Annotated in this window: 52 protein-coding genes and 1 riboswitch (1 of these 53 cut by a window edge); of the genes, 34 read left to right on the top strand and 18 right to left on the bottom strand. The window is 65.2% G+C overall.

Annotated features, from left to right (window positions below):
* On the bottom strand, window positions 1–202 hold the 5' portion of the coding sequence (locus C2I35_RS13350) for an acyl-CoA dehydrogenase (protein WP_103763563.1). Its footprint begins 1,514 nt before the window's first position; the window shows 202 of its 1,716 coding nt (coding positions 1–202); the start codon lies at window positions 200–202; its stop codon lies beyond the left edge, outside the window.
* Window positions 203–335: 133 nt separating this feature from the next.
* On the opposite strand from C2I35_RS13350, the gene C2I35_RS13345 reads away from it, so the two are divergent.
* Window positions 336–1,292 (top strand): L-threonylcarbamoyladenylate synthase, encoded by a 957-nt coding sequence (locus tag C2I35_RS13345; RefSeq protein ID WP_103763562.1) that lies wholly within the window; start codon window positions 336–338, stop codon window positions 1,290–1,292.
* A 13-nt stretch (window positions 1,293–1,305) separates the two neighbouring features.
* Here C2I35_RS13345 and C2I35_RS13340 read toward each other — a convergent pair whose 3' ends face one another.
* Window positions 1,306–1,833, bottom strand: a complete 528-nt coding sequence (locus C2I35_RS13340; RefSeq protein ID WP_371931667.1) for an invasion associated locus B family protein — start codon at window positions 1,831–1,833, stop codon at window positions 1,306–1,308.
* Between the two features lie 203 nt (window positions 1,834–2,036).
* Between C2I35_RS13340 and C2I35_RS13335 the strand changes: the two genes are divergently transcribed.
* Together C2I35_RS13335 and C2I35_RS13330 are read left to right on the top strand one after the other, a co-directional pair.
* A complete protein-coding gene (locus C2I35_RS13335; RefSeq protein WP_211286143.1) occupies window positions 2,037–3,035 on the top strand; it encodes an asparaginase in 999 nt (332 codons plus the stop codon).
* Window positions 3,036–3,293: 258 nt separating this feature from the next.
* Entirely contained in the window at window positions 3,294–3,527 is a 234-nt protein-coding gene (locus tag C2I35_RS13330) for an EF-hand domain-containing protein (protein WP_103763560.1), read from the top strand.
* 185 nt (window positions 3,528–3,712) lie between these two features.
* Here C2I35_RS13330 and C2I35_RS13325 read toward each other — a convergent pair whose 3' ends face one another.
* The 4 genes from C2I35_RS13325 to serB form a co-directional block, all read right to left on the bottom strand.
* Window positions 3,713–4,408, bottom strand: coding sequence for a thiamine ABC transporter ATP-binding protein (locus C2I35_RS13325; protein ID WP_103763685.1), 696 nt, complete (start codon window positions 4,406–4,408; stop codon window positions 3,713–3,715).
* Window positions 4,395–5,951: a thiamine/thiamine pyrophosphate ABC transporter permease ThiP gene (locus tag C2I35_RS13320; protein ID WP_103763559.1), complete on the bottom strand. Its 1,557-nt coding sequence runs from the start codon at window positions 5,949–5,951 to the stop codon at window positions 4,395–4,397. The genes C2I35_RS13325 and C2I35_RS13320 overlap by 14 nt, the downstream gene beginning before the upstream one ends.
* A complete protein-coding gene (thiB, locus tag C2I35_RS13315) occupies window positions 5,927–6,919 on the bottom strand; it encodes a thiamine ABC transporter substrate binding subunit (protein ID WP_103763558.1) in 993 nt (330 codons plus the stop codon). Before thiB ends, C2I35_RS13320 begins: the two co-directional genes overlap by 25 nt.
* A gap of 33 nt (window positions 6,920–6,952) precedes the next feature.
* A riboswitch (TPP riboswitch) is annotated at window positions 6,953–7,064 on the bottom strand.
* A 279-nt stretch (window positions 7,065–7,343) separates the two neighbouring features.
* Window positions 7,344–8,216 (bottom strand): phosphoserine phosphatase SerB, encoded by an 873-nt coding sequence (serB, locus tag C2I35_RS13310; protein ID WP_103763557.1) that lies wholly within the window; start codon window positions 8,214–8,216, stop codon window positions 7,344–7,346.
* Window positions 8,217–8,820: 604 nt separating this feature from the next.
* Between serB and C2I35_RS13305 the strand changes: the two genes are divergently transcribed.
* From C2I35_RS13305 to C2I35_RS13280, 6 genes are all read left to right on the top strand, one after another.
* Window positions 8,821–9,999, top strand: coding sequence for a phosphoserine transaminase (locus tag C2I35_RS13305; protein ID WP_103763556.1), 1,179 nt, complete (start codon window positions 8,821–8,823; stop codon window positions 9,997–9,999).
* Between the two features lie 88 nt (window positions 10,000–10,087).
* Window positions 10,088–11,683 (top strand): phosphoglycerate dehydrogenase, encoded by a 1,596-nt coding sequence (gene serA, locus C2I35_RS13300; protein WP_103763555.1) that lies wholly within the window; start codon window positions 10,088–10,090, stop codon window positions 11,681–11,683.
* Window positions 11,684–12,048: 365 nt separating this feature from the next.
* Window positions 12,049–12,660, top strand: coding sequence for a dimethylsulfonioproprionate lyase family protein (locus C2I35_RS13295; protein ID WP_103763554.1), 612 nt, complete (start codon window positions 12,049–12,051; stop codon window positions 12,658–12,660).
* Between the two features lie 42 nt (window positions 12,661–12,702).
* On the top strand, window positions 12,703–13,404 hold the full coding sequence (locus C2I35_RS13290) for a metallophosphoesterase family protein (RefSeq protein ID WP_103763553.1): 702 nt from the start codon (window positions 12,703–12,705) through the stop codon (window positions 13,402–13,404).
* A gap of 9 nt (window positions 13,405–13,413) precedes the next feature.
* Complete coding sequence (locus tag C2I35_RS13285) at window positions 13,414–13,749, top strand: DnaJ family domain-containing protein (RefSeq protein ID WP_103763552.1); 336 nt, start codon at window positions 13,414–13,416, stop codon at window positions 13,747–13,749.
* Window positions 13,750–13,831: 82 nt separating this feature from the next.
* On the top strand, window positions 13,832–15,007 hold the full coding sequence (locus C2I35_RS13280; RefSeq protein WP_103763551.1) for an acetyl-CoA C-acyltransferase family protein: 1,176 nt from the start codon (window positions 13,832–13,834) through the stop codon (window positions 15,005–15,007).
* 114 nt (window positions 15,008–15,121) lie between these two features.
* Here the strand turns inward: C2I35_RS13280 and pbpC are convergent, their stop codons facing one another.
* The 3 genes from pbpC to C2I35_RS13265 are packed head-to-tail and all read right to left on the bottom strand — an operon-like array spanning window position 15,122 to window position 23,190.
* Window positions 15,122–17,170, bottom strand: coding sequence for a penicillin-binding protein 1C (gene pbpC / locus C2I35_RS13275; protein ID WP_103763550.1), 2,049 nt, complete (start codon window positions 17,168–17,170; stop codon window positions 15,122–15,124).
* Window positions 17,157–17,735 (bottom strand): putative glycolipid-binding domain-containing protein, encoded by a 579-nt coding sequence (locus C2I35_RS13270; protein ID WP_103763549.1) that lies wholly within the window; start codon window positions 17,733–17,735, stop codon window positions 17,157–17,159. Before C2I35_RS13270 ends, pbpC begins: the two co-directional genes overlap by 14 nt.
* Before the next feature lie 13 nt (window positions 17,736–17,748).
* A complete protein-coding gene (locus tag C2I35_RS13265) occupies window positions 17,749–23,190 on the bottom strand; it encodes an alpha-2-macroglobulin family protein (RefSeq protein ID WP_103763548.1) in 5,442 nt (1,813 codons plus the stop codon).
* 154 nt (window positions 23,191–23,344) lie between these two features.
* Between C2I35_RS13265 and C2I35_RS13260 the strand changes: the two genes are divergently transcribed.
* Complete coding sequence (locus C2I35_RS13260) at window positions 23,345–25,525, top strand: response regulator (protein WP_103763547.1); 2,181 nt, start codon at window positions 23,345–23,347, stop codon at window positions 25,523–25,525.
* 396 nt (window positions 25,526–25,921) lie between these two features.
* Here C2I35_RS13260 and yaaA read toward each other — a convergent pair whose 3' ends face one another.
* The 3 genes from yaaA to C2I35_RS13245 form a co-directional block, all read right to left on the bottom strand.
* Window positions 25,922–26,680 carry a peroxide stress protein YaaA gene (gene yaaA, locus C2I35_RS13255; protein ID WP_103763546.1) on the bottom strand — a complete coding sequence of 253 codons (759 nt, stop codon included), beginning with the start codon at window positions 26,678–26,680 and terminating at the stop codon, window positions 25,922–25,924.
* 135 nt (window positions 26,681–26,815) lie between these two features.
* Entirely contained in the window at window positions 26,816–28,855 is a 2,040-nt protein-coding gene (gene recQ, locus C2I35_RS13250; protein ID WP_103763545.1) for a DNA helicase RecQ, read from the bottom strand.
* 253 nt (window positions 28,856–29,108) lie between these two features.
* Window positions 29,109–29,417, bottom strand: a complete 309-nt coding sequence (locus C2I35_RS13245) for a YggT family protein (RefSeq protein ID WP_103763544.1) — start codon at window positions 29,415–29,417, stop codon at window positions 29,109–29,111.
* A gap of 240 nt (window positions 29,418–29,657) precedes the next feature.
* Here C2I35_RS13245 and C2I35_RS13240 point away from each other — a divergent pair, with 240 nt between their 5' ends.
* The 5 genes from C2I35_RS13240 (at window position 29,658) to arfB (ending at window position 34,087) form a co-directional block, all read left to right on the top strand.
* The gene (locus C2I35_RS13240; protein ID WP_103763684.1) at window positions 29,658–30,194 is read left to right on the top strand and encodes an acyl-CoA thioesterase; all 537 of its coding nucleotides are present in this window, start codon (window positions 29,658–29,660) and stop codon (window positions 30,192–30,194) included.
* 73 nt (window positions 30,195–30,267) lie between these two features.
* Entirely contained in the window at window positions 30,268–31,647 is a 1,380-nt protein-coding gene (locus C2I35_RS13235) for an MFS transporter (protein WP_103763543.1), read from the top strand.
* Entirely contained in the window at window positions 31,632–32,558 is a 927-nt protein-coding gene (gene mepA, locus C2I35_RS13230) for a penicillin-insensitive murein endopeptidase (protein ID WP_103763542.1), read from the top strand. Before C2I35_RS13235 ends, mepA begins: the two co-directional genes overlap by 16 nt.
* A 72-nt stretch (window positions 32,559–32,630) precedes the next feature.
* A complete protein-coding gene (locus tag C2I35_RS13225; protein WP_103763541.1) occupies window positions 32,631–33,254 on the top strand; it encodes a queuosine precursor transporter in 624 nt (207 codons plus the stop codon).
* Window positions 33,255–33,667: 413 nt separating this feature from the next.
* Window positions 33,668–34,087: an alternative ribosome rescue aminoacyl-tRNA hydrolase ArfB gene (arfB, locus tag C2I35_RS13220; protein WP_103763540.1), complete on the top strand. Its 420-nt coding sequence runs from the start codon at window positions 33,668–33,670 to the stop codon at window positions 34,085–34,087.
* Between the two features lie 36 nt (window positions 34,088–34,123).
* Here the strand turns inward: arfB and C2I35_RS13215 are convergent, their stop codons facing one another.
* Entirely contained in the window at window positions 34,124–34,801 is a 678-nt protein-coding gene (locus C2I35_RS13215) for a polysaccharide deacetylase family protein (protein WP_103763539.1), read from the bottom strand.
* 131 nt (window positions 34,802–34,932) lie between these two features.
* Between C2I35_RS13215 and C2I35_RS13210 the strand changes: the two genes are divergently transcribed.
* On the top strand, window positions 34,933–35,442 hold the full coding sequence (locus C2I35_RS13210) for an SRPBCC family protein (RefSeq protein WP_103763538.1): 510 nt from the start codon (window positions 34,933–34,935) through the stop codon (window positions 35,440–35,442).
* Window positions 35,443–35,580: 138 nt separating this feature from the next.
* On the opposite strand, the gene C2I35_RS13205 is transcribed toward C2I35_RS13210, so the two are convergent.
* Window positions 35,581–36,282: an SGNH/GDSL hydrolase family protein gene (locus C2I35_RS13205; protein WP_245890490.1), complete on the bottom strand. Its 702-nt coding sequence runs from the start codon at window positions 36,280–36,282 to the stop codon at window positions 35,581–35,583.
* A 230-nt stretch (window positions 36,283–36,512) separates the two neighbouring features.
* Here C2I35_RS13205 and C2I35_RS13200 point away from each other — a divergent pair, with 230 nt between their 5' ends.
* The 15 genes from C2I35_RS13200 (at window position 36,513) to pnp (ending at window position 49,429) form a co-directional block, all read left to right on the top strand.
* Window positions 36,513–37,442 carry an ABC transporter ATP-binding protein gene (locus C2I35_RS13200; protein ID WP_103763682.1) on the top strand — a complete coding sequence of 310 codons (930 nt, stop codon included), beginning with the start codon at window positions 36,513–36,515 and terminating at the stop codon, window positions 37,440–37,442.
* Complete coding sequence (locus C2I35_RS13195; RefSeq protein ID WP_103763537.1) at window positions 37,439–38,200, top strand: ABC transporter permease; 762 nt, start codon at window positions 37,439–37,441, stop codon at window positions 38,198–38,200. The genes C2I35_RS13200 and C2I35_RS13195 overlap by 4 nt, the downstream gene beginning before the upstream one ends.
* 190 nt (window positions 38,201–38,390) lie before the next feature.
* The gene (locus C2I35_RS13190; protein WP_103763536.1) at window positions 38,391–39,188 is read left to right on the top strand and encodes a S49 family peptidase; all 798 of its coding nucleotides are present in this window, start codon (window positions 38,391–38,393) and stop codon (window positions 39,186–39,188) included.
* A gap of 1 nt (window position 39,189) precedes the next feature.
* On the top strand, window positions 39,190–39,357 hold the full coding sequence (locus C2I35_RS22175; protein ID WP_172977391.1) for a hypothetical protein: 168 nt from the start codon (window positions 39,190–39,192) through the stop codon (window positions 39,355–39,357).
* On the top strand, window positions 39,357–40,319 hold the full coding sequence (locus C2I35_RS13185) for a calcium/sodium antiporter (protein ID WP_103763535.1): 963 nt from the start codon (window positions 39,357–39,359) through the stop codon (window positions 40,317–40,319). The genes C2I35_RS22175 and C2I35_RS13185 overlap by 1 nt, the downstream gene beginning before the upstream one ends.
* Window positions 40,320–40,332: 13 nt before the next feature.
* A complete protein-coding gene (locus tag C2I35_RS13180) occupies window positions 40,333–41,133 on the top strand; it encodes an SDR family oxidoreductase (RefSeq protein ID WP_103763534.1) in 801 nt (266 codons plus the stop codon).
* Between the two features lie 287 nt (window positions 41,134–41,420).
* The gene (gene uvrC / locus C2I35_RS13175) at window positions 41,421–43,304 is read left to right on the top strand and encodes an excinuclease ABC subunit UvrC (RefSeq protein WP_103763533.1); all 1,884 of its coding nucleotides are present in this window, start codon (window positions 41,421–41,423) and stop codon (window positions 43,302–43,304) included.
* Between the two features lie 140 nt (window positions 43,305–43,444).
* Complete coding sequence (gene pgsA, locus C2I35_RS13170; RefSeq protein WP_103763532.1) at window positions 43,445–44,104, top strand: CDP-diacylglycerol--glycerol-3-phosphate 3-phosphatidyltransferase; 660 nt, start codon at window positions 43,445–43,447, stop codon at window positions 44,102–44,104.
* Window positions 44,105–44,108: 4 nt separating this feature from the next.
* Window positions 44,109–44,354 (top strand): molybdopterin converting factor subunit 1, encoded by a 246-nt coding sequence (gene moaD, locus C2I35_RS13165; RefSeq protein ID WP_103763531.1) that lies wholly within the window; start codon window positions 44,109–44,111, stop codon window positions 44,352–44,354.
* Between the two features lie 4 nt (window positions 44,355–44,358).
* Window positions 44,359–44,799, top strand: coding sequence for a molybdenum cofactor biosynthesis protein MoaE (locus C2I35_RS13160; protein WP_103763530.1), 441 nt, complete (start codon window positions 44,359–44,361; stop codon window positions 44,797–44,799).
* A gap of 77 nt (window positions 44,800–44,876) precedes the next feature.
* Window positions 44,877–45,167 carry an SCP2 sterol-binding domain-containing protein gene (locus C2I35_RS13155; protein ID WP_103763529.1) on the top strand — a complete coding sequence of 97 codons (291 nt, stop codon included), beginning with the start codon at window positions 44,877–44,879 and terminating at the stop codon, window positions 45,165–45,167.
* Window positions 45,168–45,288: 121 nt separating this feature from the next.
* Complete coding sequence (locus tag C2I35_RS13150) at window positions 45,289–46,530, top strand: cation:proton antiporter (RefSeq protein ID WP_103763528.1); 1,242 nt, start codon at window positions 45,289–45,291, stop codon at window positions 46,528–46,530.
* 184 nt (window positions 46,531–46,714) lie between these two features.
* Window positions 46,715–47,011, top strand: a complete 297-nt coding sequence (locus tag C2I35_RS13145) for a hypothetical protein (RefSeq protein WP_103763527.1) — start codon at window positions 46,715–46,717, stop codon at window positions 47,009–47,011.
* 43 nt (window positions 47,012–47,054) lie between these two features.
* Complete coding sequence (locus C2I35_RS22310) at window positions 47,055–47,204, top strand: hypothetical protein (protein WP_211286142.1); 150 nt, start codon at window positions 47,055–47,057, stop codon at window positions 47,202–47,204.
* Between the two features lie 89 nt (window positions 47,205–47,293).
* The gene (pnp, locus tag C2I35_RS13140) at window positions 47,294–49,429 is read left to right on the top strand and encodes a polyribonucleotide nucleotidyltransferase (protein ID WP_103763526.1); all 2,136 of its coding nucleotides are present in this window, start codon (window positions 47,294–47,296) and stop codon (window positions 49,427–49,429) included.
* A gap of 258 nt (window positions 49,430–49,687) precedes the next feature.
* Here the strand turns inward: pnp and C2I35_RS13135 are convergent, their stop codons facing one another.
* Window positions 49,688–50,689 (bottom strand): Hint domain-containing protein, encoded by a 1,002-nt coding sequence (locus C2I35_RS13135; protein ID WP_103763525.1) that lies wholly within the window; start codon window positions 50,687–50,689, stop codon window positions 49,688–49,690.
* Between the two features lie 82 nt (window positions 50,690–50,771).
* Window positions 50,772–51,230 (bottom strand): Lrp/AsnC family transcriptional regulator, encoded by a 459-nt coding sequence (locus C2I35_RS13130; RefSeq protein WP_103763524.1) that lies wholly within the window; start codon window positions 51,228–51,230, stop codon window positions 50,772–50,774.
* A gap of 135 nt (window positions 51,231–51,365) precedes the next feature.
* Between C2I35_RS13130 and ald the strand changes: the two genes are divergently transcribed.
* The gene (ald, locus tag C2I35_RS13125) at window positions 51,366–52,484 is read left to right on the top strand and encodes an alanine dehydrogenase (RefSeq protein ID WP_103763523.1); all 1,119 of its coding nucleotides are present in this window, start codon (window positions 51,366–51,368) and stop codon (window positions 52,482–52,484) included.
* A gap of 55 nt (window positions 52,485–52,539) precedes the next feature.
* Here ald and C2I35_RS13120 read toward each other — a convergent pair whose 3' ends face one another.
* Window positions 52,540–54,081: a trimethylamine methyltransferase family protein gene (locus tag C2I35_RS13120; protein ID WP_103763522.1), complete on the bottom strand. Its 1,542-nt coding sequence runs from the start codon at window positions 54,079–54,081 to the stop codon at window positions 52,540–52,542.
* Entirely contained in the window at window positions 54,078–54,719 is a 642-nt protein-coding gene (locus C2I35_RS13115) for a TetR/AcrR family transcriptional regulator (protein WP_170067208.1), read from the bottom strand. The genes C2I35_RS13120 and C2I35_RS13115 overlap by 4 nt, the downstream gene beginning before the upstream one ends.
* Window positions 54,720–54,790: 71 nt before the next feature.
* Here C2I35_RS13115 and C2I35_RS13110 point away from each other — a divergent pair, with 71 nt between their 5' ends.
* Window positions 54,791–55,015, top strand: a complete 225-nt coding sequence (locus tag C2I35_RS13110) for a hypothetical protein (protein WP_146050036.1) — start codon at window positions 54,791–54,793, stop codon at window positions 55,013–55,015.
* A 170-nt stretch (window positions 55,016–55,185) separates the two neighbouring features.
* Complete coding sequence (locus C2I35_RS13105; protein WP_103763519.1) at window positions 55,186–55,881, top strand: DNA helicase; 696 nt, start codon at window positions 55,186–55,188, stop codon at window positions 55,879–55,881.
* The last annotated feature ends 31 nt before the right edge of the window (window positions 55,882–55,912 follow it).

The following is a 55,912-nucleotide window of genomic DNA, read 5'->3' as shown; positions in this document are numbered from 1 at the left end:
TTTCCAGTTTCGCGGGATGCAGGTCGCCGGGGCGTTGCAGCGGGGCCAGCACCTCTTCGCACAGCTTGCCGGCCTCGGACAGGATGGCAGCCGTCACATCCGGCGTCGCCTCGGCAAAGCGGTCGGTGGCGGTGACGCGGTCAAGGCCGACCACGTGATCGAACAGGAACTGGAAATCCTCGACAGGGGCGCGGTAGGGCATCGGTATCTCCCGAATGGCGATAGGCGGCGCGGCTTGGAATCCGGCACGCGCATCTGTAACTGTGTCGTGGGTCTTGGGGCAACTCTATTGCAACGGCCCTTCACGGCAACCGAAACGCGGCGTCAGACCGACCATGACACTTGAGACAAGACACCTGTCCCCTGATGCGGACGGCTACGCGCAGGCGGCAGAGGTCTGGCGCGAGGGCGGGCTTGTCGCCTTTCCGACCGAGACGGTCTACGGGCTGGGTGCGGATGCGCGGAACGACATGGCCGTCGCGCGGATCTTCGAGGCCAAGGGGCGGCCCCGGTTCAACCCGCTGATCGTGCATGTGCCGGATATCGCGGCGGCGAAGACGCTGGTGGCGTGGTCCGATGCGGCGGAAATCGTCGCCTCGGCTTTCTGGCCCGGGGCGATTACGCTGGTGTTGCCGATCCGAGGCGATGCGGGCCTGTCGCCGCTGGTGACGGCGGAGCTGCCGACGCTGGCGGTACGGGTGCCGGCGCATCCGGTGGCGCAGGCCCTGTTGCGGACGTTCGGCGGGCCGGTGGCGGCCCCCTCGGCCAACCCGTCGGGCCGGATCAGCCCGACCGAGGCCGCGCATGTGGCGGCGGGCCTGTCGGGCCGGATCGAGGCGATCGTCGAGGGCGGGGCCTGTGACGTGGGGTTGGAATCGACGATTCTGGGGCTGGAGGGCGCGCCGACCCTGTTGCGACCCGGGGGCATACCGGCCGAGGCGATCGAGGCCGCGCTGGGCACGTCGCTGGAGCGGCACGCCGAGGGCGGCACGCTGACCGCGCCGGGGCAGATGACCTCGCATTACGCGCCGGGGGCGGCAGTCCGTCTGAACGCGACGGAGGCGGCGGCGGGCGAGGTGATGCTGGGCTTCGGGCCGATGGAAAGCGATCTGAACCTGTCACCCACTGGCGACTTGGTGGAAGCGGCGGCGAGCCTGTTCGCGGCGCTTCACGCGCTGGATGCGAAAGGTGCGACAGGCATTGCGGTGGCGCCGGTTCCCGACACGGGCCTGGGCCGCGCGATCAACGACCGCTTGCGCCGCGCGGCGGCGCCGCGCGACGTTATCGGTTAACGCAGCGCAGCGTTTACTGGCAGCGTTTCTCGGCTTCTTCGAGAGCGGCGGTGTAGCCCAAGAGCGAGAACGTGTCCTTGGTGACCGTCCCGCGCGAGGAGCGGGCGGTCAGGACAGCATCGGCGCCACGTTTCATCGCCGCGATGATCTTGGCGTCGTCCGACGCGCTGGCGGGCCAGGCCCATTCGCCTTCGGTGAACATCTCGAACTCGGACCCGCCGATATTGATGTTCACTGTCGAGCCGCCCGCAAAGGGGTAGCCGCCGGTAAAGGTGATCTGGCCATTCACGCCGGCATCGGGCCGGAAGAACGTCATCATCAGAATGTCGCCACGGCGAACGGCGACAACACGCCCATCCTTCGTATTGACCGTTTCGGTTGGCGAACTGACGGCCCAGCACTCTTTCGGGTCGGAATCCTCGAACACGCTCCACGCGGTTTTCGCGGCGACCTGATTGGTGCTTTCGTCTTGTGCGCTTGCGCCCGACGCGACCATGGCCATAAGGGCCCCGGCGATGCCGAATGCTTTCAGTGATCCCATTTGTCCAGCCTCCAAGCTGTCCTTAACCTCAATTGTCCTTAGGCTGCCCCATCCCCTGACGGAATTTTCTGCACGTGCAGCCATTTCTTTCTCGACATTGCAATACTAGCCTGAAACACGCGAGACATGAAAGGTGCAATTGGCGAATTTTCGCCGCAGGAATGACGCGCCGAGACGACCTGCCTGACGACCGGAGGCCCCAAGTGACCAATGCTGTTCCCCTGACCGAAATCTGGCGCGGAGACATCGTGGAAAGCCTGCATCTGGGCCATGCCGTGATCTGCAACGGGCAGGGCGAGGTGATCGAGGCGTGGGGGGACCCGGATGCGGTGATCTATCCGCGCAGCTCGGCCAAGATGATCCAGGCGATGCCGCTGGTGGACAGTGGCGCGGCGGATGCGTTTGGCCTTACCCAGCAGCAGCTGGCGCTGGCCTGTGCGTCACACCAGGGCGCGGCGGTGCATACGGAGGCGGTGAACGAGTGGATTCACGGGCTGGGCCTGAGCGACGACGACTTCCGCTGCGGGCCGCAGATGCCGCAGGACCGGGAGGCGTTCAACCACCTGATCAAGACCGACGGATCGCCCTGCCAGGTGCACAACAACTGTTCGGGCAAACACGCCGGTTTCATGACCCTGTCAAAGCACCTGAACGGCGGGCCGGACTATGTCGATCCCGACCACCCGGTGCAGCGGGCCTGTTTCGAGGCGTTCGAGGAACTGACCGGAGAGCGCAGCCCGGGCTTTGCCCCCGATGGCTGCAACGCGCCGAATTCGATCACCACGATGCGGGGAATCGGCCGGGCGATGGGCTGGTTCGCCAACGCCACGACAGGCGGCGGCGCGCGGCAGGATGCGGCGGTGCGGCTGCGCGAGGCGATGATTGCCAACCCGCTGCTTGTGGCGGGCGAGAAGCGCGCCTGTACCGAGCTTATGAGGGCCTGCCACGAGCCCGTGGCGCTGAAGACCGGGGCCGAGGGCTTTTTCGTGGCGATTGCGCCCACGAAGAAGCTGGGCATCGCGTTGAAGGCCGCCGATGGCAGCACGCGGGCGGCCAATTGCACGATCGCCGCCCTGCTGGTGCGGATCGGGGTACTGGAGGCCGAGCATCCGGCGACCCTGAAATTCATGAACGCGCCGATCCTCAACCGTCGCAAGGTCCGGACGGGAATCGTGAAGCCGGTGGACGGGCTGCTGGTCTGAGTCTTCAAGGTACTGCTGCGCTTTTGACGACATCCTGCCGATTGCCGCATCTGCGATGCGCTGCTTTCCGCGCCGTGGCGTGACCCTGCCTATTGCCGGCAGCACAGTGCCGAGAAAACCCGGCGCTTTGGGCCTGTTTTCGCGCGATCACCGCCTGTCGGATAACGGATCTTCCGGGAATGGAATGGTGCGCCCATGTTGAGGGTCCGCGGGCAGCAACGCCCCGGACAACCTAAACCCAGAAAAGGGAAACCAAAGATGACCAAGACACTTTCTGCAGCGACGTTCGCGCTTGCCCTGACCGTTCCGGCGATGGCCTTCGCCCTGGATGCGGATACCGACGGCGACGGCATGGTCTCGATGGAAGAATTCCAGGCCGCGATGCCCGAAGCACCGGCCGGCACGTTCGAGCAGCTGGATTCGGACGCCGATGGCATGCTGAGCGAAGACGAGATCGCCGCTGGGCAAGAGGCGGGCATCCTCCCGGCATAAGCCGCCACTCGGCCGGGGCGTGCGCGTTTTTCCCATCCTGAGCGCACGCCCCATTTGATACCCCGGAACGCTTAATAAAATCCCGGGGCGCGGCACGGGCCGCCAGGCGGGCACATTCCCCAGATGATCGTATCTGTGCCCGACCTCTCTGAGGCCCGTGCCGCTTTTTCCTTTGAATTGAAGGCTCAGGAGCCGAGATAGTCGCGCAGGACCGGCGGCGGATCGTCGAGAAGATCGGCGGTCGGTTGCAGTGCATGTGCGGTGCCGTTGGCGACGAGGATGGCTTGCGTCGTGATGCGGCGGGCGTCCTCTGGTGCGTGGGAAATCATCAGGAGGGTCGCGCCGGTTTCTCCCGCGATCTCGGCCAGGAGGTCGAGCATTTCCATCCGCAGGGCGGGCCCGAGCGCGGCGAAGGGTTCATCCAGCAATAACAGCGGCTTGTCCTGAAGCATGACGCGGGCAAGGGCGGCACGGCTGCGCTGGCCACCGGACAGCTCGCCGGGTTTGCGGGTGTCCATGCCGGCAAGGCCGACACGCTCCAGCGCCGCGGTGACGCGGGTCTTGTCGCCCTGCGACAGGCGCAGGTTCGGAGACAGGCCGAGGCCCACGTTCTGCGCGAGCGTCAGGTGGGGAAAGAGGTTGTCCTCTTGAAAGAGCATGGCGACGGGGCGGGAGCCCGGTGGGTGACCCGTGATGTCGGTGCCGTCCCACGTGATGCGGCCCTGCGTGACGGGCAGGAAGCCCGCGATCCCCTCGATCAGCGTGGACTTGCCCGCGCCAGAGGGGCCGATCACAGCGATGGTTGTGCTGTCTGGCACGGTGAGGTCGGCGGTCAGGGTGAAGCTGCCGTTGCGGATGGTGGCGGACTCAAGTTTCAGCATGACGATGCCCTCCGCGATCAAGCAGCCAGAAGACCCCGAAGGACAGGATCAACAGAAGGAAGGAAGCGGCGGCGGCGGCCTCCATCTGGTAGGAGCCCATCAGGCGGTAGATCTGTAACGGCAAGGTGGCCACGTCGGGGTCGGCAAAGAGCGTGATGACGCCGAGATCGCCCATCGAGAGGGCTGCGGCGAGACCGGCGGCAAAGCCGATCTGCGGGCGCAAGCGGGGCAGCAGGACATGGCGCAGGAAGGGCAGTCCGGCCATGCCGAGCGAGAGGCCAAGGCGGCCTTGGCGCGCCACGATATCGCGGGCGCGGGGAACAAGGATGCGCAGGGCGAAGGGCAGGACGGTGATGGCGTTGACGAGCGCCGTGACGGGTAGGGCGAAGGCCTGCGGATTAGCGTAGGGACGGATGGCGATGAAGAGCCCCGTGCCGATTACCAGAGGCGAGGCGGCGAGGCCAAGGAGACCCGCGATTTCCACCATACGGCCGCGTTCGGTCGCGATGGCGGTGGTCATCGGCAGCGCCATGCAGAGCAGCAGGACGGTACTGAGCGCCGCGACCCAGAGCGAGGTGAGCGCGGCGGTCCAGACCTGGCCTGGCATGTCGGCGAAGCCGGGCAGGCCGGACAGAGCGATGGCCATGAGCGGCACGAGCAGGAAGACTGCCGCGACACCTATGAACAGCGCGTCAATGCACCGTGCGGTGGTCGTTTTTCCGTCGAACCGGCGCAAGCCGCGGTCGAGACCGGAGCCGAACCCTTCGCCGCGCGCCAGCCAGAGGGCGATGCCACCGGCGAAAACCGTCAGGCCAAGCTGCACGGCGGACAGGAGTGCGGCCCGCCCAAGATCGAAGTCAAACCTGAACGCCTGGTAAATGGCGAGTTCTATCGTGGTGGCCCGCGGCCCGCCGCCGAGGGTGAGCGCGACGGCAAAGCTGGTGAGACAGATGGCGAAGATCACGGTGAAGGCGCCGGGGACAAGGCGCAGGAGCATGGGCAGTTCGATCACCCGGAACATCGACCAGCCGTCGATGCCCAGGAGGGCGGCGAGACGGAAACGCTCGGCGGGAATTTCCTGCCAGCCCTGCAGGACAAGGCGGGTGGCCAAGGGCAGGTTGAAGAACACGTGGGCGAGGACGACGCCGTGCAACCCGTAGATCTGCACCGGGGGCAGGCCGAGCGTGCCCAGGGCCGCGCTGACCCAGCCGCCACGGCCGAAGACCTCGATCAGGCCCAGAACGGCGACGATCACCGGCAGGATGAACGGCGCGCCCAGAAGGGCGATCAGCAGGCTGCGGCCCCGGAACCGGCGGCGGGCGAGGGCGCGGGCGACGGGGATGGCCAGCAGCACGGAAAACAAGGCCGAGAGGGTGGCCTGTACCAGCGTGAAGCGCAGGGCGGCCCAGTCGGCGGCGTTGAAGCCGCGCCCGGTTTCGGCGCGCAGGGCGACGGCCAGCAGCGCCCCGAAGATGAGCGCCGCCACGAGGGCGGCGGCGCTCCATCCCGGTCTGGCGCTTAGCGGCTGAGCGCGTTCAGCCATTCATCGAGCGCGGCATCGCGGGTGGCGGCGGCTTCTTCGGCGCTGAGAAGCAGGGATTTCTCCGGTTGGATCAGGGTGTCGAATCCTTGGGGCAGGCCGTCCTCGAGCTCCTTGGCGGGGTACATCCAGTTGGTCGTCGGGATAACGGACTGGAAGTCCTGGGTCAGCATGAACGCGAGGAACTGGTCGGCCAGTTCGGGTTGGTCGGTGGAGGCCAGTTTTCCGGCCACTTCCACCTGCATGTAATGGCCCTCGTCGAAGGCGGCGGCGGTCTTGCTGTCGTCCTCTTCGGCGATCAGGTGGTATGCGGGCGATGTGGTGTAGGAGAGCACCATGTCGGCCTCGCCTTCGAGAAAGAGCCCGTAGGCTTCGGTCCAGCCCTTGGTGACGGTGACGATGTTGTCCGAAAGCCCCTCCCAGATTTGCGGGGCCTCGTCGCCATGGGCGGTCTTGACCCACATCAGCAGACCGAGACCGGGGGTGGAAGAGCGCGGATCCTGGATGACGATGGAGGTGTCGCTGTCGGCCAGAGCCTTGAAATTGCTGGGCGCGTCCATGTCCTTGTCGTGGACGAAGGCGAAATAGCCCCAGTCGTAGGGCAGGAAAACCGGGTCGTCCCAGGTGATCGGCAGATCGAGGTCCGGGGACTGGCCGTGCTCGGCGAAAAGGCCGGTGTCCTTGGCCGCGGCGATCAGGTTTGTGTCGAGGCCGAGGACGATGTCGGCATCGGTATTCTGTCCCTCCAGCCGGACGCGGGCGAGAAGGGCCGCGCCGTCCTCGACGCCGACGAGGTTGAGGTCGCAGTTGCAGTTGGCCTCGAACGCCTCTTCGATCTGCGGGCCGGGGCCCCAGTCGGCGACGAAGCTGTCATAAGTGTAGACGGTCAGTTCGGGCGTCCCGCTTGAGTCCTGCGCCATCGCGGACGTGGCGGTGAGCAGACATCCCGCAGTGAAAACAAGGCGTTTCATGGCATCCTCCCTTTCGGCAGAAGGGGCGGCGCGATGCGGGTGCATGACCTTCCCTCCGCCGGTGTCAGCCGGTTCAGGTTCAACGGGTTTGCTATGTGCATCTCAGTCGCCGTGTCTGGGCCGGTCGACACCCCGAGGTTTCAACAGGAACGTAGGGGCAAGCCGGGGAAGGGACAAGGTGAATTGGCGAATCGGAAGGTTAATGCTGCCGGAAGGCCCGAAATGACGTCGGTATCGCGTCGGTATTCGGGTGGTATGGCAACGGTGCCGGTGAAGTGGAGGGCCGGGTAAACGCGCCGCGCGGGGATGCGGCGGATGAGGAACAGGTCAGCGACTGGTGAGAGGCGGCGAGGTCCCGGGGCGAGCCCGGGACGGGGTGCGCCAGGTTTCGTCGCCGAGACGTGCGCGTGGGCTTTCGCCCACTCTACAGGATCTGGAAATCGTTGCGGTCGTAGCCTTGCAGGTAGAGCAGCGCGGTGAGGTCGCCGTGGTTGATGCGCAGATCGCATTCGGCGGCGACGGAGGGCTTGGCGTGGAGCGCGACGCCGCTGCCGGCGCGGGCGAGCATGCCGAGGTCGTTGGCCCCGTCGCCCACCGCCAGCACGTCGATGTCCGAGATGTTGAGGCGGGTGGTGATATCGGCGAGCGCCTGCACCTTGGCCTCGCGCCCGAGGATGGGGCGGGCGACGTCGCCGGTGAGCTTGCCGTTCTCGACAAGCAGCGTGTTGGCGCGGTTCTCGTCGAAGCCGAGAAGCGTGGCGATATGCGAGGTGAAGGCGGTGAAGCCGCCCGAGACGAGGGCGGTATAGGCCCCGTGGGCCTTCATCGTGGCCAGCAGGGTGGCGCCGCCGGGCATGAGGGTGATGCGGGTGTCGAGGACCTCGGTAATGACGTCTTCGGGGAGGTCCTTGAGCAGTGCGACGCGTTCCAGAAGGGCGCCTTCGAAGTCGAGCTCGCCGTTCATGGCGCGGGCGGTGATGTCTTTCACATGAGCGCCGACGCCGGCCTCGTCGGCCAGCTCGTCGATGCATTCCTGGCAGATCATGGTGCTGTCCATGTCGGCCAGAAGCATGCGCTTGCGGCGGTTTTCCGACGGTTGGACGACAAGGTCGGTGCGCAGGGTTTGCAGGTTGTCCCAGACCTCCCACTGGTTGTCGGGGAGCGCGGCCATGCCGAACTCCGCCGCCTCGTCGGGCGCGAGCCAGCGGGCGTCGAACCCGCCCCAAGCGTTGCGCAAGTTTTCGACCAGTGCCGGGTCGAGCGTGCCCGGAGGGGCGATGAGGGTTGTGGTGAACATGGGGCGTCTCCGCTTTGCGCTTGGGATGCGGCATAGCGCAGGTTGGTGCGGGGTTCTAGGTGGGGGCCGCGCGACTCCATCGCGATCTCTACTGCGTTGGTCGAGTGTCGTCAGCGTATGTCGACGGATTCGTTGGGCAGTGGACCGCTTGCGAAGTAACGCCCTAGTAAGCGGCCATATTGTTGTGTATCGCCATATACGTTGCCAACCCGCAGAGGATCAACGATAGCCCGATCACGGTCCATACAAGGATTCTCGACGACAAACTGGTCCCGGCGCGTTTCTGCACGAAGGTTATCAATTGCCCCAGAATGATCTCCACTGTGGCGTCTTCATTCAGCCGATGTTTTGATGCCCGTTTAGCTTCATTGAAGTAAGCAGGCTGCGGTGCGATTCAACCATTAAGCGCAATTCGTGGGTCACTCGCGCAGTATGAAAGCCTCTCTTGACGAAGTTTCCGATGATAGCCGCCGGGGTCGCTTTCGGACCGCAAACCGCCGCGCCTTGGCGATTTTCCCTCTTGCGGGGCCGGTGCGGCCAGCGTAATCCAAAAGGTGGGACACCCCTCCCCAACGAGGGGCGCTTATCTGGAAGGATAGCAGCAATGGCTATTGAGACACCCGGCACGCGGCCGGACACGAAACCTGTCGCCGTTCCGGCGAATCCGCGTTTTTCCTCCGGCCCCTGTGCCAAACCCCCCGTTTTCGACCTTAGCAAGCTTGCCGATGCCCCGCTGGGCCGGTCGCACCGCGCCGCCGTGGGCAAGGCCAAGCTGAAGGCCGCGATTGACGGCACGCGCGAAGTGCTGGGGATTCCTGACGATTACAAGGTCGGCATCGTCCCGGCGTCGGACACAGGCGCGGTCGAGATGGCGATGTGGAGCCTTCTGGGCGAACGCAAGGTCGAGATGCTGGCCTGGGAAAGCTTTGGTGCGGGCTGGGTCACGGATGCGGTCAAGCAGCTGAAGCTGGAGGCCGAGGTCAAGACCGCTGAGTATGGCGAGATCGTCGATCTGGACGGCGTGGACACGGACAATGACGTGGTCTTCACCTGGAACGGCACGACCAGCGGCGTGCGGGTGCCGGACGGCGACTGGATCAAGGCGGACCGTCAGGGTCTGACAATCTGTGACGCGACCTCGGCCGCGTTTGCGCAGGACCTGCCGTGGGACAAGCTGGATGTGGTGACGTTCAGTTGGCAGAAGGTTCTGGGCGGCGAGGCGGCGCATGGGATGCTGGTGCTGAGCCCGCGGGCAGTGGAGCGGCTGGAAAGCTATACGCCGCCTTGGCCCATGCCGAAGATTTTCCGCCTGACCAAGGGTGGCAAGCTGAACGAGGGCATCTTCGAGGGGGCAACGATCAACACGCCCTCGATGCTGGCGGTCGAGGATTACCTGCTGGCGCTGGACTGGGCACGCTCGGTCGGCGGGTTGAGTGGCCTGATGGCGCGGGCGGATGCCAACACCAAGGCAGTGGCGGATTTCGTCGGCACGCACGAGTGGGTCGAATTCCTGGCCAAGGATCCGGCGACGGCGTCGAACACGAGCGTCTGCCTGAAGTTCACCGACGATAGGATCAGCGACGGGGCGGCGTTCGCCAAGGCCGTGGCCAAACGGCTGGAGACCGAGGGCGTGGCCTATGACGTGGGCGCCTATCGCGACGCGCCTCCGGGCCTGCGGATCTGGTGCGGGGGCACGGTGGAGACCGCCGATGTGGCCGCGCTGATGCCGTGGATCGAATGGGCGTTCAACGCCGAGATCGCGGCGCTGTCCGAGACCGTTTGAGGTGGGGTGAAACCCCACCCTACGCGGGATGTGTAGGGTGGGTTTCAAACCCACCATTCCCAGAATTCAAAGATGAAGGACCAGACAGATGGCTCCCAAAGTACTCGTATCCGACAAGCTGAGTGAAACCGCCGTGCAGATCTTCCGCGACCGGGGGATCGAGGTGGATTTCATGCCCGAGCTGGGCAAGGACAAGGACAAGCTGGCCGAGGTGATCGGCGATTATGACGGCCTGGCGATCCGCTCGGCCACCAAGGTCACGCCGACGATCCTGGACGCGGCGAAGAACCTCAAGGTCATCGGCCGCGCCGGGATCGGCACCGACAATGTGGACAAGGCGGCGGCCAGCAAGAAAGGCGTGATCGTGATGAACACGCCCTTCGGCAACATGGTGACGACCGCCGAGCACGCCATTGCGATGATGTTCGCCGTGGCGCGGCAGATCCCCGAGGCGAGCGCCAGCACACATGCCGGCAAGTGGGAAAAGTCCAAGTTCATGGGGGTCGAGCTGACCAACAAGACGCTGGGCATCATCGGTATCGGCAATATCGGCGGCGTCGTGGCCGAGCGGGCGCGGGGGCTGAAGATGAAGGTGGTCGCCTATGACCCCACGCTGAGCGAAGAGAAGATCGCGCAGAAGGGGGCCGAGAAGGTGGACCTCGATACGCTGCTGGCGCGGTCGGATTTCATCACGCTGCACACGCCGCTGATCGACGCGACGCGCAACATCCTGAGCCGTGAGAACCTTGGCAAGACCAAGAAGGGCGTGCGGATCGTCAACTGTGCCCGTGGCGGGCTGGTGGACGAGGCGGCCTTGGCCGATCTTCTGAAGTCGGGGCATGTGGCGGGCGCGGCGCTGGACGTATTCGCCGAGGAGCCTGCGACGGAGAACCCGCTGTTTGGTCTGCCCAACGTCGTTTGCACGCCGCACCTGGGGGCTGCGACCAGCGAGGCGCAGGAAAACGTTGCGTTGCAGGTGGCTGAGCAGATGTCGGATTACTTGCTGACCGGGGCCGTGACGAACGCGCTCAACATGCCGTCGGTGACCGCCGAGGAAGCCAAGGTGATGGGGCCGTGGATCAAGCTGGCCGATCACCTGGGCAATTTCATCGGCCAGATGACGGACGAGCCGATCAAGGCGATCAACCTGCTTTACGATGGTGTCGTGAGTCAGATGAACCTGGAGGCGCTGACCTCTGCCGCCGTGGCGGGAATCATCAAATCGGTGAACCCGGAGGTGAACATGGTCTCGGCGCCGCTCATCGCCAAGGAGAGGGGGATCAAGATCTCGACCACCAAGCAGGACAAGTCGGGCGCGTTCGAGGGCTATATCAAGCTGACCGTCGTGACGGCGGAGCGTGAGCGGTCCATCGGCGGGACGGTGTTCAGCGACGGCAAGCCACGCTTCATCCAGATCAAGGGGATCAACATCGACGCCGAGATCGGGCAGCATATGTTGTATACGACGAACCGTGACGAGCCGGGCATCATCGGCGCGCTGGGCCAGACGCTGGGCGGCAATGGTGTGAACATTGCCAACTTTACGCTGGGCCGGTCGAAGGCGGGAGAGGAGGCGATTGCGCTCTTGTACGTGGATGCGCCGGTGCCGGATGACGTGATCGCGAAGCTGCACCAGACGGGGCTGTTCCAGCAGATCCGTGCGCTGGAGTTCGATGTGGGGTGAGGGCTCTTGGATGGTAGCCGCGCGATTGCCAGACCGCGGGGTGGCGATCCTGACGTGGGTTCAAGGCACTTTATGGCTGCCGTGTCCGTGTAAGTTCCAATCGGCGTGCTGTCGTCAGCCAATCGCCAGCCCGTCGCACCAGAGGTGCGCCGTTCGTAGTCGGCACGCCTCCGGCGTGACGGGCGGTCCCCCTTTCGGTCAGTGGGCGATCGCGCGGCGGCGCGGCAAAGCCGCGCCTAGATTCCGCGCGACGGATCACTGCCTGAAATGGCCACCAACAAAAACGACCTTCAAAGGGTCGCTGCGGCGAAAGCCGTTGCGGCCCGTTTGCGTTAAGCGAGGTGCATTCGACCGAGGATGTTCCGATGCGCGATCCGTTCCAGCTTTTCCTGTCCGAGATGGCGGCCGTGTTCCGCGCCGAGGGGCGGGCCTGTGCTACCGAGACCGCCGCGGCGCTGCTGTCGGCGACCGAAATCGCGCCGCTGACCAACGATTCGCCGGGGGACTCCGGCGCGATCTGCGGATTGCTCGCGGGATCGACCTTGGCCGTGGCACGGGCGGCCTTGGCGGCGCATGACACGCTGCCCTGGGGCCACAACCCGGTGTCCAGCCAGATGAAACCCGAGGACGAGGCTCTGTTCTCGGTCGTGGACCTGATGGGACCGGACGCGCCGCTTTATTGTCCGACCCTGCGGGCGGGCCTCTATTACCAGCGGCCCAACACGCGCTACGGCCTGCATTCCCATGCCGCGGTGGAAACCTACGTGATCATCGCGGGCCGGGCGATGTGGACGGCGGGCGACGCGCAGCGCGAGATGGTGGCCGGGCATTCGGTGCATCATTCGACCTATCTGCCCCATGCCTGCCAGACCGGCGACGAGGGCGTCGTGGCCCTGTGGCGCTGGTCGGGGGATATCGGCATCGACAGCTACCGCGTGCATCACGGGGCAGAGGCGTTCGGGGCCTTCGCCGCCTGAGACGGGTTTGCAGCCGGGGCGTGGTGCATTAAGTCATGTGCCATGACCGAACCGATTTACGTGATCCCCGACATCCATGGCTATCGCTCTGAACTGGACCGCGCGCTGGCGCGGATCGACGCACAGGCCGGCCGCGATGCCAAGGTGGTGTTCCTTGGCGATTACACCGACCGCGGGCCGGACAGCGGGGGCGTGTTGGAGACGCTGATCGACGGGATCGCGGAGGGACGGAACTGGACCGCGCTGCGGGGCAATCACGACCAGCTGTTTCTTGATGCGCTGGAAGGCCGGATGGAACCTCGGCGCTTCCAGTGGTGGATGCAGGGCAACCTTGGCGGACGCGAAACGCTGGCCTCTTACGGGGTGGATACACCGGCGTATGGCGGTGACTGGCGTGAGCAGGTGCCGGGGCTGCATAGGCAATTCCTGAGCACGTTGCCCTACACCCATGAAACGGACGACCTGTTCCTGTGTCATGCCGGGATTTCGCCGGGCACGCCGCTGGAGCGCCAGGTGCCGGAGGACCTGATGTGGATCCGCGAGCCGTTCCTTTACGACACCCGCGACCACGGCAAGCTGGTGGTGCACGGCCACACGCCGGTCAATGCGCCCGAGCATCACGGCAACCGCGTGGCGCTGGATTGTGGCACGGGCTGGGGGCGACCCTTGCAACTGGCCGTGTTCGAGGGGCGGGATGCGTGGATCCTGGATGAAGATGGCCCGGTGCCCCTGGTGCCGTACTAGGGAAGCTGCATGGACCGCGCATTCAACCAGTTGATCGAGCGGCAGATACGCAAGGCGATCGCCGAGGGGCAACTGGATTCGCCGGAGGGCGCGGGCAAGCCGCTGCCGGATCGGTCCGGGATGGCACATGTGGACATGGCCACGCAGGTCGCGGCTCGGATCATGGCCGAGGCCGGCGCCTTGCCGGAAGAATTCAAGCTGAAGAAGCTGCTGGAGGCGGCGAAGGCCACATGGCGCGCCGCAGAGTCGGAAGAGGCGCGGCACGTGGCAATGGCTTTGATAGAAGACCTCGAGCAGCGTTACGCCATCGCCGTGGAGGCGCGGCGCAAGTTCATGGCGCCCTGAGAGCGTGCGCTGACGGGACGTTTCGCTTGCAGGGTGCAGGCGCAGGCGCGATGCTGAGGCGAACATTTCGAGGGAGGCTCTCATGACGGATATCGTACTTCTGGATGGTGCGCGCACGGCCATCGGCACCTTTGGCGGATCGCTGGCGGGCACGCCGCCGTCGCAGCTGGGGGCCATCGCCACCAGGGCCGCGCTGGAGCGGTCGGGCGTGGAGCCGGGGCAGGTCGGCCACGTGGTGTTCGGCCACGTCATCAACACCGAGCCGCGCGATATGTACCTGAGCCGGGTCGCCGCGATGGAGGCGGACATTCCCGAGACCACGCCGGCGATGAACGTGAACCGCCTGTGCGGGTCGGGCGCGCAGGCGGTCGTCTCGGTGGTGCAATCGCTGATGCTGGGCGATGCGGAGTTCGGCGTCGCGGGCGGGGCCGAGAACATGAGCCGTTCGCCTTTCATCGTGCCGGACCAGCGCTGGGGCGCCAAGATGGGCGACGTGCGCACGCTGGACATGATGCTGGGGGCTTTGAACTGTCCCTTTGGCACGGGGCATATGGGCGTCACCGCCGAGAACGTGGCGTCCGAGCATGATGTCAGCCGCGAAGATCAGGATGCCTTTGCGCTGGAAAGTCAGAACCGGGCGGCGAAGGCCATCGAGGAAGGTCGCTTCGCCAGCCAGATCGTGCCGGTGGAGGTTCGGGTGAAGCGCGACATGGTGGCGTTTGAGACCGACGAGCATCCCAAGCCGACGACCGCCGAGGGGCTGGCCGGGCTGCGTGCGGCGTTTCAGAAGGACGGCACGGTGACGGCCGGAAACGCCAGCGGCATCAATGACGGCGCCGCGGCGCTGGTCTTTGCCCGGGCGGAGGCGGCCGAGAAGGCCGGGCTGAAGCCCAAGGCGCGCGTGTTTGGGTATGCTCATGCGGGTGTGCGCCCCGAGGTGATGGGGATCGGACCGGTGCCGGCGGTGGAACGACTGCTGGAAAAGACCGGGCTGAGCGCCGGGGTTTTCGACGTGATCGAATCGAACGAGGCGTTTGCGGCGCAAGCGATTGCGGTGAACCGGGGGCTGGGGCTGGATACCGCCAAGGTGAACCCCAATGGCGGCGCGATTGCGCTGGGGCATCCGGTGGGCGCGACGGGAGCGATCCTTGTGGTAAAGGCGCTTTACGAGCTGGAGCGGATCGGCGGGACAAAAGCGCTGATCACGATGTGTATTGGTGGCGGGCAGGGGATTGCCGTAGCCATCGAGCGGATGTGACATCGGCCGCGGAATTTTGCAAAATTCCGCGGCGAAAAATTGCAATTTTTCGGGACGATTTCTTGCAAGAAATCGGGCAAGGATTTTCGAAAATTCTTGGTGCGGATTGGGCCGTCAGTCGATCCAGACGGTGACGCTACTGGAGCGGCCCGTCGCGTCGATCACAGACAGCTTGGAATAGCCTTGGGCGAGGCCGGTCAATTCGGCCTCGCGGCGGCGGGTGCCGGTTTTCTGCGGCGTGCCGTTGGCGAGCCAGGTGAAGGGCGGCTTGCCATCGCGGAGTTTGACCGTGAGGCGGCCATCCTGGATGGGCAGGCGGGCGCCGGCGGGGGGGAAGATCAACTTGGGCGCATCCTCGGACGGTTGAAACACCGCGTCGCGGCTGGCGAAACGGCGCAGCGGTTGCGGCAGGCGGGCGGTGGGCAGGAGAAGCGCCTCGGGCGGGGGCGGCGGCAGGGCGTCGGGTTTGGGTTTCAGGCGCTGGAACGCCTCGAAAAGGACGGGCGCGGCGAGGTCCCCGCCAAACGCCCCGGGGACGGGCGTGCCGTCGGGGCGGCCGATCCAGACGGCGGCGACGTGGCGGCCGTCGAACCCCACGGCCCAGGCGTCGCGGTGGCCGTAGGAGGTGCCGGTCTTGTAGGCGAGGCGGCGCTTGGGCGCCCCGGGGGGCGGTGCGAGACCCGCGAGGATATCGGTGACGTGCCACGAGGCGGCGCGGTTTAGAACATTCGATGGCGTATGTTGTGGCGCGTCCTGGCGCCAGTTCAGAGGGCGGGTCTGGCCGCCATTTGCCAGCATGGCATAGGCGGTGGTCAGGCCTTCCAGCGTCACGCCGAGCCCGCCGAGGCCAACGGCTAGGCCGGGCTGGTCGCCGGGCAGGTCGGTGGGCACGCCGGCGCGGCGCAGGGTGTCGAGCAGGTGGGCGGGGCCGATCTCGTCCAGCAGCAGGACCACGGGGATGTTGAGCGACTGGCGCAGGGCGTCGGCCACGGTCAGTTCGCCCCGGAACGCGCCGTCGAAATTCTGCGGCGCGTAGGTGCCGAAGGCGACGGGGCGGTCGTGAATGAGCGTCTGTGGATGGGCGAGGCCGCGGTCGAAGGCCATGGCATATATGAACGGCTTGAGCGTGGAGCCGGGGGAGCGCATGGCGCGGGTCATGTCGACGAAGCCGGAGCGCGTGTCGCCGATGCCATAGGTGGCGGAGCCGACAGAGGCGAGGATGTCGCCGGTCTGGTGGTCGGCGATCATCATGGCGATGGAAACATCGGCGGGCAGGTCGCGCAGGCTGTGTGTGGCGAGGCGTTCCAGCGCTTCTTGCAAGGGCGCGTCGAGCGTCAGGTCGTGACGCAGGCGGGCGGGATCGTCAGAGAGCGCGCGGTCGGCCATGTGCGGCGCGAGGGAGGGGAAGGCGCGGCGGGCGTGGGGGACCGGCTCGGTCAGCGCGGCCTGGACCGCGCCGGAGGTCAGCAAGCCATCGCGTTCGGCGCGGGCGAGGACGCGGGCGCGGGCCTCGGCCGCCTGGAAATGGTGGCGGTCCGGGCGGCGGGATTCGGGAGATTGGGGCAGGGCCACCAAGAGGGCGGATTCGGCGGGGGTCAGGCGGCGCGGGTCCTTGCCGAACCACGCGTAGCTGGCGGCGCGGACGCCTTCGATATTGCCGCCGAAAGGGGCGCGTTCGAGGTAGAGTTGCAGGATCTGGCGCTTGGTGAGACGACGCTCCAACGCCAGCGCGACGCGGGCTTGGCGGAGCTTGCCGCTGAGCTGTCCGGTGCCGCTGTCCTCGAGCAGGCGGGCGACCTGCATGGTGAGGGTGGAGGCGCCCGAGACGATTTCGCCGTTCCAGAGGGCCTGCACGGTGGCGCGGAGGATGGCGCGGGAGTCGACGCCGGAGTGGGTGTAGAACCGCTTGTCCTCGTAGGCGATCAGCATGTCGAGATAGCCCGCATCCACGGCGTCGGGCGTGGCGCCGAGGCGCCAGCGGCCCTCCTCGACGGTGTATACGCGCAGGAGCGTGCCGGTGCGGTCGCGGACTTCGGTGGAGAGCGGTGTCAGGAGGGGCGGCAGGTCGGTGGTGGTGATCCATTGGTCGAGCTTGTCACGGCCGAGGCCCGCGGCGAAGAGCGCGAGGGCCAGCAGGAGGAGAAGGCGGTCAAAGCGGAACATGCTGGTCTTCCGCGTGCCAGAGGTCGGGGTAGTCGGTGACGAAGCCCGCGTCGTTGACCTCGAGCGTGGTGCTGTAATCCGTTTGTTCGGCGCGGTACTCCATGACGCCATACGTATGCGTACGTTGATAGGTCTGATCCAGCGGCGCGAGGGTCGCGGCGGGGTAGTAAAGCCACGCGGCGCGGGTGGTCAGGGTGTCGTCCTGCTGTTTCGCAAGGCGGCGCAGGGGCATGAGGTTGGTGGCGGGCGTGAAGCTGAGGTCGATGTCGGTGGCGTCCTCAAGCCCGGGTTGCGGTGTCTCGTTCAGCAGCCATTCCCCGTTGCGGTGGTCGATATGCAGGCGGACCTCGCTTTCGCCATGGGTGCCGGCGATATCGGCGTCGAGGGTCTGCCAGTCCTCGGTGCAGCGCACGACGTAATCCAGCGCGGCGAAACCGTCATCGTCGTGAAAACGGGCGTGGCCGACCAGTAACCAGCCATGATCGGCACGGGCGAGGCGGCAGGTGTCCTGCCCCTCGCAATGCAGCGCGCGCCACGTGATGGTGGCGACGGTCTTGCCCGTCATGTTCCTTGGCCTGTCATTCCGCGGTGACCGTCATCCGCCCTGTGGCCGAGCGCGCGCGGTATTGCGGGCGGTACATGTCCTCGACCGAGGCCGCCGGGTGGTGGTAGCTGCCAGGGCTGATCGCGCGGACGATATAGGCGAGGCGGAAGGCATCGTCCGAACGCCAGTCGACGGCGGCGATGAAGCGGTCGGCGCGGAACTCGGAATGCTCAGTAGTGGCCGGGTCGAGCCAGTCGAGGGCGCTCACCTGGCCCGAGCGCAGGAGGTTCGGGTTGTCGATTTCCAGCCCGGCGGGCAGGGGATCGTCGATGATCAGCCGCGCCTCGCCCTTCTCGAACGGGCGGACCGTCAGCACGGTGACGAGGCGGGTGCCGGTGGGCACTGTCGACAGGTCCACCGGCGTGCCGTCCATGTCGAAATAGCTGCGCTCGATGGCGTAGCCGTAGCCGCCGGCCTCGGGCGGCGTCCGCGGCACGCCGAGGGTGGTGAGCGTGATGTCGGTGGCGTTCGCGCCGGTGTTGGTGAGGGTCTGCGGCGTGAGCGACGTGGCGGAGATGTTGCGCACGAAGGGGCCCGAGACAGGTTCGCCGTCGAGCGAGAGGCCCGAGACGGACGGGTCGCTGAGCAGGGCGCGGGCGGCCAGAAGGGACCACGCCTGTTCCTGTGTCGACATGTGCGGGCCCTCGGCGGTGATGGCGCTGGCCAGGGCGTCGGCGTTGACGGCAGTGCTGCCCGCCTCGGTCGCAAGGGTCAGCACGCCGGCGCGGTCGCGCAGGCGGGTACCATAGTCCGCCCGCCAGACCTGGCCTTCGTCGCCGGAGGTCTGGTTGATGCTTTGTTGCGCGGCGGCGAACATGCGGTCGGCGCGGGTCTGGTCGCCGTAGAAGGCAAGGGCGGCGCCGAGTTGTGCTTGTGCGAGGGGCGTGGCGAACGCCTGTGCCTTGACGTCCGAGTAATAGCGCAGGTCGCCCATGCGGGCCGCGCCTTCGCGGGCGAGGACCATGAGGGCGTAGGCGATGTCTTCGCCCCCCTGATCGAAGTCGGGGGCGTAGTTGATGCGGTTGCGCAGGTTGTCCATCGCCATGGTGTAGGCGGTGTCGGGGACGTCGAAGCCTTCGGCCTTGGCGCGCGACAGGAAGTCGGCGACATAGGCGTCGAGCCAGAAATCACCCGAGCTGGCCCGCCAGAGGCCGAAGCTGCCGCCGGAGGATTGGCGGGTGAGGATGCGGGCGATGGATTGGTCGATGCGTTCCTGTGCCTGCGCCTCGGAGGCGAGGCCCATCGCGGCGGCCACCTGGTTGAAGTAGAGCAGCGGCATGGCGCGGCTGACCACCTGCTCGGTGCAGCCATAGGGGTAACGGTCGAGCGCGGCCAGAAGACGGGGCGCGTCGAGTTTCGCCAAGGGCCCGGCGGCGAGGATGGCGCTGGCCGTGTCGGGGCGCAGGTCGGCGAAGACGTCGTCGCCCAGCGTGAAGCTGTCGCCCGCGCCGAGCGAGAAGCGGCGGGTGGTGGCGATGACCGGATCGTTGGAGCGGATGCCCAGCGGCATCTCCTTGGTCAGTTGCTTGCCGTCGGGCGTGGTGAGCGCGATGCGCAGGGTGGCGTCGCCCACGTCGCCCGCCGTAATGGGCAGGGAGAGCGTGGTTTTTTCCTGTTCGCCCAGTTCGAGGCCGGAAGGGATGGTGCCGCCCAAAGTGAGGCCGGTGCTGGATACATCGAGGCCCATGCGGCCGGTCGGCCCTTCGGTGTGTTGAATCTCAAGCAGAAGGCGGCTTTCGTCGTCGGGGGCGAGGAAGCGCGGCAGCGAGGCGGTGACGACGACGGGGTCGCGTACGATGGTCTCGTCCTCGGCCTGGCCCACGGCGGTGGGGGACCATGCGACGGCCATGAAGCGGACGGTGCCGTTGAAATCGGGCATGTCGAAGCTGGCCTGCGCGGTGCCATCGGGGCCGATTTCCAGCGGGCCGGTGAAATAGGCGACGAGGTCCTCGGTGGGCGGCGGCTGGGTGCCGGACATCGGATTGCCCGCGTCACCGCCGGAGCGAACCTGACCCTGCGCGCCGTTCATGCCGTCGATGAGGCGGCCATAGAGGTCGCGGATTTCCACGCCGAGGCGGCGCTGGCCGAAGTAGTGCCCGGACGGGTCGGGCGACTGGAAGCCTGTGATGTTGAGCACGCCCACGTCCACGGCGGCGAGGGTGACGAAGCCGCTCTGACCCTCCGCCAGCCCGTCGACGTTGACGGTGACGTCCAGCGGCCCGCGCGGGGCGGCCGTGTCGGGGGCGTCTATGGAGACGGCGAGCTGTTTGTCGCCCGGGGCGATCTTGGCGTAGCTGAGGCCGAGCGAGCGGGCCGGGTTCTGGCCGGCGCTGACGTTCATCGGGCGGATCACTTGCGCGGTGACATAAGCGCCCGCGCCCCAGTCTTCGGTGATGGAAAGCGGGATGGTGTTCTCGCCCTCGGTGACCTCGACCGCCTGGCGTTCGATGACGTGGTTGGACATGACGGTGATCAGCGCGGTGCCGGCGTAGCGGGGCACGACGCGCAGTTGCGCGGTGTCGCCGGGGGTGTATTCGGGTTGGTCCAGTGACAGCTCCAGCGTGTCGGGCGTGTCGCTGGCGTCGGCGGGGGCGTACCAGCCGGCGTAGAAATCGGTGGAGGACGACACGTAATCGCCGCCGGTGCGTTCGACGACCAGTTCATAGTGGCCCCATTCGACGGGGGCGGAGACGGTCACGGGATCGGACCCCAGCGTGGCGTCGCCGGTGGCGACCTGTTCGCGCGTCGTGATCGGCTCCCAGTTCCACGAGCCGTAATCCTGGTACCATTGGTAACGCGTGGTGATGCGGTTGACGGTCCATTTCACGTCCATCGGGACGGGCGTGAGGTCTGGTGAGATGCCGATGATCTGAAAACTTGCCTCGGTGCCCTCGGCGACGACGCCGTCGGCCATGGGCTTGATGCCGATCATGGGGCCGGCGGGGGCGAGCATGCGGTTGAGCCTGCGTTCGACCGGGCGGCCGGAGCCTTCTTGCAGGGTGACGGTGATGTCGGCCTCGAACGGGCGATCGGTGACATCGAATTCGGGCATTTCGGCGGCCATCTGAAGCTGGCCATCCGCGCCGGTCTTGCCTCCGGGCAGGTAGGTGATGCGCGCGCCGACCCGTTCGTCGTGACGGCCGAAATTGTAGCCGGGGAAGGCGTCGAGCGTGGTGCGGGCCGTGAGGCGCACGTTCCCGTCCGCCACCAGCCCGGCACCGGGCGCGCCGAAGAGGTAGCGTGCGTCGATGGTCAGCGGCGGCGTGTCGCCGGGGCGGATGGGGCCCTCGGGCAGTGACAGGTCGAAGTCGATGCGCTCGGGCAGGAAGTCCTCGACCAGCAGGGTACGGCTGACCAGCGGTTCGTCCTCGGGGTCCGAGAAGATGTCGAGTGTCCAGCTGCCGGTGGGGACGGTGGTGCCGACGGGCAGGGTGAAGACATGGCCACCCGCGTCGTCGTCGCCGGATAGCTGGCGGGAATATTCCACGCCGTCGGGGCGGCGCAGGATGGCCGTCAGGGGCAGGCCGGGGATCGCCTCGGCCACGTTGTCGCGCGCCAGCGCGGTGGCGTGGATCACCTCGCCCGGGCGGTAAGCACCGCGATCGGTGGCGAGGAAAATGTCGATCGGGGGCGCGGGCGGACGGCCCTCGACGCCGCGGTCCGAGAGGTCAAAGGCGGGGTCGGTGAGCGACAGGAAGGCCATGTCGTCGTCGCCCGCCTTGGCCAGCACCAGAGCCGGGGCGGCGCCGGAGGTACCACGGGTCAGCCCGGGGGCAAAGAGCGCGTGGCCCTGGGCGTCGGTCGTGGCCGTACCCAGAACGCGGTTGGAGCGCGACAGCAGGGACAGTTCGACGCCGGATTCCGCCTGGGCATCGGCCAGCCCGCGCACGAAAACATGCAGGCCGTCATTACCCTTGAACGTGGTCAGGCCAAGGTCGGTCAGAACGAACCATTGCGTGGCGCCGGGGTTGTCGTAGCTGTCGGCGCCTTCGATGCTGGCGGTCAGGGCGTAGATGCCCGGAGGCTGGTCGGCCAGCACCTCGCCCAGCGGCAGGCGGGTGATCATGTTGCGGTTGAGCGTGTTTTGCACCTCGCCGGTGCCGGTCCAGACCTCCTCGGCGATCTCGGCGTTGAACTGACGTTCCTGGTACTGACTGAGAGGGCGGCCGAAATAGTCCTCCTGCATGGTGCGCAAAAGGTTTCGGTCGGAGACGCGGCGCAGGAGCAGTTCGACCTCGTCGAGGTTGACGGTCTCGATCGGCAGGGCGGTGTCGGCGGCCTTGGGCAGGATGTAGGCCCGGCCCGGAAAGCTGACGCGCGGGGAGCGGTCGCGCACGTAAAGCGTGATCTCGGTGTCGCGCTGAAGTGTCTCGCCGCTGGCGGCGGGCAGGCCTTCCCGGAAGGTGACGCGGTAGCGCTCGCCATGCTGGACGCCGGCGATGCAGATCTGGTTCCCGTCGGGCTGCACCACGAGGCCGGGATCGGGCAGGCGGACGAAGGGCGTGTAATCGGTGCCCGCCTCGACCAGCGGTTCGGAGAACTCGGCGCAGAGGCGCGGCTGGGCGCTGTCGCTGTCGGCGCGGTGATCGGTGATGCGAAAGCCGTACTTGGCGATGGCGGCATCGAGCGCGGTCATGACGTCGTCGCGCGGCTGGATCGATTCGGCCAGGCGCAGGGTGGGCACGATATCGCGTTCGCGTCCCAGTGCTTCCAAGGACTCGCTCATGATCAGAAGGGCGTTGATCCGCACCGGATCGCTGGGCGCGCGGAGGTAGGCGTTGGTCGCGGCCTGGAAGGCGCGGGTGGCGTAATTGCGTTTCTCGGAGTTGTTCTGTGTCGGGATCAGCAGCGACAGGCGGGCATATTCCGCCCACTGGTCGGCGGCGTCCGAGCGGGCCACGGCGGCACCCATCCAGCGCATGGCATTCAGGTAATCCTGCTGCGCGATGCGGTCCTGCGCGGCGTTGACCATGGCGGGGACGTCCCATTGCCCGCCGGGATGGCGCGCGCCGATGCCGGTGGCTTGGTCGCGCGCCTGGTTCAGATCGCCGGGGTTGAGGAAATCCAGATCGGCGGTGCGGGCGGGCGCGTCATTCAGGACGCGGGCGTCTGTGTGGAAGACCTCGGCGGAAATCGCGCCCTCGTAGGGTTTGGTCTCTGACAGGGCGCTTTTGGGGAAACAGGAATTGGAGCGGGTGTTGAAAGTATAGGCGCGGCAGGCGTTGTTCGAAAAGCAGAGGTTGCGGCAGGCCTCGAGCGTGGTGTCGAAGAGCGGGTCGAGATCGGAGCCGAAGAAGTCGACATCCTTGGTCACGACCTCGCGCCGGTCGGGGACGGCATCCTGGGCCGCGGCGTGCCCGGCGGCGAGACTGGCGGTGAGGGTGATGAAAATGGCGGTGAGAAAGCGATGGAGCATGATGCCCTCCCTAAATTTATGGCGACATGCTGCCACGCCCCCCGCGCCAAGACAACGATTCCCGCGCCTGGGCAGGGTCAGGATTTAAGTACTTGTTCACCATAATAAGGGATATTGGCCCCCAAGAGTGACCTGCAGCGGCGGAGGTTGGGGCATGAGCCTTGCCAACAAACTGGCGGAGGAACGGCGCGCCCGGTTGGCCGCTGAACGTCTGCTGGAACAGAAACAGGCGGAGCTTCAGGCCGCTAACCGCAAGCTGGGCCGCCACGCCCGTGCGCTGAGCGAGGAGATCGTTGAGACCCGCGCCGAGGTGCAGACCGTGCGGGACGAGAACGCGCGGGTGAAATCCGACCTCAACGTCGCCAATGAAAAGGTCGCCATCGCCGAGAGGCGCTTGTGGCATTCGATCCAGACGATCCAGGACGGGTTCGCCTTTTTCGACGCCGACAGCCGGATGATCGCCGCGAACCACGCCTGGCTGGGTGTTTTCGAAGGGCTGGAGGACGTCAAGCCGGGCATCAGCTATGTCGAGATCCTGCAATGCGTGACCGAGGAGGGTGTCATCGACATCGGAGACGCGGACCCCGCCGCGTGGCGCGAAAAGATGCTGGACCGCTGGCAGACCGTCGCGCCGGAGCCCGAGATCATCCGGCTGTGGAACGGGGCCTATATCAAGCTGATCGACCAGCGCGGACAGACCGGCGACGTTGTGAGCCTGGCGCTGAACATCACCGACACGATCCGCTATGAGGAACGGCTTAAGGAGGCGCGGCGCAGGGCCGAGATGGCGAGCCGGGCGAAATCGTCCTTCCTGGCCAACATGAGCCACGAGATCCGCACGCCGATGAATGGCGTGGTGGGGATGGCGGAGTTGTTGAAGGACACCGAGCTGGACGAGGAACAGCTGCTTTACGCCAACACGATCAAGAATTCGGGCGAGGCGCTCTTGGTGATCATCAACGATGTGTTGGATTATTCCAAGATCGAGGCGGAAAAGTTGGTGCTGCATGACGAGCCGTTCGACCTGGAACGCTGCATTCACGAGTTGATCATGCTGATGCAGGCCAATGCGCGGGACAAGGGGATCGACCTTCTGGTGGATTACGACCTGTTCCTGCCGACGCGGTTCGTGGGTGATCCGGGGCGGCTGCGGCAGATCATGACGAACCTGCTGGGCAACGCGGTGAAGTTTACCGAGCAGGGGCATGTCATGGTGCGCGTCGTGGGCGTGGAGGCCGGCACCGAGGGCGCGGCGCGCCTGCACGTGACGATAGAGGACAGCGGGATCGGGATTCACGACGACAAGGTCCGGCACATCTTTGGCGAGTTCAACCAGGTGGACGACGAGAGCAACCGCAAGTTCGAAGGCACCGGGCTGGGCCTCGCGATCTCGGAAAAGCTGGTGAAGTTGATGGGCGGCGAGATCTGGGTCGACTCGGTCGAGGGGCAGGGCTCGACCTTTGGATTTGCCGTGGAACTGCCGCTGGCCGAGCCGGACGCGGAACAGGATTTCAGCGTGCCCGACGGGTTGCGCAAGGTGCTGATCGTCGAGACGAACGCGCTGAACCGCGCGATCCTGGAGCGGCTGTTCGCGGCGCTGGGAGTCGAGGTCGTTTGCTGCGACAGCGGGGTGCGCGCGCTGGAGGTGATGGGCGACGATGTCAGCCTGGTGATCACCGACCACGTGATGCCGCAGATGGACGGGATCGAACTGGCCGAGGCGCTGAAAGGCGCCGGACACGCGGCGCCGGTCCTGCTGTTGAGCGGGAACACCGGCAGCGTGGATCAGGACCCGGGCCGGATTTATGTTGACGCGCTGTTGCAGAAACCGGTCCCCCGCAACGAGCTTTTCGCCGCACTGAAGCAGGTTTCGGGCGCGCTGCCGGGCGGCGAGGACGCACCCGAGAGGCCCCAAGAGCCCAGCCGCGTGATGCGCGTGCTGGCGGCGGAGGACAACAAGACCAACCGGCTGGTCTTTTCCAAGATGGTCAAGGCGCTGGACATCGACCTGAAATTCGCCGTGAGCGGCGAAGAGGCGGTGGCGTTCTTCCGGTCTTTCGCGCCCGATATCGTGTTCATGGACATCTCGATGCCCGAGATGGACGGCAAGGAGGCCGCCCGCGCCATTCGCGAGATCGAAGCGGATGGCGGGGTACATGTGCCCATCGTGGCGATGACGGCACACGCGATGGATGGCGACGAGGACGATATCCTGTCAGCGGGGATCGATCACTACCTGTCGAAGCCGCTGTCGAAACAGGCGCTGATCGACCATGTGATCGCGGCCTGCCCCGTGAGCGTGCGCCCGCCCGAGGAAGGGCAGAGTGCGGCATAGGGCGGATGGGGAGGCACAGGCGACGGCGGGTCTTTTGCGCTATGCGGTAAGATGAAGGATGATACCTGCGGGATGCTGCGCTGCCAGAGATGGCAGGTTCGAGCCCTTAGTCGCCACAGTCGCAAAGCGCCCGCGCGGAACAAGGGCGAAGCCCGCCGCGCATCGCCGGGCCGTCCCCCGGCACGGCGATTTGGCAGGTGAAGTGCCAAGCTCTCAGATTGGATGTGCTTGGCAGGCATAAATTGCCCATCACCATCGTCGGTTCGCCGCACCACGGCCCGTCGATGCGCGTCTCCTCACCGTCAGAAAATAACGTCCACTTCGTCCGCAAAGCCGTCGCCTCCCTCACGACAACCGATGCGCAGATAGACCTGCGTATGACTTGCGCAGAGTGCCCTACTGCTCGCCGCGGATGAACGCCGGTTCATCCTCGGTCGAGCGCGAGGCATCATAGCGGTAGCCGCCGGAATCGAATTCCTTGATCGCGTCGGGATCGGTCAGGCGGTTCTGCACGATGAAGCGGGCCATGGCGCCGCGGGCCTTCTTGGCAAAGAAGCTGATGACCTTGGCCTCGCCGTTCTTGGTGTCGAGGAAGGTGGGGGTGATGACCCGCAGCTTGAGCGCGTCACGGTCGACGGCGCCAAAATATTCCTGGCTGGCGCAGTTGACGAGGGTCTTGCTTCCGGTCTCTTTCGCCTGCCGGTTCAGTGCCTTTGAAAGGCGGTCGCCCCAATAATCATAGAGCGATTTGCCGCGCTCGGTTTTGAGGCGGCTGCCCATTTCCAGACGGTAGGGTTCGATATTGTCCAGCGGGCGCAAGAGGCCGTAGAGACCCGAGAGAATGCGTAGGTGATCCTGCGCCCAGTCGAGTTCGTCAGCATCGAGCGACCCGGCCTCGAGCCCCTGGTAGGTGTCGCCGGCGAAGGCGAGCGCGGCGGGCTTCTTGTCCTGGCTGCCGAAATTGCTGAACCGCTCGGCATTGAGTTTCGCGAGATCGTCGGAGATGCCCATGAGCTTTTTCAGATCGGCCTGGCTAAGGTCGCGGGCCACGTCGGCCAGGGCGTGCGCGTCCTTGGCGAAGGCGGGGCCGGTGGGATGGATCCCCTCGGCCGGGGACATGTCCATTTTCTTGGCAGGCGAGACGACGACGAGCATATGTGACCCTTGAGAAATTAAGCTTTCTGGGGATCTAGGGCGTTTCGAGGAAAAATGGAATCGCCAATACCCTGTCACGCCTTCGGCGTTCTCGGGACATTGGCGATACTCTGGTCATGTTGTCCTCGAAACACCTCAGTCCGCCGCGTGCAGAACGTCCAGAAAGGCGGGGCCGAAACGCTCGGTCCTTTTGTCGCCCAAGAGGCGTTCGAGGTCGCCGAGGTCGCGGGGTTTCGAGGCGGCGACGCGGGCCAGAAGGCTGGCGGAACACGAGAGCGGCTTTTCAATGCCGTCCTCGCCGCGTTGGAGGTTGGACTGCACCTCGAGCAGGCGGTCATAGACCGTGCCGGTTTCGCGGCCTGCCAGCTTGCGGCGGGTGGGGTGCATCGTTTCGGCCTCGCCGTTGATGACCTCCAGGAAGGCGGCGCCGTATTGTTCCAGCTTCTTGGAGCCGACGCCCGAGATGCGCGCCATGTCGTCGAGCGTGCGGGGCCGGGTTTCGGCCATCTCGATCAGGGTGCGGTCGTTGAAGACGATGTAGGCGGGCATCCTCGCGGCCTCGGCCAGCGCGCGGCGCTTGGCCTTGAGCGCCGACAGGAGCGGCGCGTCCTCTTCGGCGACCAGCGTCTTGGCGGCGGGGCGGCGGGATTTGGGCGCGAGGGTGTCGCGGCGCAGGGTGATGTCCTGTTCGCCCTTCAGGATCGGGATGGCCCGTTCGGTCATGCGCAGGGCGCCGTGGCGTTCGGGATCGGGGCGGATCAGGTCGTGACCCATCATCTGGCGAAAGATCCCCTGCCACGTGCGGCGGTCGGTGTCGCGGCCGACGCCGAAGGTGGGCAGGCCGTCATGGCCGCGGGCGCGGATCTTGTCGGTTTCGTTGCCGGTCAGGATGTCGATCAGGTGGCCCGCGCCGAAGAATTCATCCGTGCGCAGGATGGCCGAGAGCGCCTTGCGCACGTCCTGCGTGCCGTCGAAGGTTTCGGGCGGTGTGGTGCAGGTGTCGCAATTGTCGCACGGGGCCGGGTCCTCGCCGAAATAGCGCAAGAGCGCCTGGCGGCGGCAGGCGTGGGTTTCGGCAAGGCCCAGGAGGGCGTTCAGGCGGGCGTGATCGGCGGCGCGGCGCTCGGGCGGGGCGAGCCCCTCGTCGATCTGGGACCGGCGCAGGCGGATGTCGTCGGGGCCGAAGAGCGTGAGCGTGTCGGCGGCCGCGCCGTCGCGGCCGGCGCGGCCGATTTCCTGGTAATAGGCCTCGATCGATTTGGGCAGGTCGGCATGGGCGACCCAGCGGATGTCGGGCTTGTCCACCCCCATGCCGAAGGCGATGGTGGCGACCACCACCAGCCCGTCCTCGGTGCTGAAGCGGTGTTCGACATGGCGGCGGTCGTCGGGGTCCATGCCGCCGTGATAGTGACAGGCGCTGTGGCCGTCCTCGCGCAGGGCCTTGGCCAGCGTTTCGGTCTTGGCGCGGGTGCCGCAATAGACGATGCCGGACTGGCCTTTGCGAGCGGCGGCGAAGCTGAGGATCTGCTGGCGGGGGCTGTCCTTGGCCGAGAAGGCGAGCGTGATGTTGGGCCGGTCGAAGCCGCGCAGGAAGGTTTCGGGCTGCTGGCCTTCGAACAGTTTCTCGACGATTTCGGCGCGGGTTTCGGCGTCGGCGGTGGCGGTGAAGGCGGCCAGCGGCACGTCGAGGGCACGGCGCAACTCGCCGATGCGCAGGTAATCGGGGCGGAAGTCGTGGCCCCACTGGCTGACGCAATGCGCCTCGTCCACCGCGATCAGGCTGACACCGATGCGGCGCAGCATCCCCATGGCGGACCCGGCGGCGAGGCGTTCGGGGGCGATATAGAGGAGTTTGAGGCGGCCTTGGTCGAGGGCCTCCCAGACGGCCTGGGTCTCTTCCTCGGTATTGCCGGAGGTGAGCGCGCCGGCCTCGACCCCCGCAGCCCTGAGCGCGCGGACCTGGTCGCGCATGAGCGCGATCAGGGGGGAGATGACGACGGTGACGCCGTCGCGCAGGAGGGCAGGGAGTTGATAGCACAGGGATTTGCCGCCGCCGGTCGGCATGATGGCAAGGGTGTTGGACCCTTCCGCGACGGTCTGGACGATCTCTTCCTGGCCGGGACGGAAAGCGGAGAATCCGAAGACGTCTTGCAGCAGCGTGGCAGCGCTTTGCATGGGAAACCTGTAAGATTTTAGTTTTCTGCTCTTACGGGTGACAGTCCCACACTAAGGAATCGTAAACAAGTCCCGGATGAGCGTTGGTTGCGCGGAATCAAGGCCGAAGGCCGCCGCGTCATCGCCAGACCGCCCGGACGGGCTGGCGATTGGGTAACGTGTGCGCGCCGATTTGAAGTTCTGCGGATGCGACAGGGATAAAGTGCCCTGAAGACCTGTCAGGTCGCCAGCCCCCGGTCTGGCGATGGCGCGTCTATCCGCAGTAGCCCAAGGGGCGCCCGTTGCACAGGAGTTCCGGCAGGATGAAGTCGCGCAGCGAAATCAGCGCGACGAAGGCCACCAGAGGCGCGAGGTCGAGGGGGCGGGTGTCGGGCAGGATGCGGCGGATGGGTTCGTAGATCGGCTCCAGCAGGCGGTTCAGGCCGTACCAGATCTGGGCCACGAACTGTTGGCTGAGGTTCAGGACCTGGAAATTGACCAGCCAGCTCATGATGATGTGGATGATCATGATGAAGAACACCACGTCCAGAATGAGCCCGATGGGACCTGCGATTGCCTGCATCTAAAGAACCTCTTGCTTGCTGCGCGGAATAAAGCGTCCTGCCGTTAACCTGAGGTATCAGATAAAGGCAGGGTGCGCGCAACACTCAATCGTCGCGCTGCGCACGACCAATAACTGCGATCCAGGTTTTTGGCCGCACGCTTCAGGTAAGCGTCATGGCGGTATTCCGCAAGCTTTACGCGAGGTTGTGGTTGACGTATGCCGCGCCCGCGTCAAGACCAACGGGAAAAGGAGCGCCCGATGTATCCTGTCGTCCGCATGTTCTGGCAGCTTTATAAGCACCGCAATTCGCCGCCGCTGGCGCCGACCGACACGCACGTGTCGCGGCATGTCTGCTTGCCGTGGGATATCGACCTGTGGATGGAGTTGAACAATGGGCGCACGCTGACGCTGTATGACCTGGGGCGCATCCCGCTGGCGCGGCGGGCGGGGCTGGTCGGCGTGCTGAGGAAGAACCGCTGGGGTCTGACCATGGCGGGGGCGAGCGTGCGCTATCGCCGCCGGATCAGGATGTTCGAGACAGTGGAGATGCGGTCGCGCGCGGTGTGGTGGGACTCGCGGTTCGTCTATCTGGAACAGTCGATGTGGAAAGCGGATGGCGAGTGCGCCAATCACATCGTCTATCGCTCGGCCGTGACGGGCAAGGACGGGATTGTGCCGCCCGAGACGGTGATGGCGGCGCTGGGCAAGACGGTGGAGCGGCCCGAGGCGCCCGAGTGGGTGACCGCGTGGATCGAGGCGGATGCCAAGCGGCCCTGGCCGCCGATGCAGGACTGACGCGGAAAGCCCAAGGAAAGGCTTGCCACCGGACCCCGAACCGCGTTTGATCGCGGCGAGGCGAGGGGGCAAGATGGCAGACGTTTCAGCACGCAAGCGGATCTGGGGCTGGTTCTTTTTCGACTGGGCCAGCCAGCCCTATCACACCCTGTTGGTGACCTTCGTGTTCGGGCCGTTCTTTGCGGCTGTCGCCTCGAACTATTTCCTTGGTACCGGGCTGGAAGAAGAGGCGGCGGATGCGCGGGCCCAGACCTTGTGGTCATGGTGCCTGGCGCTGTCGGGGCTGGTCATCGCCTTTGGTGCGCCGATCATGGGCGCGATGGCGGATTCCGCCGGGCGGCGTATTCCGTGGATGGTTTGCTTTTCGGTGCTCTATGTCGTCGGCGCGGCGGGCCTGTGGTGGACGGCGCCGGACGGGTCGAACATGATCGCGATGCTGGTGATGTTTGGGATCGGCTTTATCGGGGCGGAGTACGCGCTGATCTTCGTCAATTCGCAACTGCCCTCGGTGGCGACGGCGGAAGACGTGGGGTCGACATCGGGCAGCGGGTTCGCCTTTGGCTATCTCGGCGGGCTGGCGTCGCTGGCGATCATGCTGGTGTTCTTTCAGACCATGGACGGGGGACGCACAATCGTTGGGCTGGAACCGGCGCTGGGGCTGGATGCTGCGCAGGACGAGGACAAGCGCATCGTCGGGCCACTGGCCGCGGCCTGGTACGTGGTGTTCATGATCCCCTATTTCCTGTGGGTGCGCGATGCGGACACCGCGCCCAAGGGTACGGGGTTCGTCGGTGCGATGGCTTTGCTAAAGAAATCGGTGGCGAACCTGCCCAACCGCAAAAGCCTGCTGGCCTACCTGGGATCGTCGATGTTCTATCGCGACGCGCTGAACGGGCTTTACAGTTTCGGGGGCACTTACGCGACGCTGGTGCTGGACTGGTCGATCGTGAGGGTGGGGATCTTCGGGATCGTCAGCGCCGTTGCCGCGGCGGCCTTCAGCTGGGTCGGCGGCAGGCTGGACAAGCGATACGGGCCGAAGCCGGTGATCGTGGTGGCGGTGTGGATCCTGATCGGGGTGTGCATCACCATCGTCAGCATGGACCGCACGATGTTCTTCGGCATCCCGCTGGAGGAGGGCTCGGCCCTGCCGGACATAGTGTTCTTCGGCTGCGGTATCCTGATCGGGGGGCTGGGCGGGACGCTGCAATCGGCGAGCCGGTCGCTGATGGTGCGCCACACGGACCCGGCGGTGCCGACCGAAAGCTTTGGTCTTTACGGGCTGTCGGGGCGGGCAACGGCGTTCGTGGCCCCCGCATTGATCGGTCTGGTGACGTATATCAGCGGAAGCGCGCAAATTGGTGTCACGCCCCTTATTCTTCTTTTCCTCGTGGGGTTGATCTTGCTACGCTGGGTTCAGGCAAAAGGGGATAGTGAAACATGGTCCGTATCGTAAAGCCGGTCCTGCTGGCGCTGGTGCTGGCAGGCTGTGGCGGGTCCACGGCAGAACAGGAGAGCGTCCAGCCCGCGGTGCTGTCGACGCAGAACATCCCGGCAGACATGCGCGGGGTGCAGGCGAAACAGCTGTTCGGCGCCAAGCGGGGCGGCTCGCAGCAGGCCGCGCGGCCCTTTGGCGGCTATGCCAAGGGATGCGTGGCGGGCGGTGTGCAACTGCCCGAGACCGGGCCGACATGGCAGGCGATGCGCCTGAGCCGGAACCGCAACTGGGGCCATCCCGAGGTGATCGACTTCGTGCAGAAACTGTCGCGCTTTGCCGCGACGCAGCCGGGGTGGAACGGACTTTACGTGGGCGACATCAGCCAGCCGCGCGGCGGGCCGATGCTGACCGGGCATCGCAGCCACCAGATGGGGCTGGACGTGGATATCTGGCTGCGGCCGGCGAACAACCTGAACCTCAGCCGGGCGCAGCGCGAAAGCCTGTCGTCGATTTCGCTGCGGCGGGCAAACGGGGCCTATACGAACGACAATTACAACCGCACGCATCACGAGATCATGAAGGCGGCGGCGAAGGACCCGCGTGTGGCGCGGATTTTCGTCTTTCCCGGCGCCAAGGTGCGGATGTGCGAGGAAGAGACCGGCGACCGCAGCTGGCTGCGCAAGATCCGGCCGTGGTACGGGCACCACTATCATTTCCACGTGCGGCTGAAATGCCCGCGCGGGGCGAAGGGCTGTGTCGATCAGGCCGCGCCTCCCGCCGGGGATGGCTGCGCCGATGCGCGGCAGTGGCAGAGGAATATTTTGAACCCGCCGCCGCCCGACCCCGACGCGTCGCCGCCCAAGCCGCGCCGTGAGCTGACCATGGCGGACCTGCCGGCGCAGTGCCTGGGCGTGCTGCAATCGGAGTAAGGTCTTGTGGTTCTGCCGCAAAGTGACTAGGCGCAGGCCCCTGATATAGACGCGTATCGGGGGCCTGTGCGCATGACATCCAAGATCCTTCCCGGTGTTCTGGCGATGGCGACGATCGTCGTCGCGTCGAACATCCTGGTGCAGTTCCTGTTCGGCCAGTGGCTGACATGGGGGGCGTTCACCTATCCGCTGGCCTTCCTGGTGACGGACGTGATGAACCGCGTCTATGGCCGTGCGGCGGCACGGCGCGTGGTGCTGGCGGGCTTTGTCGTGGGGCTGATCTGTTCGTTCATCGGCACGCAGATTTCGGGCGAGTTCGGGCCGCTGGTGACGGTGCGGATCGCGCTGGGCTCGGCCGTGGCGTTTCTGACCGCGCAGCTTTTGGATATCGCGGTGTTCGACCGGTTCAGGGCTGGTGCCTGGTGGCGGGCGCCGGTGGTGTCGTCGCTGATCGGGGGCAGCGTGGACACGGGCTTGTTCTTTACCATCGCGTTTTCGGCCAGCCTGACATTCCTGGAGCCGGGCAATGACGTGAGCTGGGCCGGCGAGGCGCTGCCGCTTTTGGGTGCAGGCCCGGTGGTGCCGCTCTGGGTGTCGCTGGCGGTGGCGGACTGGCTGGTGAAGCTGGTGCTGGCAATTTTGGCACTTGTGCCGTTTCGCATCATCGTGGGGTCACTTAGTGGCAGGACCACATGATTTTGTTTTGACAAACGCGAAATCTGTGGCAGGCTACCTTTGAGTTCAACAACTGAAAGGAGGTGATCCAGTGTCTATAAAGGGATTGGAGAGAGGTGTCGGAACAGTCAGGGAGGTTCGTGTCTGAGGCAGCCCTTGGGCGCGTGAACACCCGGATTGGCAGGGCCTAACCGACCTCGCCTCCGAAACTTTTAGAAGGGCCGCTCCACGAGGTTGGGGCGGCCCTTTTAGTGTGAAAATGGCGCGTCGGTATCGCGTCGGTATTTAAAGCGTTTCGCGATAAACCTGAAACGCTGCTTATCGAGAAACGCCGCGCAACATTCAAACGTTGCACGCGTTTCGCCTTTAGCTGATTCCTCAGGTCAAAGGCGAAACGCTTTGAGTGGCATCGCGTCGGTGCTATCTGACAGGGCATGATGAAGATCAACGACAGGATCACGATCGAGGATTGGGAGCTGACCGAGCAGTTCACCCGCGCGTCCGGACCGGGCGGGCAGAACGTGAACAAGGTGTCCTCGGCGGTGGAGTTGCGGTTCGAGGCGGATCGCTCGCCGAACCTGCCCGACCCGGTGAAACGGCGGCTGCGGCGGCTGGCCGGGCGGCGCTGGACCAAGGACGGGGCGGTGGTGTTGCAGGTGTCGGAGGAACGCAGCCAGGCCCGCAACCGCGAGATCGCAAGGGAGCGGCTGGCGGAACTGATCGCCAAGGCCTGCGAAAAGCCGAAGCGGCGCATCCCGACGAAAGTGTCGAAGAACCAGAAGCGCAAGCGGGTGGAAGCGAAGAAGAAGCGGGCGGAAGTGAAGGCGTTGAGGGGGAAGGTGGACGGCGTTTGATGCGCCGTGTGCAGGACGCGTGGGTTTTCGCCCACCCTACGCGGGTTTGATCGCAACGCCCCGCGTGGTGGCGGCGCCCAGCAGGCGGCCGATCTGGGCTTGGCTGCTGTAGAATCCCGGGCCGGTTTTGCGGTCCCTGATGTCGTGGCCGGTGAAGACCGCGAGGCCGTCCGTCTTGGCGATGAGGTCGAGCAAGTGGTGCTGCCGGCGCCAGCCGGGGAAGGCCTTGTGCTGCATGTCGGCGAAGCCGAGGTTGTCGAGACAGCGGGAGGGCGGGATTTCCGAATAGATGCGGCTGGCGGGGTTGGTGTGGTCGAGGCTGCGGGGGCCGGCGGCGCGGATGACCTCGAAGCGGGAGGCGAGGGCCGCGCGGGTCTCGGGCGTGGAAGCGTGGAAGGGGCAGGCGAAGGTGCGTGCCGGGAAGCCTGCCGCGCGATGTTCCGCTATGGCAAGGTCTACTTCGTGTTCGAGCCAGTGGTCGAGGCCGTGGGTTGCGAGGTACGATTTCAGTTTCGGGTGCGTGCGGGTGTGGCAGGCGATCTCGTGACCGTCGGATTGCAGGAGGTGCAGGCCTTCGATCTGGTCCGGCATGGCCGTGTGCAGGTGCGACACGCAGAAGGTGACGCGGGCGTCATGGGCGTCGAACACGGGTCGGGCGGCGACCCAGTTTGCGACGAACAGATCGTCGAAGGTGAGGCAAAGCGTGCCGGGCAAGTGCGGTCCCCCATGCGACTAAGGTCTTGATGCGCGAGACGCCTCGCGTCTGTCAATTTATACTGCGCATCGGTCTTGGAGGGTTCGGGGCCGTGCGGTAGGATCGGGCCAACCCAAGGAGGAGACGTGTCATGCAGATGAGTGGCGAGCGCGAGATCGCGGCGGACCGGGAGACGGTCTGGGCCGCACTGATGGAACCCGAAGTTCTGAAGGAATGCGTGCCGGGCGCGCAGGAGGTCACGGGCAACCCGCAGGACGGGTACGAGGCGACGGTGACACAGAAGGTCGGGCCGGTGAAGGCCACGTTCAAGGGCATGGTGACGTTCAGCGAGATGACCCAGCCCGAGAGCCTGCGCCTGGAAGGCGAGGGCAAGGGCGGGGCCGCGGGCTTTGCCAAGGGCGCGGCGGATGTTCGGCTGGAAGAGGTCGAGGGCGGCACGAAGCTGAGCTATGACGTGGAGGCGAAGGTGGGTGGCAAGCTGGCGCAGCTTGGCAGCCGGATCGTGGACGGGTTTGCCAAGAAGATGGCCGACCAGTTCTTTTCCAACCTCGAGGATGTCATCGAGGGGCCGAAGGAGGACGAGCCGGAAGAGCAGGCCGAGAAGAAAGGTTGGCTGAAGCGGATGATCTCGAAGGGGTGAGAGTTCGTTTCATGTCGGGTTGATTGCGTCCCCGTCGGAGCCTCCGGCGGGGATATTTTTGGCCAGAGGAAAAGGGGGCGCGTGATCGTTGCGCGCGCGCCGCCTTTATTTGAAGTGTCAGGCCAAAGGCGGGACACTTTATTTCCGGCGCGGTCCGTTCTGGCGGATGAGTTCGGCGATGCGGCTGCCGATGGCGTCGGACCCCTTGGGTGACGGGTGGATGAGGTCGACCGCGTGGTAGGTGCGGTCGCCGGGCGGGACGACATCGCTCATCGGGATGAAGTGCACGCCGCGGTCGAGCGCGGCGAGGCGGGCCATGCGGGCGTCCATCTCGCGGCCCTCGTCGACGCAGCCTTCGATGGGGGAGCGCACGCCGGGGGTGTGCAGGTAGCCCACCATCACCACGTTGGCGCCAGTCTTGCGCATTTTCGACACGAAACCGGGGATGACGCCGGTGGTACCGTCGTCGGAGATCAGCCGGTCGATGCGGCGGTCGCAAAGCCCGCAGCCGCAGCCGAAGAGAATGTCGTTGCCGCCGCCGTTCATCACGATCCAGTCCCAGTTGCCGGCGCGGAATTGTTTCGTGATGTTCATGCCGGCCGCGCCCGAGATGGGCAGGGAATAGAGGAAGCGGGCGCCGGACACGGAGCGGTCGATGACCGGCTCGCCCAGGCGGCGTTCCATGGCGTGAGAGACGGATTTCCCGGCCGTGCCGTGAAAGGCCATCATGGAGTCGCCCATGAGAAGGATACGGGAGTTGTCGGCACGCGTCACCGACTCGGTGCAGGCACCGAGCGCAAATATGATGAGCGGCCAGACAAAATGAGAGAGGCGTTTCATGTCTGTCCTGCGATTTTCTTGATGCGCATGCATCATGCGCCCCCAACCGCGGACAGAATTCCCGCTTGAGACGAGTCGTGCAATGCAAAATGTGGAAACGATACGTTTTATTTGGGGCGGCATGGGTTTCGGCGCGCAGGAATGCACAAGGGGTTGTGTTTCCGTACCGGCTTGCGCCGGGTCGCGGCCGGATTACTTTGCCGCGAATGACGAAAGAAGGAGCGCGGGACATGGCAGCGTTTATCGAGGTGAGCGGCCTGGAGAAGACCTTTGACGACGGGTTCCAGGCCTTGAAGGGCGTGGACCTGGAGATCCGCGAGGGCGAGATCCTGGCGCTGTTGGGGCCCAACGGCGCGGGAAAGACGACGCTGATTTCGGCGCTGTGCGGGATCACGACGCCCACGGGCGGGACGGCGCGCGTCGGCGGGCATGATATCGCCGAGGAGTATCGCGCGGCGCGGTCGCTGGTGGGACTGGTGCCGCAGGAGATCGCGCTGGAGCCGTTCGAGAAGGTGATCAACACGGTGCGGTTTTCGCGCGGCCTCTTTGGCAAGGGGCGTGATGAGGCGCTGGTGGAGAAGATCCTGCGGCAGCTGAGCCTGTGGGACAAGCGCACCAACCAGGTCAAGGAACTGTCGGGCGGCATGAAGCGCCGGGTGCTGATCGCCAAGGCGCTGGTGCACGAGCCGCGTGTTCTGTTCCTGGACGAGCCGACCGCCGGTGTCGATGTGGAGCTGCGCCGCGATATGTGGGAGGTGGTCGAAGGGCTGCGGCAGGACGGGGTGACAATCATTCTGACCACCCATTACATCGAGGAGGCTGAGGCGATTGCCGACCGGGTGGCGGTGATCAACAAGGGCGAGATCCTGCTGGTCGAGGACAAGGCCGCGCTGATGCAGCGGATGGGGCGCAAGAGCTTGCGGATCGATCTGGTCGAGCCGGTGGAGGCGGTGCCCGAGAGCCTGTCGGATTACGACTTGTGGAAGAGCCCGGACGGCCAGAGCCTGACCTATACTTATGACACCAATGCCGAGCGGACGGGGATTGCGCGGCTGGTGCGCGAACTGACGGAGGCGGGCTTGGTGATCCGCGATATTCAGACCAGCCAGTCGAGTTTGGAAGAGATCTTCGTGGGGCTGGTGAAGGAGGATGCGGCATGAATTTTCTGGCCATTGCAGCGATCTACAAGTTCGAGATGCAGCGGTTCTTTCGCACCCTGCTGCAAAGTTTCGTGTCGCCGGTGATCTCGACCTCGCTTTACTTCGTGGTGTTCGGCGCGGCCATCGGCAGCCGGATCGACCAGGTGGAGGGCGTGAGTTACGGCGCGTTCATCGTGCCGGGGCTGATCATGCTGTCGGTGATCACGCAGGCGATTTCAAACGCCTCCTTCGGGATCTATTTCCCCAAGTTCATCGGCACGATCTATGAATTGCTGTCGGCGCCGGTGAACTTCCTGGAGATCGTGATCGGGTATGTGGGGGCCGCCGCCACCAAGGCGCTGTTCATCGGGGTGGTGATATTGGCGACCTCGGCGTTGTTCGTGGACGTGGAGATACAGCATCCGGGCGCGATGGTGGTGTTTCTGCTGTTGACCTGCATCAGTTTCGCGCTGTTCGGGTTCATCATCGGGATCTGGGCGCAGAATTTCGAGCAGTTGCAGTTGGTGCCGCTGCTGATCGTGACGCCGCTGGTGTTCCTGGGGGGCTCGTTCTACTCGATCTCGATGCTCCCGCCGTTCTGGCAGACGGTGACGCTGTTCAATCCGGTGGTCTACCTGATCTCGGGGTTCCGCTGGGCTTTCTTCGGGCAGGCGGACGTGTCCATCGGGCTGAGCCTGCTGGCGATTGCGGGGTTCACGGCGCTGTGCCTGTTCCTGATCTGGCGGATCTTCAAGACGGGGTACCGGATCAAGAGTTGAGGAGAGCGCGCCTGGGTTGGCGTCGGGAGGCGCGTGGGTTTTCACCCACCCTACGCAGGATGGGCGACGTCCTGGGAAAGGGCGGCGGCGGTCTGACCCTGCGTCGTATTCGTGGCTTTCTTGCCCGTCGGCCCTATTGATACGCGCCGCCACCTTGTTTGTCGCGCGCGGGCATTCTACATGCCCCTCCATGAAGCGATTTATCCCGTTTTTGAAAAGCGACCCGCTGGTGTCGGTTATACGCCTGTCGGGTGCGATTGGCGCAGGGTCCCGGATGCCGCTGAGCGACGAGGCGATGGCGCCCGCCATTGAAAAGGCGTTCAGCCGCGGCAAGCCCAAGGCCGTCGCGCTGTTGATCAACAGCCCTGGCGGATCGCCGGTGCAATCTGCGCTGATCGCGGGACGCATCCGGCGGCTGGCCGAGGAAAAGAAAGTGCCGGTTCATGCTTTCGTCGAGGACGTCGCGGCGTCGGGCGGCTATTGGCTGGCCTCGGCGGCGGATGATATCTGGGTCGACGACAATTCGATCGTGGGCAGCATCGGCGTGATCTCGGCGGGCTTCGGCGCGCATGTGTTCCTGGCGCGGCAGGGTGTGGAACGGCGGGTCTACACGGCTGGCAAGTCGAAGAGCACGCTTGATCCGTTCCAGCCCGAGAAGAAGGAAGACGTGGCGCGTCTGAAAGGCATTCTGGAAGAGATGCACGGAAACTTCATCGCGCAGATCAAGGCGCGGCGGGGCGACCGGCTGAGCGAGGACGACGACCTGTTTACCGGCGAGTTCTGGCTGGGTGGCCGGGGTGTCGAGCTGGGGCTGGCCGACGGGGTGGCGCATCTGGTGCCGAAGCTGAAGGAGCTTTACGGCGACAAGGTGCGGTTCGCCACCTACGGCAAGAAAAAGGGCTTTTTCCAGCGGTTCGGGTCTTCGGTGGTCGAGGATGCGTTCGCCTCGGTCGAGGAACGCGCGGCTTTTGCCCGGTTCGGCCTGTGACGTGCTGAGCAAGATCGCCCTCATATTCCTGGCCTTCATCGCAGTGCTGGCGATGTTCGGACGCCTGCGCTTTCCCGGACAGAAAAAGCTGGAGTCGGCCCGTTGCCCGCATTGCAAGCGGTTTCGCATCGGCAAGGGGCCGTGCCAGTGCCGGGAGGGCAAATCCTGATGTGGCCATGGCTGATGTCGGGCTTGGGGTTGCTGATCCTGCTGCTGGCAGGCGATGCGCTTGTGAAGGGCGCGGTGAACCTGAGCCTGCGTGTGGGCATTCCCGCGCTGATCGTCAGCCTGACCATCGTGGCTTTCGGCACCTCGGCGCCTGAACTGCTGATCTCGGTCAACGCGGTGCTGGACAACAAGCCGGGGCTGGCGCTGGGCAACGTGATCGGGTCGAACACGGCCAATATCCTGCTGGTGCTTGGGGTGCCGGCGCTGTTGGCGCCGCTGCACACCTCGGGGTGCAACACGCGCAAGACGTATCTGTTCATGATCGGGGCGACGCTGATCTTCATCGGCATGGCATTCCGGGATCCGTTCGACATGCTGGCGGGGACGGTTCTGCTGGCCTGCCTTGGGCTGGTGCTGGGCGATGCGTTTCGGGATGCGCGCAACCACCGCAAGGCCGGGGCCGCGGCAGCTGCCGAGGCCGAGGACGAAGAAGAGGTCGAGGGCGCGGACCCCGACATGCCGTGGTGGCAGATCTTCGTCTTTCTGGCGCTGGGCCTTGTGGGGCTGCCGCTGGGCGCGGACCTGCTGGTGGACAATGCGTCGATCATCGCGCGGGAATTCGGCGTCAGCGACGCGGTGATCGGCCTGACGCTGGTCGCGCTGGGCACCTCGCTGCCTGAGCTGGCGACGACGGTGATGGCGGCCTTGCGCAAGCAGGCCGACGTGGCGCTGGGCAACGTCATCGGGTCAAACATGTTCAACCTGCTGGCCATCATCGGGATCACGTCCTTTGTCGGCACGATCCCGGTCGACGCCGAGTTCCTGCAATTCGACCTTTGGGTGATGCTGGGCGCGTCGCTGCTGCTGATCCCGTTCGTGTTCCTGGGCCGGGACATTCACCGGCTGTGGGGCATCGCCTTGACCGTTCTTTACGTGATCTATGTCTTGGTCGTGTTGAGCTGAACGGAGCCCCCGCATGACCGACCAACCCCAGACCCGCCGCGCCCTTGTGACCGGAGGCGGCAAGCGCCTTGGGCGTGCGATGGCGCTGTACCTGGCGGCGCGGGGATATGACGTGGCCGTGCATTACGGCGGCTCGGCGGATGCGGCCGAGGAAACTGCCGGCGAAATCGAGGCGAAGGGGCAAAGGGCCGTGGCCGTGCAGGCGGACCTGCTGGACGAGGATGCGGTACAGGCGCTGATGCCCGAGGCGGCGGCGCGGCTGGGCGGGCCGGTGCATGTGCTGGTGAACAACGCGTCGATTTTCGAGGACGAGACATACGAGACGGCGACGCGGCAAAGCTGGGACCGGCACATGGAATCGAACCTGCGCGCGCCCTTTGCGCTGACGCAGGCGCTGGCGGCGCAGGTGCCGGAGCCGGTCAAGGACGAGAACGGCGAGCCGGTGGCGCAGGGGCTGGTGGTGAACATGATCGACCAGCGGGTGCGCAAGCTGACGCCCTATTTCGCCAGTTACACGATTGCGAAATCGGGTCTGTGGACGATGACGCGCACCGCCGCGCAGGCGCTGGCCCCGCGCGTGCGGGTCAACGGGATCGGCCCCGGACCGACGCTGAAGAGTACCGAGCAGAGCGAAGAACAGTTCTTTGACCAGCGGGCGCGGACGATTCTGAAGCGGGGCGTGAACCCCGAGGATATCACCGCCGCGCTGGGCTATTTCCTGGAGGCAAAGGCGGTCACCGGGCAGCTGATCTGCGTCGATGGCGGGCAGCATCTGGCATGGCAAACGCCGGATGTTCTGGGGGTCGATGTATAGACGCTACGTCAACTTGTTCACGTGCCGCCGGGTGGTTACCGAAGCGTTACAAAAGTTTTAATGTTTTCATATATTTGGGATACCACGGATTTTTTGTGTATTGAAAACAATGCCTTATGTTTGTGCTTAATTTCTGTGCAACTTAACGAAGCAGGTCTAATACAACGAAAAAATCCGGCTGCCCAAAACTTGTCCGCAGAGTTATCCACACGATCGGTGGAGATGTTTCCTATTGCGGGGTGTGTGCTAATCATTGCAGCCCAACAGGCAGAATCAAACCAGAACGAATGACCGGCGAATCGAAACACGAAACAGAGCGCGCTGCCGTCCCCGAGACCGGGCATAAGGTGATCCAGTCTTACCTGAAGACGCTGGATGGCTCGCCCGGGGTCTACCGGATGCTGGGGGCGCAGAGCCAGGTGCTGTATGTCGGCAAGGCGCGGAACCTGAAGGCGCGGGTGTCGAGCTATTCGCGGCCCACGGGGCATACTCCGCGGATCGCTAGGATGATCGCGGAAACCGCGTCGATGATGTTCCTGACCACGGCGACCGAGACCGAGGCGCTGCTGCTGGAGCAGAACCTGATCAAGCAGCTGAAGCCGCGCTACAACGTGCTTTTGCGCGACGACAAGTCGTTTCCGAATATCCTTGTGACCGGGCACGACTTTCCGATGATCAAGAAGCATCGCGGCGCGAAGAAGGAGAAAGGGCAGTATTATGGCCCCTTCGCCAGCGCGGGGGCGGTGAACCGGACGCTGGGGCAGTTGCAGCGGGTGTTCCAGCTGCGCAATTGCAGCGACACGCAGTTCGAGAGCCGCACGCGGCCTTGTTTGCAATACCAGATCAAGCGCTGCACGGCGCCATGTGTGGGGTATATCTCGAAACAGGAGTATGCCGCGCAGGTGAAGGATGCGCAGCGTTACCTGTCGGGGCGGTCGACGGAGATCCAGGAGAAGCTGGCCGCCGACATGCAGGAAGCCAGCGCGGCGATGGAGTTCGAGCGCGCCGCGGCCTTGCGTGATCGGATCAAGGCACTGACGCAAGTGCAGACGGCGCAAGGGATCAACCCGCGCACGGTGGGCGAGGCGGATCTGGTGGCGCTGCACCTGGAGAAAGGTCAGGCTTGCGTGCAGGTGTTTTTCATCCGTGCGGGGCAGAACTGGGGGAACAAGGATTTCTATCCGCGCGTCGGTGCGGACGTGGCCGAGGCGGAAGTGCTGGAGGCGTTCCTGGGCCAGTTCTATGACACCAAGGACCCGGCGCGGCAGATCATCCTGAGCCACGAGATCGAGAGCCCGGACCTGATGGGAGAGGCGCTGAGTGGCAAGCTGGGGCGCAAGGTGGAACTGCTGGTGCCGCAGCGGGGCGAGAAGGCCGAGCTGGTCGAGGCGGCGCTGCGCAATGCCCGCGAAAGCCTTGCGCGGAAGATGAGCGAGAGCGCGACGCAGGCCAAGCTGCTGAAGGGCGTGGCGGAGGCGTTCGACCTGCCCGCGGCCCCGGAGCGGATCGAGGTCTATGACAACAGCCATATCCAGGGGGCGCATGCCGTGGGGGCGATGATCGTGGCCGGGCCCGAAGGGCTGATGAAGAACCAGTATCGTAAGTTCAACATCCGCGGCGACGACCTGACCCCCGGGGATGATTTCGGGATGATGAAAGAGGTCCTGACCCGGCGGCTGAAGCGGCTGATCAAGGAGGATCCGGACCGCGACAAGGGGCTGTGGCCCGATCTGCTGTTGATCGATGGCGGTCAGGGGCAGGTGAGCGCCGTGCATTCGATCATGCAGGAGATGGGCGTGCGCGACCTGCCGATGGTGGGCGTGGCCAAGGGGCTGGACCGCGACGCCGGCAAGGAAGAGTTTCACCGGATGGGCAAGCGGCCCATGGCGCTGCGCCACAACGATCCGGTGCTGTATTTCATCCAGCGGCTGCGGGACGAGGCGCACAGGTTTGCCATCGGCACGCACCGGGCAAAGCGGACCAAGGCGGTCAGTGCCTCACCGCTGGACGAGATCGCGGGGGTGGGCGCGTCGCGTAAACGCGCATTGCTGGCGCATTTCGGGTCGGCCAAGGCGGTGAGCCGGGCGAACTTGGCAGATCTCAAGGCTGTGGACGGCGTCTCGGCCGCGCTGGCGCAGAAGGTCTATGACCATTTCCACGAGAAAGGCTGAGCGGATTTCGACGCGGGCTGCGCCCGCGCCGACCGGCTGGGGGCGCTGCCCCCAGACCCCCGGAGTATTTCGGGAACGATGAAGCCGTGGAAACCTGATCAGGGCTTTCGGACGAGGGCGGTTCGCACTACTTAGAGCGTATGACGTGGAATCTTCCGAATATTCTGACCGTGTTGCGGTTGTTGGCGGCCCCGGCGCTGGCGGTGATGTTTCTTTACTTCAACCGCCCGTGGGCGGATTGGTTTGCGCTGGTGCTGTTCGTCGGCGCGGCGATCACGGACTGGTTCGACGGCTACCTGGCCCGGGCGTGGAAGCAGACGACCAAGCTGGGCACGATGCTTGACCCGATCGCGGACAAGGCGATGGTTGTGATCGCACTCGCGGTGATCCTGGGGTACTCGTCGATGTCGCCGTGGCTGGTGCTGCCGGCGACGATGATCCTGTTCCGGGAAGTGTTCGTGTCGGGCCTGCGGGAATACCTGGGCGATACGGCGGGAACGCTGAAGGTGACCAGGCTGGCCAAGTGGAAGACCACGTTGCAGATGGTGGCGATTGCGGTGCTTTTTGCGCAAGGTGTTTTCCTGCACTATTTCGGCATGTCCAGCATGGGCATGGATGAACAGATCGTGGCCGATGTGTTGGCGGGTCGCGAAGAGGATCTGCATGGGCTGCGGTGGAAATTCGACGGGATGGTCGTCACCGGCCATGTTGGGCTGTGGCTGTTGTGGCTGGCCGCCGGGCTGACGCTGATCACCGGCTTCGACTATTTTCGCAAGGCGATGCCTTACCTGAAGGACTGAGCACATGGACGTTCTATACTTCGCATGGGTGCGGGAGCGGATCGGGCGCCCCAAGGACAACATCGAAACCGGGGCCGCGACGGTGCGGGACCTGGTCGAGGAGTTGCGGGCGCGGGAGGCGCGCTACGAGATGGCGTTCGCCGATCTGGATGCGCTGCGGGTGGCCGTGGACCAGGAGCTGGCGGATTTCGATGCGCCGCTTGCGGGGGTGCGCGAGGTGGCATTCTTTCCGCCGATGACGGGGGGCTGAGGCCTTGGACATCCGTGTGCAGGAAGAGGCGTTCGACCTTGGCGCAGAGGTCAACGATTTCACCAGCCGGCAGAGTGGCATGGGCGCGGTGGTGAGTTTCACCGGGATCGTGCGGGATATCGCGGCGGGCCTGGAGGCGATGCAGATCGAGCATTACCCGGGGATGACCGAGAAGGCGCTGGCCGGGATCGCCGAGGAGGCAAGCGCGCGCTGGAGCTTGGGCGATGTGCTGGTCATTCATCGCCATGGTGCGCTGGCCCCCGACGAGATGATCATGATGGTCGCCACGTCCTCGCCCCACCGGGCGGATGCGTTTCAGGCGGCGGAGTTCCTGATGGATTACCTGAAATCCCGCGCGCCCTTCTGGAAAAAGGAAGTGACGCGGGACGGCGCCGATTGGGTGGATGCGAAGGACGCCGACGAGGACGCGCTGAGCCGCTGGTGACGCAAGGTTCGCGTTGACCGCAGCGGGCCGTGCATGGAGAGATTTGCCCGTCGGGACAGCGAAAGGTGCGTCATTCCATGAACGAGATCATCGAGAGTTATGTCGAAACGCTGGACCCCAAGGCGAAGGGGGCCATTCGCGGCACCGCGAAGCTGGTGATCGAGGGTGCGGGCAGCGTGATGCTGGACGAGACCGGCGCAAGGGCGGGCGACGAGGACGCCGACGTGGTGCTGATGGCCAGCGATGCGGTCTTTCGCGACATCCTGTCGGGCGAGCAGAACCCCGTTATGGCCTACATGTCGGGCAAGCTGAAGGTCGAGGGGAATGCGCAGCGAGCGCTGAAAGTCAGCGGGATCCTGACCGGGTGAGGCCCGGACAGGGTGTGCCGGTAAACGGCAGCGTCCGCGCCCCGAGGCCTTGTGGCGGTCGCTTGCAAAGCTGTGCTAATCCCGTTCCTGGTACCACGATTTCAACTAAACAGAAGCATCCATGAACTCGGATTCCTTTTTTGGTCTTGATCCCTATCACATTGCGCTGGCGGTGACCGGGGTGATCGTCATCAGCGCGCGGTGGCTGCCGCGGCTGGTGTCCCGTGCGGAGCCGGTGTTTGCGCCGCTGATGATCCTGTTCGGGGCCGGGGCCGCCATGCTGATCCCAGCCGCGGCTTTCATGCCTGACCCGCGCGAAGCGCCGCTGCTGTGGGAAAAGATGAGCGAGCTGGCCGTGATCGTGGCGTTGTTCGGGACGGGGATGCGGATCGACACGATCAGGCCCTGGCGCAAGTGGAGTCCGACGGCGCGTATGCTTGGCATCGCCATGCCATTGACCATCGCCGCCGTGGCTCTGCTTGGCGTCAGCCTGGAGGGCCTGACCGTGGCCGGGGCGATCCTCTTGGGGGCAGTCATCGCGCCCACTGATCCGGTGCTGGCGGCCGATGTGCAGGTCGGTCCGCCGCAGGAAGGCCGGGAGCATCCCGTGCGCTTTACCCTGACGACAGAGGCGGGGCTGAACGACGGGCTGGCGTTTCCGTTCGTGTATCTGGGACTGATCGTGGCCGCCGAAGGCCTGAACCCGGGTGTCTGGGCGCTGGACTGGCTGGTTTGGGATGTGTTTTATCGCATCGCCGTCGGGATCGTCGCCGGATGGGCCGGTGGCCGCGTGCTTGCGTTCGTGCTGTTCTCGGTCCCGCGGAACGCGCCGCTGGCCGACACCGGATCGGGGGTGGTGGCACTGGCCGGGGTGCTGTTGTGCTATGGCTCGACGGAACTGGTGGAGGGCTATGGGTTCATCGCCGTTGCCGTGATGGGGCTGACCCTGCGGCGAGAGGAAAAGGACCACCGATTTCACCGGCGCCTGCATGATTTCACGGAATCGATCGAACATGCGCTGACCGCCCTGTTGCTGGTCGCGCTGGGGACGGTCCTGCCGCTGGTGCTGGCCGATCTGACCTGGCGCCATGTGGTCATTGCGCTGATCCTGATCTTGGTCATCCGGCCCGTATCAGGCTGGCTGAGCCTGATGGGGTCGCATATGCCGCACCGGGACCGGGCGGTGGTTGCCGTCTACGGGGTGCGCGGGATCGGCTCGATCTACTACCTGTGCTACGCGATGAGCCATATAGATTTCGTGAACGAGAGTGAGCTTTGGTCGCTTGTCGGGTTGGTCATCCTGCTGTCCACGATCCTGCACGGTTTCAGCGTCAACTGGTCGATGCGGAGGATCGAGGATTGACGGTCGGTCGCCGCGCGGCGCGGGGTCTCGTGTGATGCGAACCCTCTGCCCTATTTGCCTTGGGAATTGGCATGTTTCGACGCGCTGCACTGAACGTGGGGGGCTGACCCGCCCGGCTTTTGCCGCGAATCGTGACAAAATTGTTAACCGTGCTATCCTTTAAACTCTGGAGGGAGTTTATGCGATGGCAGTACCGGCACAGGTGACTTGGGCAAACACTTCGACGAAACCGGGGACGGATATCCGGCAGCTCGGGGGGTATGTGAAGAAATTCTTTGGCAAGGCGCCGTGGCAACTCAGGCCCGAAGACGCGATTGCCAGCATCGAGCACGACGAGTGGCGGTTCTATGTCGAGTTGGACGGCGAGAAAGTCTGGCTTGAGGTCGAGGAAGACCCGCAGGGGCAGAAAAAGCTGAGCCTGTCCGGCGAGGTTCTGGCCGAAGAGGTTTTCGGATCGCTGCCGGACAAGCCGACCCAGTGAGGCCGCGCGGCTTGTCCCGGGGACGAGCCCTGAAATTCCAATCATGACGATGTTCGATGGCCGTCCTGTGCAATATGCCGCCGGGTGCGTGTTTCGGGCTGTGGCCGGCGCGACATCGCCGCTTTCATTTCACACCGATCTGCTGTATGGGCGCACCTATCTGAAACGTGACGCCTTAGACCCCGGCGCATGAGATGATGGAGGGGTCGGTGGCAATGGGGCCACCAATGTAACGGAGGACCCGGGATACGCCCGGGAGGGCCTCCAGCTAGGAAACGATAGATGTTCAAAGAAGTGAAAAAATCGATCCAGTGGGGCGAGGATACGCTGACACTGGAAACGGGCAAGGTTGCCCGTCAGGCGGATGGCTCGGTCATCGCCACCTACGGGGAAACCTCGGTCATGGCGAACGTGACCTTTGCAAAAGCCCCGCGTGAAGGTCAGGATTTCTTTCCGCTGACCGTTCACTACCAGGAGAAATACTATTCCGCGGGCAAGGTGCCCGGCGGCTTTTTCAAGCGTGAGGCACGGCCCACGGAAAAGGAAACCCTGACCGCGCGCCTGATCGACCGTCCGATCCGCCCGCTGTTCGTGCCGGGTTTCAAGAACGAAGTGCTGGTGATGTGCACCGTGCTGAGCCATGACCTGGTCAATGACCCGGATATGGTGGCGATGATCGCGGCCAGCGCCGCGCTGACCATTTCGGGCGCGCCCTTCATGGGGCCGATCGCGGGCTGCCGTGTCGGTTTCACCGATGGCGAGTACGTGCTGAACCCCGAGGTCGACGACATGCACGACCTGCGCAACAACCCCGAGCAGCGGCTCGACCTGGTGGTTGCGGGCACGAAGAGTGCCGTGATGATGGTGGAATCCGAAGCCTACGAGCTGTCGGAAGAGGAAATGCTGGGCGCGGTGAACTTCGCGCATGAGCAGATCCAGCCGGTGATCGACATGATCATCGACCTGGCCGAGGACGCCGCGAAAGAGCCGTTCGACTTCCAGCCGCCGGATTACAGCGACCTTTACGAGGCCGTGAAGGCGGCGGGCGAAGACAAGCTGGCCGCGGCCTACAAGATCCAGGACAAGCAGGAACGCACGAGTGCCGTTTCGGCCGCCAAGGAAGAGATCAAGGCATCACTGTCCGAAGAACAGCTTGAAGATCCGAACCTGGGCTCCGCTCTCAAGAAGCTGGAAGCGTCGATCCTGCGCGGTGACATCGTGAAGTCCGGTAAGCGGATCGACGGCCGGAGCCTCGACGAGGTCCGCCCGATCGTTTCGGAAACCGGCCTGCTGCCGCGGACGCATGGCTCGGCCCTGTTCACCCGTGGGGAAACGCAAGGTCTGGTCGTGACCACGCTGGGCACCGGCGACGACGAGCAGATCATCGACGCGCTGCACGGCAACTTCCGTTCGAACTTCCTGCTGCACTACAACTTCCCGCCCTACTCGGTCGGCGAAGCGGGGCGCGTGGGCCCTCCGGGACGGCGTGAAATCGGTCACGGCAAGCTGGCATGGCGCGCGTTGCAGGCGGTGCTCCCGGCGGCGACGGATTTCCCCTACACGATCCGGGTCGTCAGCGAGATCACCGAGTCGAACGGCTCGTCCTCGATGGCGTCGGTCTGTGGTGGGTCATTGTCCATGATGGACGCCGGTGTGCCGCTGAAGGCGCCGGTGGCCGGCGTGGCCATGGGCCTGGTGCTGGAAGACGACGGTTCCTACGGCATCCTGACCGACATCCTTGGGGACGAGGATCACCTGGGCGACATGGACTTCAAGGTGGCGGGGACCGAAGCCGGTATCACGTCGCTGCAGATGGACATCAAGGTCGCAGGCATCACGCCGGAGATCATGGAGAAGGCGCTTGAGCAGGCGAAGGCCGGCCGGTTGCACATCCTGGGCGAGATGGCCAAGGCGCTGACCGAAGCGAGCGAGTTCTCGGTTCACGCACCGCGCATCGAGACGATGCAGATCCCGACCGACAAGATCCGCGAAGTGATCGGGTCCGGTGGCAAGGTGATCCGCGAGATCGTCGAAGTGTCGGGCGCCAAGGTCGACATCAACGACGAGGGTGTCATCAAGATCGCGTCGCCCAACGGCGAGGCCATCCAGAAGGCATACGACATGATCCATTCGATCGTGGCAGAGCCGGAAGAAGGCAAGATCTACAAGGGTACGGTCGTGAAGATCGTGGACTTCGGCGCCTTCGTGAACTTCTTCGGCAAGCGCGATGGGCTGGTGCATGTCAGCCAGATCGAGAACCGCCGCCTGAACCATCCGTCGGACGTTCTGAAGGAAGGCCAGGACGTGTGGGTCAAGCTGCTGGGCTTTGACGATCGCGGCAAGGTGCGCTTGTCGATGAAGGTTGTCGACCAGGAGACCGGCGAGGAAGCCAAGAAAGAAGAGCCTGCGGACGAGTAAAATCCGCGGTCTTTGAGAAACGGAAAGCCCCGGTGGAGACGCCGGGGCTTTTTTGCGGGAAAGTGACGCGACGTCACAGCCAAAGGTAAGGTTTTCCCTACGGGTCAAAGCCCGTGTTTTTTCCGATACACCGCTCAGCCGCTCCGCGGTTAGAATACGGGTACCGGAAGGGTATCCGGCTGCGCTGTCACTCACGGATCATGCGCGTCGGAGGGGGTCCCGGTCAACGAACCGGGGCCCTTTGGATTTTCCTTGTTTCTAAAGCCGCATGAAGGCAGGTGCGCGGAGAGGGCCGCGCCTGCCCGCGATGCAGCGGGCCTCGCGGTAGGTCAGGATCGGCAGTGCCGCGCGATAGGGTGCGGTACCGGCGGCGCGACGGATCGCGGCGGCTTCTTCGATCAGCCAGTCCTCTGTCATCACGCCGGGCAGGATGGTTTCGCAGGGTGCGCCGCCCTCGGCCAGGACAAGCTGATGATCCTTGAGCAGAAGATGGACGTAGGTCACGGAGCGGCAGGGCGCGAAGGTGATGCCGGGCTGGCCCACCAGCGCCTTGGCGGGCACCAGTACCTCTTGCGTGCCGAAGAGCAGCTCGGCCTTCCACGCGCGGATCGCGACGCGATGCTGTTGGGACAGACGCAGTGGGCGCGTGTTGCCGAGAACGCCGGGGGCGAAACGGACCGGACAGGCGGGCCCGTCGCCCGCCATGCGCCGCGCGCCTGCCCAGAGGATGCGCCGGGGCGCGGCATCGCGGGTCAGCACCCGGTCACCGGAACGCAGATGCTCGACGGGCCGGGCGCCGGACGGGGTTTCGAGCAAGGTACCGGCGGCGAAACAATTGACCGTATGGGTATAGCTGGCGTTCTGGTCGGAGGTGAAAAACTTGGGCGGCTGGCCGTTGGTGAAATTGTCGAAGTACCAGGTTTCCAGATCGAAGCCCGGCGACCAGATGACCTGGGCCGGGTCGCCGTTGCCATCCGTCCCTTCGAACACGATGATGCCGCCATCAGCCGGGGCCGGGTCGCTGCGGATCACGACCGCGTCGTCGAGCAGATGCGTGCCGCCGGGGCCGGAATACTGGACATCGTAGGTCTCGCCCAGTTCGAACAGGTTGGGGCCGCTGTCGCTCGCGTTCGAGGTGACGATCAGGTCCTGCGAGCTGTTGGGCGGATAGTCGAAGGACGATTGCCCGGGCGCGTCGTTGACGTTTGCCCCGGTCGCAACCGCGAATTCGTTGTCTATGCCGTAAAACGTCTTGGTCATGCCCGCCACTCCGAGAGGCGAGCATCACGTCAAGAGCCTAAGGCGATGTTGATTACCGAAAGGAAAATACGGCGGATTTGACTTAAACCGGCAGGGCCGTGGTTTGCAGCACCGTGCGCAGCGCAAAGCTGGATTGCATGGTGGCCACACCGGGCAGGCGGGTGAGATACTGGCGGTGGATGCGGGCGAAATCCTCGGTGTCCTCGACCGCGAGTTTGAGCAGATAGTCTGCGGTGCCCGCCGTCAGGTGGCATTCCAGCACATTGGGGATGCGGGCCACGGCGGTCTCGAACGCGTCGAGCACATCGTCTGCCTGGGTCGTGAGGGTGATCTCGACGAAGACGGTGGTGGGCACCCCCATGCGGCGCGGGTCCAGAAGGGCGACATAGTCCTTGATGTAGGCTTCGGTTTCCAGCCGCTGCACCCGGCGATGACAGGCCGAGGGCGAGAGGTTGACCGCCTCGGCCAGGTCGGCGTTGGAGATGCGGCCGCGTTTCTGCAGGACGGCAAGAAGGCGACGATCCATCGTGTCGAGGGTCATTCGGGGCAAAACCTTTTGGTGAAACGCCAGTGCTTCGAAGAATATTCCGGTTTCTACAGCAAGCACGGGCAAAATATCAAACCCCTTTCAATGAGGCCGCTGTATTCTAGTCTATAGCGCAAAGAGGAGTGCGACATGAAAATCGGATGCCCGACTGAGATCAAACCGCAGGAGTTTCGCGTGGGGATGACACCCAACGCCGCCGGAGAGGCCGTGTCCCATGGTCACGAGGTCATCATCCAGTCCGGCGCCGGCAAGGGCGCGGGGTTCGAGGATGCGGATTATGTCGCCGCCGGGGCCACGATCATCGACACGGCGGAAGAGGTGTTTGCCACCGCCGACATGATCGTGAAGGTCAAGGAACCGCAGGCCGGTGAGCGCAAGATGCTGCGCGAAGGGCAGCTGCTGTTCACCTACCTGCACCTGGCGCCCGATCCGGCACAGACGAAGGACCTGCTGGAAAGCGGATGCACGGCGATTGCCTATGAGACCGTGACGGACGAGCGCGGCGGCCTGCCCCTGCTGGCGCCTATGTCGGAGGTTGCGGGCCGCTTGGCGCCGCAGGTTGGCGCCTACACGCTGCAGAAAGCCAATGGCGGGCGCGGCGTGCTGATGGGCGGCGTGCCCGGTGTGGGCCCGGCCAAGGTGCTGGTGATCGGTGGCGGTGTCGTGGGCACGCACGCGGCGCGGATCGCGGCGGGCATGGGCGCGGACGTGACCGTGCTGGACCGCTCGCTGCCGCGTCTGCGGTATCTCGACGACGTGTTCTCGGGTACTTTCAACACAGGATATTCGTCGCAAGGCCTTCTGGCCGAGCATCTGGAGCAGGCCGACATGGTGATCGGCGCGGTTCTGATCCCCGGGGCCGAAGCGCCCAAGCTGGTGAAGCGGGCACAGTTCGCCGACATGAAGCCGGGCGCGGTGCTGGTGGACGTGGCGATCGACCAGGGCGGGTGTTTCGAGACCTCGAAGGCCACCACCCATGCCGACCCGATCTATGATGTCGACGGGATCATGCATTACTGCGTGGCCAACATGCCGGGCGCCGTCGCGCGGACCTCGACCATCGCGCTGGGCAACGCGACGATGCCGTTCATGCTGGCGCTGGCGGATAAGGGGTGGAAACAGGCCTGTGCCGATGATCCGCACCTGCTGAACGGTCTGAACGTGCATGCCGGGCAGTTGACGTATTTTGCCGTGGGCAAGGCGCTGGGGATCGACGTGATCTCGCCGCAGATGGTTGTGAAAGGGTAAGGTCCGCGTGGGTTTTCACCCACCCTACGCTTGATTGCCGCACTCGGCACCAGACCTACTGCTCGATATCCGCGCCGCCTTCTTCGGTGCGTTTGGCGATGAAGGCGTCGATGGCCTCCAGCCGGTCTTGCGCCAGGGCCGGGTCCTCGTGCGCGGCGAGCGTTTCGAAAAAGATGCGGTTGGCACGTTCGGTCGTGTCCACCGCACCCCGGTCGCGGTAGTTCTCGTAGTTTGACCAGTCGGACAGGAGCGGCGAATAGAAGGCCGTCTCGAACCGGTCCAGCGTGTGCTGCGTGCCGAAGAAATGGCCGCCGTGGCGCACGTCGGCGATGGCGTCATAGGCGAGCGTGGCCTCGGTGACCTCGACCGGCTTGAAGAGTTCAGCGAACATTTGCAGCACTTCGACGTCGATGATGAACTTCTCGACCGAGATGGTCAGCCCGCCTTCGAGCCAGCCTGCGCCGTGCAGGATCAGGTTGGCGCCGCCCATCAGGGCGCCCCAGAGCGACATCTGCGATTCGTAGGCGGCTTGCGCATCCGGCGCGTTCGAGGCTGTCGGCGCTGAGGAGCGTAGGGGGACGTTGTAGCGGCGCGCAAGCTGGCCCGAGGCGAAGGCGGCCTTGACGTATTCCGGCGTGCCGAAGGCGGGCGCGCCGCTGCGCATGTCGACGTTGGAGGTGAAGCTACCGTAGCAGACGGGCGCGCCGGGACGGACGATCTGGGACAGGCACAGACCTGCCAGCGTCTCGGCGTTCTGCATGACCAGCGCGCCGGGGATGGTGACCGGGGCCATGGCGCCGGCCAGCGTGAAGGGCGTGAGGATCATCATCTGGCCCGCGCGGGCTGCGTCGATGATGCCGCGGCACATCAGGGCGTCCAGTTGCAGGGGCGAGTTGGAGTTGGCAACGGAATAGCTGACGCAGGTATTGGGGAAGTCGTCCTTGCCGAGGCCGTGGGCGAGGCGCAGGATCTCGTAGCTGTCGGCGATGGCCTCGCGCCCGCGGAAATAGACGAAGGGGATCTTTTCGGTCAGGGCCGCAATGGAGCGGGTCATGTGCAGGTGGCGCAGGCCGAGGGCGATGTCCTGCGGCTCGACCACCGGACCGATGAAATGGATCACGTCGAACGCCTGCGCGATCTTGCAGAAATTGTCGTAGTCCGCCTGCGTGCCGGGGCGGCGGCCGCCCTGCAGGTCGGAACAGTTGGGCGAGCCGGCGGAGGTGGTGATGCCGACGTTGGGCCCGCCGAGGGTCTGCGTGCGGGTGGGGTTGCGGCTGTGCAGGGTGACGTCTGGCGGCGCGTGGGCCATGAGCGCCATCAGCGCGCCGGGGTCGAAGCGGATGATTTTGTCATCGACTTCGGTCATCCCGGCGGAACGATAGAGGGCGCGGGCCTCGTCATTCAGAACCTTGATGCCGATGTCGCGCAGGACCCTGAGGGAGGTTTGGTGGATCGCCTCGATCTCGTCGGCGCTGAATTGCTCGATGGGCGGATAGGGACGCTTCCACTGGCGCCAGGCGGCGTCGAACGCGTGTTCGGCGGCATTGGCGCGCTTGGCGGCGCGGCCACGGCGGCCGCCGGAGCGTTGGGTGTTCATGATTTTTGTGCCCCGCGCATCAGGATGTCGCGATAGGCGTTGGCCGTGCCCGGGTTGATGTCGCGCCCGGTGAAGCAGCGGAAATAGGCCTCGAGATAGCTCATTCGCTGGGCGTCGGTTTCGCCCGCTGCGATGTCGAGCGCGTAATAGGTGATCTGGGTGAAGCAGATCACGCGGGCGCGGATGAACGCCTCGGGCTGGGGATAATCGAAGCGTTGGAACATGGCGGCGACGGCGTCGATCCGGGCGTCATCCTCGGCCTTGAGGCGCGCGCGGAGGGCGTCGTCGTAGCGGGCCCAGTTGCGGATCGCCTGATCGAGCGCCGGGTCGAAGCGGCGGTGATCGGTCCAGACGGCGAAAAGAGCGAGGATGCCGTCGTCGAGTGTCTCGGCTTTGGAAACCGCGTCGACGATAACGCCGGTGTTGCGGGAGCGCCATTGGTGAACAAGCGCGTCGAGGAGCGATTCGCGGGAGTCGAAATGCCAGTAGAAGCTGCCACGCGTGACACCGAGGCTGCGGGACAGGACGGTGATCTGGATTGCGTCGACGCCACTGTCGATCAGCAGGCGCAGGGCTGCGTCGATCCAGTCATCGCGGGTCAGACGGGTTTGTCGGTCTTCTTTCTGCGTGACTTGCATCGGGGTCTCTGTACAGGGCTGCATGGTTGAATACAGGGTTGTATGGTAGGCGTCAATCTTGAGAGAGGCTGATGGCTCAAACCATGAAGATCAACCGCCTGCAGCAGGATGACAAGACCACGGGATGGGGCGTGACCCTGCCTGACCGCACCGACCATGCGCGGTGCGTGTGGGCGGCGGTGTGCCAGAACGCGTTGAAGGTGACCAAGGGGACATTCGGCGGGGTGCTGGTTGCGGGACCTGGCGTGCGGGCTCGGTTCGAGTGGGAGCTTTTCACCAATCGGCACGAAGCCTGAGTTGATCGGTGGCGCATGGCTGGATACGGTGGGAAAAGGGCCGGGTCCGGGCCTCCTCCCTCCGATCGGGGCAGCATGTTTGGTGCAGGGCCGCTGAGTTTCGACACTTTTCGGGATGCGTTTGCGCATGAGGAAGGGCTGCACGGGGCGCATCCGCGAGGAGAGACGACATGCGGCTGAGTGCCCCTGTTTTCAGACTGAAGAGAGACGCAAAGAAACTGGCGCGGGACCGCTCCGTGCCGTTGCACGTGGCGCTGGACGAGGTTGCGGTGCGCGAAGGGTTCCGAAGCTGGAGCCACATGATGGCGGCGCGGCCCGTGGCGACGCTGGCGGCGCAGGTGCGGGCCGGGATCGCGCCCGGATCGCTGGTTGTGCTGGCGGCACGGCCCGGGCAGGGCAAGACGCGGCTGGGCCTTGAACTGGCGCAGGAGGCGGTGCGGGCCGGGCAGCGGGGGTGGTTCTTTACGCTGGATTACACGCGCCGGGACGTTGCCGCGCTTCTGGATGAAGGCGAGGCCACGGAATGTACCGTGGATACATCGGACGAGATATGCGCGGCGCATATCCTGGCCTCTACGGGGGATGCGGGGCGGGGCGACGTGATCGTGATCGACTTCCTGCAGCTCCTGGACCAGAAGCGGGTGCATCCGCCGTTGCAGGAACAGTTGGAGGACCTGAAGCGCCATGCGCAAGCAACCGGGGCCATTATCGCCGCGATTTCCCAGGTAGACCGGAGGTTCGATGCCGAGACCGGGGACGTGCCGGGCTTTGACGATCTCAGGATGCCGAACCCGGTGGACCTGTCGCTGTTCGACCGGGGCTGCTTTCTGTACGGTGGCGAGGCCCGGTTGCTGCACACGGCGTAATGTCGTTTTGCGACCTTTCTGAGGTCGCTTT

This window comes from Roseovarius confluentis (assembly GCF_002917925.1).
GTDB lineage: Bacteria > Pseudomonadota > Alphaproteobacteria > Rhodobacterales > Rhodobacteraceae > Roseovarius > Roseovarius confluentis.
This window is presented reverse-complemented; position numbering and strand designations above follow the sequence as displayed.

Bases quoted from the DNA above. Each gene is read 5' to 3' on its own strand.
- C2I35_RS13345 (WP_103763562.1), top strand. From the start codon at position 336: ATGACACTTGAGACAAGACACCTGTCCCCTGATGCGGACGGCTACGCG.
- C2I35_RS13340 (WP_371931667.1), bottom strand. From the start codon at position 1,833: ATGGGATCACTGAAAGCATTCGGCATCGCCGGGGCCCTTATGGCCATG.
- C2I35_RS13330 (WP_103763560.1), top strand. From the start codon at position 3,294: ATGACCAAGACACTTTCTGCAGCGACGTTCGCGCTTGCCCTGACCGTT.
- C2I35_RS13325 (WP_103763685.1), bottom strand. From the start codon at position 4,408: ATGCTGAAACTTGAGTCCGCCACCATCCGCAACGGCAGCTTCACCCTG.
- C2I35_RS13320 (WP_103763559.1), bottom strand. From the start codon at position 5,951: ATGGCTGAACGCGCTCAGCCGCTAAGCGCCAGACCGGGATGGAGCGCC.
- thiB (WP_103763558.1), bottom strand. From the start codon at position 6,919: ATGAAACGCCTTGTTTTCACTGCGGGATGTCTGCTCACCGCCACGTCC.
- serB (WP_103763557.1), bottom strand. From the start codon at position 8,216: ATGTTCACCACAACCCTCATCGCCCCTCCGGGCACGCTCGACCCGGCA.
- C2I35_RS13305 (WP_103763556.1), top strand. From the start codon at position 8,821: ATGGCTATTGAGACACCCGGCACGCGGCCGGACACGAAACCTGTCGCC.
- serA (WP_103763555.1), top strand. From the start codon at position 10,088: ATGGCTCCCAAAGTACTCGTATCCGACAAGCTGAGTGAAACCGCCGTG.
- C2I35_RS13295 (WP_103763554.1), top strand. From the start codon at position 12,049: ATGCGCGATCCGTTCCAGCTTTTCCTGTCCGAGATGGCGGCCGTGTTC.
- C2I35_RS13290 (WP_103763553.1), top strand. From the start codon at position 12,703: ATGACCGAACCGATTTACGTGATCCCCGACATCCATGGCTATCGCTCT.
- C2I35_RS13285 (WP_103763552.1), top strand. From the start codon at position 13,414: ATGGACCGCGCATTCAACCAGTTGATCGAGCGGCAGATACGCAAGGCG.
- C2I35_RS13280 (WP_103763551.1), top strand. From the start codon at position 13,832: ATGACGGATATCGTACTTCTGGATGGTGCGCGCACGGCCATCGGCACC.
- pbpC (WP_103763550.1), bottom strand. From the start codon at position 17,170: ATGTTCCGCTTTGACCGCCTTCTCCTCCTGCTGGCCCTCGCGCTCTTC.
- C2I35_RS13270 (WP_103763549.1), bottom strand. From the start codon at position 17,735: ATGACGGGCAAGACCGTCGCCACCATCACGTGGCGCGCGCTGCATTGC.
- C2I35_RS13265 (WP_103763548.1), bottom strand. From the start codon at position 23,190: ATGCTCCATCGCTTTCTCACCGCCATTTTCATCACCCTCACCGCCAGT.
- C2I35_RS13260 (WP_103763547.1), top strand. From the start codon at position 23,345: ATGAGCCTTGCCAACAAACTGGCGGAGGAACGGCGCGCCCGGTTGGCC.
- yaaA (WP_103763546.1), bottom strand. From the start codon at position 26,680: ATGCTCGTCGTCGTCTCGCCTGCCAAGAAAATGGACATGTCCCCGGCC.
- recQ (WP_103763545.1), bottom strand. From the start codon at position 28,855: ATGCAAAGCGCTGCCACGCTGCTGCAAGACGTCTTCGGATTCTCCGCT.
- C2I35_RS13245 (WP_103763544.1), bottom strand. From the start codon at position 29,417: ATGCAGGCAATCGCAGGTCCCATCGGGCTCATTCTGGACGTGGTGTTC.
- C2I35_RS13240 (WP_103763684.1), top strand. From the start codon at position 29,658: ATGTATCCTGTCGTCCGCATGTTCTGGCAGCTTTATAAGCACCGCAAT.
- C2I35_RS13235 (WP_103763543.1), top strand. From the start codon at position 30,268: ATGGCAGACGTTTCAGCACGCAAGCGGATCTGGGGCTGGTTCTTTTTC.
- mepA (WP_103763542.1), top strand. From the start codon at position 31,632: ATGGTCCGTATCGTAAAGCCGGTCCTGCTGGCGCTGGTGCTGGCAGGC.
- C2I35_RS13225 (WP_103763541.1), top strand. From the start codon at position 32,631: ATGACATCCAAGATCCTTCCCGGTGTTCTGGCGATGGCGACGATCGTC.
- arfB (WP_103763540.1), top strand. From the start codon at position 33,668: ATGATGAAGATCAACGACAGGATCACGATCGAGGATTGGGAGCTGACC.
- C2I35_RS13210 (WP_103763538.1), top strand. From the start codon at position 34,933: ATGCAGATGAGTGGCGAGCGCGAGATCGCGGCGGACCGGGAGACGGTC.
- C2I35_RS13205 (WP_245890490.1), bottom strand. From the start codon at position 36,282: ATGAAACGCCTCTCTCATTTTGTCTGGCCGCTCATCATATTTGCGCTC.
- C2I35_RS13200 (WP_103763682.1), top strand. From the start codon at position 36,513: ATGGCAGCGTTTATCGAGGTGAGCGGCCTGGAGAAGACCTTTGACGAC.
- C2I35_RS13195 (WP_103763537.1), top strand. From the start codon at position 37,439: ATGAATTTTCTGGCCATTGCAGCGATCTACAAGTTCGAGATGCAGCGG.
- C2I35_RS13190 (WP_103763536.1), top strand. From the start codon at position 38,391: ATGAAGCGATTTATCCCGTTTTTGAAAAGCGACCCGCTGGTGTCGGTT.
- C2I35_RS13185 (WP_103763535.1), top strand. From the start codon at position 39,357: ATGTGGCCATGGCTGATGTCGGGCTTGGGGTTGCTGATCCTGCTGCTG.
- C2I35_RS13180 (WP_103763534.1), top strand. From the start codon at position 40,333: ATGACCGACCAACCCCAGACCCGCCGCGCCCTTGTGACCGGAGGCGGC.
- uvrC (WP_103763533.1), top strand. From the start codon at position 41,421: ATGACCGGCGAATCGAAACACGAAACAGAGCGCGCTGCCGTCCCCGAG.
- pgsA (WP_103763532.1), top strand. From the start codon at position 43,445: ATGACGTGGAATCTTCCGAATATTCTGACCGTGTTGCGGTTGTTGGCG.
- moaD (WP_103763531.1), top strand. From the start codon at position 44,109: ATGGACGTTCTATACTTCGCATGGGTGCGGGAGCGGATCGGGCGCCCC.
- C2I35_RS13155 (WP_103763529.1), top strand. From the start codon at position 44,877: ATGAACGAGATCATCGAGAGTTATGTCGAAACGCTGGACCCCAAGGCG.
- C2I35_RS13150 (WP_103763528.1), top strand. From the start codon at position 45,289: ATGAACTCGGATTCCTTTTTTGGTCTTGATCCCTATCACATTGCGCTG.
- C2I35_RS13145 (WP_103763527.1), top strand. From the start codon at position 46,715: ATGGCAGTACCGGCACAGGTGACTTGGGCAAACACTTCGACGAAACCG.
- C2I35_RS22310 (WP_211286142.1), top strand. From the start codon at position 47,055: ATGACGATGTTCGATGGCCGTCCTGTGCAATATGCCGCCGGGTGCGTG.
- pnp (WP_103763526.1), top strand. From the start codon at position 47,294: ATGTTCAAAGAAGTGAAAAAATCGATCCAGTGGGGCGAGGATACGCTG.
- C2I35_RS13135 (WP_103763525.1), bottom strand. From the start codon at position 50,689: ATGACCAAGACGTTTTACGGCATAGACAACGAATTCGCGGTTGCGACC.
- C2I35_RS13130 (WP_103763524.1), bottom strand. From the start codon at position 51,230: ATGACCCTCGACACGATGGATCGTCGCCTTCTTGCCGTCCTGCAGAAA.
- ald (WP_103763523.1), top strand. From the start codon at position 51,366: ATGAAAATCGGATGCCCGACTGAGATCAAACCGCAGGAGTTTCGCGTG.
- C2I35_RS13120 (WP_103763522.1), bottom strand. From the start codon at position 54,081: ATGAACACCCAACGCTCCGGCGGCCGCCGTGGCCGCGCCGCCAAGCGC.
- C2I35_RS13115 (WP_170067208.1), bottom strand. From the start codon at position 54,719: ATGCAAGTCACGCAGAAAGAAGACCGACAAACCCGTCTGACCCGCGAT.
- C2I35_RS13110 (WP_146050036.1), top strand. From the start codon at position 54,791: ATGGCTCAAACCATGAAGATCAACCGCCTGCAGCAGGATGACAAGACC.
- C2I35_RS13105 (WP_103763519.1), top strand. From the start codon at position 55,186: ATGCGGCTGAGTGCCCCTGTTTTCAGACTGAAGAGAGACGCAAAGAAA.